Source organism: Oligoflexus sp. (genome assembly GCF_035638955.1).
GTDB lineage: Bacteria > Bdellovibrionota_B > Oligoflexia > Oligoflexales > Oligoflexaceae > Oligoflexus.
The window spans coordinates 1-57,671 of record NZ_DASQYZ010000254.1; the positions used below are offsets into that span (position 1 = coordinate 1).

Consider the following 57,671-nt stretch of genomic DNA (forward strand, 5'->3'; position numbering starts at 1 on the left):
ATTGAAAGAAGGCCACCGATGCAACACAGCATGCAAAGACCTGTCAATGAAGGCATTCTGATTCTCGATTACGGTTCGCAGTACACGCTCCTGATCACCCGTCGCCTGCGGGAATTGGGTGTCTATGCTGAAGTCATCGACGGCACCCGCGCCACGCCTCTGGAAGATTTTCACCATCATGGCATCATCCTCTCCGGCGGTCCCGATACGGTGACCGACGAAGGCGCTCGCACGATGCCAGCCTGGGTCAAATACAGTGAGAAACCCGTGCTGGGCATCTGTTACGGAATGCAGCTGATGGCCGGTGTATCCGGCGGCAAGCTGCGCAGCGGCACCCAACGGGAATATGGTCGCGCTCAGTTGAAATTGGAACTGAGCCGTGTTCCGGCTTATGCCTCGAGTTTAAAAAACCTGCCGGCTGTGCAAACGGTCTGGATGAGTCACGGCGATGACGTCGAAGACAGCAGCGGTGTGTTTGAAGTTTTGGGTCGGACCGATGATGGGGTCGTGGCTGTCATGGCCCATAAGGAACGGCCATGGATTGGCCTGCAGTTTCATCCCGAAGTGCAGCATTCCGAATATGGCGCTGACCTGCTAAAAACCTTTATCAGCGACATCTGCCAGGCTCCTTTGAATTGGGACGCCGGCTGCATGATGGAATCATCGCTGGCCAAAATTCGTGAAAACGTCGGTGACGGCAAAGTCCTGATGGCCGTCTCGGGCGGCGTCGATTCCACGGTGGCCGCCGTGCTCCTGACCCGAGCTCTGGGTTATGAGAAAGTGCATGCGATCTTCGTGGATCATGGCCTTTTGCGCAAGGATGAGGCGCTGTGGGTTCAGGCTGAATTTGCTCGCATGGGCGTGCACCTGACCACCATGGATCGCAAGCAGGATTTCTATGCGGCCTTGAAAGGCGTCAGCGATCCGGAACAGAAGCGTAAAATCATCGGCCGTAAATTCATTGAGGTCTTCGAAACCTTTGCCAAGTCGCAAACGGGTTTCACACATCTCGGTCAGGGAACTTTGTATCCCGACGTCATTGAATCCGCTGGTCACGGCGCGGGCGCCAAGGTCATCAAGAGTCATCACAACGTCGGTGGTCTGCCCGAGAAACTGCACCTCGAACTGTGCGAGCCCTTCCGTTATCTCTTCAAGGACGAAGTCCGTGTGATAGGCCGCCAGCTGGGTCTTCCCGAACAGCTTGTAGACCGTCACCCCTTTCCAGGTCCTGGTTTGGCAGTCCGTATTCTGGGTGAGATCGATCCTGAAAGCGTGCGGATTCTGCAGGAAGCTGACGCCATCTTTATCAATAGGCTGCGTGAAGAGAATCTCTATCATGCTGTCTGGCAAGCCTTTGCGGTTCTGCTACCGGTGAAATCGGTCGGTGTCATGGGTGACAATCGCACCTATCAAAAAACCTGTGCGCTGCGTGCTGTCACGGCATCGGATGGGATGACCGCGGGCGTCGGTGATCTGCCAATCAGCTTTTTAGTCCGTGTTTCGGATGAGATTGTGCGGAAGGTCAACGGCATCAACCGTGTGGTGTACGATGTCACCACCAAGCCGCCTGCCACGATTGAGTGGGAATAAGATTCAACGTCCCTCACAACGGATGTAAGAGTATTCACTAATACTCTTGCATCCATACTCGCCTGCTTTCGGACTCGTCATAAGCCCCTGCGTTCCATTGCTGAAGACCACCACACAGGTTTTGTATTTGTTGCATTTGATAACGCGTTCGATTTTAAGCGGAGGCGGTCCCTCGACCTCAGGCGGAAAGAATTGATCGCAGGCCGAGGCCAGCATGGCAATACTTATGAAAAGAACTCTAAGCATGGAAGCCTCAATGGGGTCCACTGCACGCAGACCACCTGCCCCCCTTATCGGCCAAGGCTTAGGAATTCCCGAATGATGGCTTGTAAAAACTTTGAGAAAGTCCGTAATGCCATGATATCAAACGGTTATTTCTGCTTGTTTTCCGTTACCTGGCCCGCCAAAACCCGTATACCGTAGGCAGCGCAACCCTCACCAATCATTCCTTTTTAACAACGATCTTAGGAATTTCAGGAAAATGCCGAAGGCGGTTCATGGAGTGGACGGCATGAAACAACTTCTCTTTATAATGTTTTTCCTCAGTTCCTTCAGCAGCTGCAAATGCCAGAAGGCAGACCAGTCAGAAGCTGATGATGGCGCCAGTGCGAATGAGTCAGTGGCTTTAACACCTGCTGTGATGCGACTGACTCCAGAACAGATTTCCAAACAGATCAAGCAAGCCTTGGATTTTGATATAGGCTGGACGGATCCGGATGGTCGGTTCCATGATCTTTTGATCGAAGCCTATGGTGTGCCTCTGGGTGGCATTGACTTTGTCAGCACTCACAAACGCGATCCCATTCCGAAAGTGCAAACACTGCTTTTGGTGCGACGCATTGCATATGATGTGGCCTCAGCTGTGGTCTGGCGTGAAGCCAAACCGGATGCAACGGGCCCCATTCTCTTTCAGCATTGCAGCGTGACCGAAGACTATCCTGGCGAAGACGCGGACAAGGATAACCGTTGGATGACGCAACTTGAGGATTTCTACTGGCGTTTTTACAGCCGTCCACCCACAGAAGCCGAGAAAACTTTGGTGCGGGCAACAGCGATCGACATCATGCAACGTGAAAAGTGGCCACCGACGGTTTGGACATTGACTCTTTATGCCCTGCTGTCGAGTCAGGAGTTTTGGACCATATGAATCAAACGCGACGCAAACTTCTGCAGGATGCCTTGAAAGTATTAGCCTGGAGCCAGCTTCCACTCGCGCCCCTGATGCTGAGTGAACGTGCACAAGCCGCAGATGTGAAGCGACGCTTTCTGCATATCTTCCTGCGCGGCGGCTGGGATGCGCATCTTGGTACCGATCCTGTGATCGGCAGTAAGGCTTCCAGTGTAGCTTATAACAGTGCCTATCAGGGTCTCAGCACCTTTACCGTCTCGGGTAAAAGCAATCTCATCGGTGGCTGGGGACTGGAACCTCTCCGCCAGGCCTTATCCCTGGTTCCTACAGCGTTCATCAATGGCCTCTTTACTGAAGTCACGGCGCATGAGTTGGCACAAAACTATATGTATTCCGGCGTTTTAAGCTTGTCACGCACCCGGGAATTTCCTTCTCTATCGGCCCTGATGGGTGTGGCCGCTGGAACGTTTCCCGCGCATGTTGTCTTGGGAGGACCGGTTCCTCTGGGCGAGAGTAAACTGAGCAACCCTCCTCTGCAGGCTCAAAGTGGAGCCGGCCTCGCGGATATGCTGCGCGGGCCCTATAACCAGTGGGTGAAAACCTCATCTTTCGAACCCGTCCATGATTTGATCAAGCAGCTCGATGCGATTCATAAAACCCAACAAAGCCCTGGTGCCCAGGCAGCGATGGCCGGCTGGGAAAGTGCGGCCACACAGCTGGACCAGCTTTATGCGACAGGCGTTGGCCAGAAGCTGTCTCTCGATGCTGTGATCAAATCCCGTTATGGAATCACGGATGACTATAGTGCGCAGACTTTGATACCCAGTGCGTTTCTCACGCTAGCCTCGGGTCTTTCCCCTTATGTCACACTCAGTATCGATGGGTTTGATACGCATTCCAATCACTTTGCGCAGCATGTCCCGATCATGCGCTTGGTGGCGGCTCAGATAGCCATCCTTATCAATGATCTGCGCAGTACCGAGGATAGTCTGCAGCCGGGATCCTCCCTCATGGATAATACGACCATCCTGATCAGTTCCGAATTCGTTCGGACTCCGGGATTGAATGCGGGTTCCGGGACCGATCATTGGCCATCCGCTTCGGCCGTTCTGCTGGGCAAAGGTGTCCAGGACAATACAGTGATTGGCCGCACCGATGACAATGCTCAGGCACTGGGCTGGCTGAATGGAGCCCCGGTGGCTCGCACCACGGATACCCAGATCACACCTGAACATCTCGTCGCGACTTTGCTGGATCATATGGGTTTTTCAGCTGCGGCCCAAACCATAAGCGGAGGACGCATCGTTGGCCTCTTTACCTAAATGCCTGATCCTGGTGTTCCTAAGTAACGCCGTCGTCGCTGGTCCACGCGAAGATCTGCGAACCCTGCGGTTTTTATCGCAAGCTTTACGCGATCGTGCTCCGACGCGCGAGGAAGCCGAAGCGGTTTATCGAGCCGAAAAAACTGTCGAGCAGTTTCGTGAGGAGTGGCTCGCCGGTGCTGATCATCAGGAGCGCGTGGCTCGGTTCTTTTTCGATTTACTGGGGGCTCCCAATTACTTTTTCGTGAATGATGACGCTTATTTTCTAGAGCAGAACAGCGCCGGCATCTGGTACAGTCCCACCAAAGGCGACTGTGCGGCAGGCAGTGCAGTTACAAGCACAGCCTGGTGGAAGAATGCGGATGAAACGATTTCCATCTGCTCCAACATAGTCAGCACCCAAGTTTCTGTCACCATCAATAGCACCTATTACGGCTGCACCTGGGCCGATGGTTTTCTGCGAAGTGGTTGTGGATGTGGACCGGAGCAAATTCTCTGCTACCCCAAGTCCCTGCGCTATGATCTGATGCAGGATCTGTCTCACGAATTCAAGGATCGCGCAGCCTATGTTTATAGCCAGCAGCTGTCCTGGAAAGATCTCCTTTCGAGTTCGTCGGTTTACGGCAACCGTGCGCTCGCCCAATTCTATCTGATCAATCAGTACGTTTCCCCCTGGCAAGCAGCACCGACAGCGACCGAAATCGCGCGTCTGCGGCAAATCCCCATGACCGAGAAAGTGTGGTTTGAAGCCCCCGCAATAGGCGCGGAACGCTCAGGCATTGTCACGTCGCCAGCGTTCATGCGACGCTTCAACAATGGTCGTTCGCGCATTCGGGCTCTGACAGACGCCTTGCTCTGTCATGACGTCGATAGCACTCTCAACACCAGTGGTATCTCAACGCTGGTCAATCCCGATGTCAATGTATTGGGCCAGTCCATCGTCACAAGACCTCAATGTGCCACTTGCCATTACGGAATGGATAACCTCGCCTCCACTCTGTTTGGCTGGAATGATCAGGGGACATATGAACGTTGGCCTCAGCAGTTATCTCAAACCGGTCACGCCTTCGGTCAGGATATAATCGGGCCGGTGGCTCTTATGGACGGATATATTGAAAGAGGTCCGGGTTTCTCTGAATGTATGAGCAAGCGTGCCTGGGAGGATTTCTCGGGTCGGCCCTGGTCGGCTCTATCCACAGAAGAGCAAACAAATTTCGTGAATGCCGCCACCCAATCCCCTTATGCTTTGATCCGCGGCATCTTCCAATCGTCGGCACTGACCAGCGCCCGCGGAGGATCAACGATAGCGGATGGCAGCACCAGCTCCTATGACTTTACGCTCGACGTGAATCCTATCCTGGAACGTAGCTGTAGCGGTTCTGGCTGTCACAGCTCGGACAGCACACTGGGTACGCAGTACCGATTCATAGGCGATGCCGCGGCTTTCAAAAAATTGCCAGGTCAGCGTTTGCAGGACGGATCGATGCCCCCTGCTTCGTCTGATAAAACTCTTCCTGATTCGGATCGAGCTTTACTCATGCAATTTCTGCAGCAACCTTGATGACCGTAGATGGCGTTTTAAGAATTGGGCTGGAATGTTCTGCCAGCCTGATCGAACCGCCTATGAAGCGCAGGGAACATGTTCGGCAACCACCGCAAGCAGCACCAAGGCATCAAAGGGTTTTGGAATCAAACGCTTTGGGTCCAGACGCTTGACGTTTTTTCCGACATTGCTATCGGCCGTCATGACGATAACCGGGATGGACGAAAACCTGGAAATAGATCGCTGCTGATCGCGGAATTCAAAGCCGTCCATAATCGGCATCATGAGATCAAGAATGATAAGGTCCGGCAAAACCTCGACCGACTCCAGCGCGTCCAGGGCTTCTCTACCATTGTTCACGCATATGACATCGTAACCTTTTTTGACCAGCAGTCGACGTACCAGCATCCGAATGTCTTCGGCATCATCCACCACAAGAATTTTTTTTCCATTCATTGGCAAGCCCAGGGTTCCTCTCATCGTTCGGGTTTGAGTCGGGTTCGTAGGGGTAATTTCACGATAAAGCTTGTCCCTACGGTCTTTTTCGTATCGACAGCAATCGAGCCACTATGAGCTTCCACAATCAACTTCGAAATGAAGAGACCGAGACCGAGCCCGCTGATGTTTTTCGAGGTTGCACGCTCAAATCGATCAAAGATTCGATCTTTCCTGGCGGGGTCGATTCCGGGACCATGGTCGGTTACGGAAATTTGAGCGAGGTGGCCCGCAGGTTTGCTGATAGCGATCTCGATCGGTTTGCCAGGCGCATACTTGATGGCGTTCGATATCAGATTATTCATGAGCTGGGCAAGCCTGCCCCGATCCCACAAGCCTGAGACCGGCTCATCCGCCTTGATAGTGACCACACAATGCACCGAAGCCAGCTGGATCGCAAAGCGCTCAACGACATCCTCCATCAGCTCTCTGAGATTCACGATGACAGGCTCAATACTGATCTTACCAAGCTGGATCCGGGACACGTCAAGGAGATCATCCACAAGGTGCTCGAGTGAAGCGACCTGTTTCAGCGATACCTCAAAGCTTTCTTTTAACTCGTCAGGGCTGACGGCAGGATTATCAGCTATATCCATCTCTGCCATCTGAAGCTGCAGCTTCAAAACAGTTAAAGGAGTTTTCAGCTCATGCGAAACGATGGATAAAAATTCATCGCGCGAACGGACCGATTCCTGGGATTCCTGATAGAGCCTGGCATTGTCGATGGAGATCGCTATTTGTCCGGCCAGCAAATCAAGCACATGCAGTCGATCCACAGTGAACGCCCCAGGCGTCAGATTATTTTCCAGGTAAATGATGCCAGCCAGCCGGCCCTGACGACAGAGCGGGATGCAGAGAATGGACTTGGTCTGGCGTCGTAGAATATAGGGATCACCCGAAAAAGGACTGGAAAGTGATGCGTTGTGAATGATGACCTTTTCCCTGGTACGCTTCACAACGTTGACGATCGCCATGGGAGCAACAAGTTCAAGGCTTTCCTGGGACTCGGTAGCGTAATAAAAGCTGTACCCAATTCCAGCCTCAGCCTGTAATGAAGGAAAGCCGTTGTCGACGAAGAACAGAAGTCCTTTCTCCGCGCAGGCATACTCCAGGACCGTACTGATGAGTGTCTTCAGAAGCTCTGGCAGAGCAAGTTGACTTGCAATGATTTGCGATGATTTGAGGATGGAGAGCAGATCGAGTTCATTCGACTCCCCCGTCGACGTCGCACTGCGGGCCATCCCAGACTTGCGAAGGCTGATAGTGAATTCTTCGTTGAGCTGGTGAACCTTGCCGTGGGCTCCCCATTCTTCATAAAGATTCCGAGCTTCCCGAACGAGAAAACCGGCAACGGTCGTGGCTTTCTGCGAAAAATGGTACCTGGCAGCCAGCTCATGGGACAAGGCCCGGAACTGGATAAATCCGCTATCCTCTGAGGCCCGAATGGCTTCATCATAAAGGCTGGATGGGTTCTGCATCGGGCTCTCGATTCGCATGGCTTCCGCAGCGACAAGGGCGTGTTTCGCTCGAAAGTTGTCCGGACACACGGCAGCCCATTGTGCCAGCTGGGAACGATAGGTGAGAATTTTCTGAAGTATGGATGACTTATCCTGATGCTGTTCATGGACGGCGCAAAGCGTTAACGCATGATAGAAGCAAAAGCTCGTGAATATCGGCATGGAAAAGGCTGCCCCTAGCACTTCCTCTGCAGCCGCTGCCGATTGCATGGCGGCTGCATAATCCTCGGCATGATAAGCCGCTATGGTCTTCAGAATGTGATAATAGGCGATGCCGCACCCGAACTGGGCAGCGGAAATCGCTTTCATGGCTGCCTCTTCGTCAAACTCTTCGGTACTGAACGAAACAGGGCTTTCCGTCATACCTTTTAAGTTGAGAATAAACTGCTGTTCAATGCGGATGGTTTCATAAACAGCTTTGTATTTGGTCCGCTGAGCAAAGGACGCGTATTTGAGCGTATATTGGTGGACGTCTTCAAGTGAAGCTCCTGACTCCCATACGTGCCAGGGGGACTGAAACCCGATGTAGTTCGAATAAATAAGATCGCCGCCTTCCACGCATGCTGCAAAACCCTTTTCCAGAATGGGCAGACCTGATGCCACATGGTTTTTCCAGAAGTTGACATGATCGCCCAAAAAATGGAGCATGCAGCCTTTGAGTTTTGCGTCACTGAATCGTTCGTTGAGCTGAATCGCCAACTGAGAGAATTCCAGGCCTCCGTCAACGTCCCCCTGGGCGCCGCAGAGAATGATTCCATAGATGCCGTAACCGTAGCAGGACGACTCCGTATTCCCATGCGCCAGGGAAAGACTCACCATCTTCATGGCGATCCAGGAAAAAACAGGGGGCCTTACCATGTAAATAGGGGGACCTGCGGCCTCAAGCAGCCACAACGCGGCTTTGACCTTGGGATCGGTGGCCAGTGGGGCCTTGATCAGGTCCAAGGCAGGGCGGGCGCCGAGAAGCCTCTGGACTGTCTCGCGTTCCCTCTCCAGCGCTTCAGACACCTGATCATCGGCAGGAACTTCATGGCCTGTGCTGGCAAGAGCTTGACTGAAAATGTCGACAGCACGTTCAAAGTCGCCAGCAACCTGGAAAAGTCTAATTTGCGATTGATAGACTCTGGCACAGTCGATGGGATCCTTCGCCCGTGCCAGCAGCACCTTGCTGAGTTGCTCGGCCTCGTGCAGATGCGCTGAGAGGAACTCGGACTCATAAAAATCATAGTGAAGTTCGTAGGAGAGCTGGTAATCAGTCTCCCAGGCCTTGGGTGGCATCAGGGAAACCGCCGCTGCAAAATACTTCACAGCGGGATGGTATGCGGAAGCGGCTTTGGCTTGCTTGCCGGCATTGAAGTTGAGAAGGAGCACCTCATGACGCTCCGCAAGGTCCCAAAGCAAATCAAGCGCAAGATTGAATTGACCGACGATATCAAACAATCGGCTATCATGCCAACCAGGGGCGAGATGAGCCAGGAGCCGCCGGCCTAAATTAAGGTGCTGGACTTTCCTCTCCTCTTCATCGAGGAGGCCATAGGCAGCCTGCTGGACCTTATCATGATGGAATTTGTAAATACGTTTTCCTGCATCGCGTTCGTCGTCCACGGCGAGAAAAATGAGTCCGGCCTCAACAGGCATGTCCAATTGATTCAGAGTTTGCTCGAGTGAAAGGCCCACCGCGGTGGCCAGAAATTCGACATTAAACGTATTGCCCAGGCAGGCGGCCGTCGCCGTGATGCCCTGACCTTCTGCAGGGAGGCGCAAAAGCTTTTTAGTGAGCAGATCGACGACGTTGCTTGTGACGGTCTGGGAGCGGATGCTGGCAGGATCCCAGCGCCATATACGGGTCAGGGAATCGTATTTGATCAAGCCGTCCTGATAAAGCGATCGCAAAAACTCGATCATGAAAAATGGATTGCCTGCTGTCTTGGTCATGATGAGCTCAGTGAGCGAGCGACCCGCCTCAGGAGTGGTGCGGAAAGAATCCGACAAAAATTCGGACACCGTCTGTTCGTCAAGAGGTTGCAGTATGATCTGGGTAAGGTTGCCGCCACTTTTTTCGAGTTGGTGCATGGTCATCGTAAAGGGATGAGCGGCATCCACTTCATTATCCCGATAGGCAAGCACGACCAGGATGGAACCCATGCCTGTCGCATGAAGGACATTGTTGATCAGGCTGAGTGTTGCACCGTCCGACCATTGCATGTCATCGAGAAATAGCGTCAGGGGATGCTCGCGGGTCGCAAAAACTCCGATCAGTTCCTGAAAGACAAAGTTGAAACGATTCTGCGATTCAGCGGGGCCGAGCGCTGCCACCGGCAGCTGCTTGCCTATGAGAAATTCAAGATTGGGAATAAGATCACTGACGACCTTACCGTTGGTTCCGACCGCTTCGAGGATCTGGCTTCGCCAGACCAAAAGCTTTTCTTCGGACTCGCTTAAAATCTGCTGTAACAGTTCCGTGACAGCCTGCACGATAGGAAAATAAGGGATATTGCGTTTATATTGTTCTGATTTTCCCGTGATGAAGTAACCATGTCGCTGCACGACAGGTTTATAGAGCTCGCGGACCAAAGCTGATTTGCCAACCCCGGAATAACCGCCGAGCAGGCACGCGACAGGGGTATCATGCTCAACGCAGGACTCAAAACAAGCGACCATTTTCGCCACTTCATCTTCGCGACCATGAAGCTTTTGTGAAAGCTGGAGCGTATCCGAAATGTCCTGCTGAGCCAACGTAAAGGTTATGACGTGGCCCCGTGACGCAAATTCCGTTTCGCAATGCAACAAGTCGGCAAGTATCCCCGCCGCACTTTGGTAACGATCCTCCGGCGTTTTAGCCAGCAGCTTCAGGACGATGTTCGACAATACGCCTGGCACGGTCGGATTAATTTCGGTCGGGCTGGGAGGACGCCTGGCGATGTGACAGTGCACCCACTCGAGGGGATCCTTCGCTGAGAACGGGAGTTCGCCAGTCAGCATCTGAAAGAAAGTCACGCCAAGAGAATAGAGATCAGACCGGAAATCAATGGCCCGATTCATCCGCCCTGTCTGCTCCGGTGCGATATAAGGCCACGTACCTTGCGGTGTGTACGGGTTGTTCGGAATGCGATAGGGAGACACAAAGGAAGTTGCGATCCCAAAATCGATGATCCTGATTTCATTGGTGGATCGTTTCAATAGAATATTTTGTGGTTTGATATCAAGGTGAAGAACATTTTTTTCGTGAATCGACTTCAAGGACTCGGTTATTTTGATTGCCAGAGTCAGGAAGTCCGAAACGGTCAAAGGATTTTTAAGGAAATGTTCAAGCGATGTGCCGCCAAAGTCCTCCATGACCAAAACCGGTCGTCCCTCGTATTTGGACATGCTGATCGGTTTGACAATTGAGGGCAGGTCGAGGTTGCTGGAAATCGTGTATTCGTGTTCGAGCCGGCGTAGATCACACAGTGTGACTTGATCGGCCTCGTTCAGCACCTTGAGAATGACGGGAGAATTATTTGGTAGAAGTCTCCCTCTGAGGAGACAGGTCCGCTCACCTTGATGAAGGACCTCGTGGATTACACAATCCAATGAGCTCATGATGGACTCTTTTCGTTTGGCGGCTGGCATTTGCAACGAACTTGCCGCGCCTTGACGATGGGACGGTGACGAGTAATTCTATGGATATTAAGGAAGAGCGCTGGGAAATACAACCCATCCTTTCCAACCCAGCCTCTACCCGCTGATTCCCTCTTGACCCCTACAGCAATAAAAAACTTCGTTTTTCGCATATCTGTGAAATCCGATCCGCTGCTTCTAAAATTAGCCAGTTATATCATTAGGATGAAGAAAATTTTAAATATTCCTTTACAAGAATATTCCTTTTGCCGAATATATAAATGTGAAGGGTGCTGAATGAATTCAACCCAATGGCAACCGCCCCTTCACGAGGTGACCGATATGCAAAAACACCGTCCAGCCCTGGATATCACAACGCTGAGTGCGTTGGCAGAACCGAATCGCTTGCATATCGTTGAACTCCTGCGCAACGGTCCGCTCACTGTGGGGGAGATCGCGGAACGCCTTGGGCTTCGGCAGCCTCAGGCTTCGAAACATTTGAAGGTGCTGAGCGAAAGCGGAATTTTGGAAGTGAGAGCCGAGGCCAACCGCCGCGTTTACACGCTCCGTTCCGAACCCTTTCTGAAGATGGAGACTTGGCTGAAGTCCTTCCCGCAGGCAATGGAAGAGAGATTCGACAATCTGGAAGAGTATCTGACGAAGATTCAGGGCGAAAAGAAATCCTAGATCAAACCGATGAAACGGAGGAAAGAATCATGTCCAGGAATGCAATGGTTTCTCGTGTGGAAAACGATACTGTGCTGATTTTGGAACGCATTTTTAATGCGCCTCGCGAGCTTGTTTGGAAGATGTTCAAGGAACCCGACCATCTTAAACACTGGTGGGGCCCTCGCGGCTGGGAGCTCCCCGTTTGCAAAGTCGACTTCCGGGCTGGTGGCGTCTGGCATTATTGCATGAAATGCGTGGATAAGAGTCAGGGTGAATTCTTCGGCATGGAAGCCTGGGGTAAAGCGATTTACAAGGAGATCGTCGCGCCGGAAAAAGTGGTTTACGTCGACTATTTTTCCGACGCTGAGGGCAATAACAATGAATCCTTGCCATCAACCCTGGTCACGATGGAATTCGTCGATCTCGGTGGCAGGACCAAACTTATCAGTCGTGGGGAGTATGCTTCAAAGGAAGCTCTGGAAACCGTCATGAACATGGGCATGCTGGATGGCATCACCCAGTCCTGGGATCGTTTGGAAGAGCGGTTGAAAGAGCTTACTTAAGTGGTATGGGGGCTACGGCCCCTCACTCGCGACTCAAGGCGGCCCGCACACTGCTTTCCTTAAGATCGCTGGACAGGTTTTCCAGAAACCGATAGGCGAAATCCCGCAGATAATGCCCGCGTCGCAAGCCAACCTTGGTGACATTCAATTCAAAGATATGACTCGCATCCAGCAAACGCAGACCGTGATCACGGCCGGGATTAAAAGCCATTGAAGCAATGATCCCGATCCCCAGCCCCACTTCCACATAGGTCTTGATCACATCAGCATCAATCGCGGAAAGGACGATATCAGGCGTCAGGCGCGCGGCCGCAAAGGCATTATCGATTTGATAGCGGCCCGTGAAACCTTCCTGATAGGTGATGATCGGATATTCTGCCAAAGCTTCAACCGTCAGACGATCCATCTGCGTCAGGGGATGACCCACCGGCACGATCACACCGTGATACCAGCTGTAGCAGGGGAAGGTGACGATCTCGGGTATGCTATCAAGACCCTCGGTGGCAATCGCAAAATCGGCTTCGCCACTCACCACCATGGCTGCAATTTCACGGGGACTGCCCTGATGCAAACCCAGGTGCACTTTAGGAAAGGTATTCTTAAAACTCTTGATCACGTCGGGCAAAGCATAACGCGCCTGCGTATGCGTTGTGGCGATCAGCATTTGCCCCTGGTCACGACTGGCAAACTGATCGGCAATTCGTTTCAAATTCTGTGAATCCACCAGAATCCGTTCCACAACCTCGGCCAATTCACGACCGGCCGGCGTCAAACCCAACAGACGTTTGCCACGCCGCACAAAGATTTCGATCCCAAGTTCGTCTTCAAGATCCTTGATGTGCTTGCTGACACCAGGCTGGGATGTATAAAGAGCAGCAGCCACATCGGTCAGATTGAAATCCCGGCGAATGGTTTCGCGAACTATTCGAAGCTGCTGAAAATTCATGGCTCACGGTCCGTGGTGAAGGCTATGTTTCCTGGACGGCCAGGCGCTGAAAGTCTTTATACGCCTTGATTTTCCAAGATACAAGCTGCCCTCGATTCCACCCGAGCCCGTCCCAACGATCCCGAGGGATTTCGGCGCGTAAGGCTCCGGTAAAATCCTGGTTCACTGCGGCCAGGTCCACCTGAATGATCGCTCCACGCGGGATAACCGAACGAATTTCAGCCTGGGGCTCGCCGTTAACTACAGGATATAGTTCAAGATCATGCGCTCGCACGAAAATCGTCCCGTCCTTACCCTTCTGCACAAGGCGTCCGGGAAGTTCGTTCACGGAACCCAGATAATTCATCGCAAACACACTTTCAGGATCACGGTAGAGCTGATCGGGTTGGCCAATCTGTTCAATAACACCCTGATTGAGCAGCATAATACGATCCGACAGAGCCAAGGCTTCGTCCTGATCGTGGGTCACCAAAAGGCAGGTGATACCCAGATCCTGCTGTAATTTTCGGAGCTGCTCGCGAAGGTCCTGCCGGACATGAACGTCCAGAGCCCCAAAAGGCTCATCGAGTAAAAGCACGCGAGGTTCAATGGCCAACGCTCGGGCCACAGCCACCCTTTGCTTCTGCCCACCCGACAGTTGCTGCGGAAAACGCTGCGCCAAATGCCCGAGCTGCACCAGCTGCAAAAGGTCATTCACACGTTTCCGAATTTGATCTTCGGGGACCCGGGTGCTGCGGGAGCGCATCCGCAATCCAAACGCAACATTGTCAAACACAGACAAATGCGGGAACAGCGCATAATGCTGAAACACGAATCCAACGCGACGCTCCTGAATTGTCCATTGCGCCGCGTCAAACCCATCAAAAAGAACGGAACCTCGATCCGACGTTTCCAGCCCCGCAAGAATTCGCAGAAGGGTTGTCTTGCCACAACCGGAAGGTCCCAGCAATGTAACGAATTCCCCCTGTTCGATTTCGCAGCTCACCCCTCGCAATACGAGAGTGTCGCCAAAGGATTTTTCTATGTGACGAAGGGAGATTCTCATTCACAACTCCGATTGGGTCATGCTTTGACGCACGGCCACGCGTTTGATCACAAGGGTTACCAGCGCGAGAACAGCTAACAGGGAAGCCACCGCGAACGCGGCGGTAAATTGATATTCGTTGTAGAGGATTTCCACGAGCAACGGCAGCGTATTGGTCTGACCGCGAATGTGCCCGGACACCACCGATACCGCCCCAAATTCTCCCATCACGCGAGCGTTGCAAAGGATCACGCCATGAATCAGCGCCCATTTCATCTGCGGCAAACTAATATAACGGAAAGTTTGCCAGCCACTCGCGCCCAGCATAACCGCCGACTCTTCCTGATCCGTGCCTTGCGATTCCAAAAGCGGCAAAAGCTCGCGAGCCACATAAGGCAGGGTTACGAATAAACTGGTGAGCCAGATCCCTGGCAGAGCAAAAATGATTTTGATATCATGCGCCGCCAGCCATGGACCCAAGGCACTCTGGGCCCCGAACATAAGCACAAAGACAAGGCCAGCCACCACCGGCGACACCGATAGGGGCAAATCAATCAGGGTAATCAGAAACGAGCGACCCGGGAAACGAAACTTGCCGAGCAGCCATGCCGCTGCGATTCCGAACGCAGCATTCAAAGGCACCACCAGGACCGCCATCAAAAGAGTCAACTGCATGGCCTGGATGGATTCCCCTTCGAGCAGGGAACTCCAATAAAATCCCAGGCCTTTATTCAGCGCTTCAATCAACACGGTCACCAAAGGCAGGAGGAGGACCAGGGTGAAAAAAGCCAAGGCTATCAGGATCAGACCGGCCGGCACCAATTTTCCTGCCGAGAAAGTCAGAGCCTTACGGGTGGGGAGCACAGCAGTTGGCAAGGTCAGAGTTGACGCTGAATCACGCATGATTACACCAAAGGTTGTCGATAGTGTTGAAGTCGAGCCTGCAGATGATTGACGGTCATCAGAACAATGATGGAAATGCCGAGCAGCAGCAAGGCAATGGCGGTAGCACCCGCATAATCATACTGCTCCAGTTTGCTGATAATCATAAGGGGTGCGATTTCCGAGATCATGGGAACATTGCCGGCGATAAAAATCACCGAACCATATTCCCCGACCGCACGTCCGAAAGCCAGAGCAGCTCCCGTAAGGATCGCCGGGGCCAGCTGCGGCAGCAGAATGAACCGAAAGTTCTGCCAGGATGAAGCTCCCAGGGTGGCCCCGGCTTCCTCATGAGCTTTTTCGAGATCCTGCAAAACCGGCTGCACCGTGCGTACGAGAAAGGGAATGCCAACAAAAACCAACGCGATAAAGACGCCGGTAGGTGTGAACGCAATGGACCAACCCCAATATTCCTGCGTGATGCGTCCGATCACACCGTGCTCACTATAAATTGCGGTCAAAGCCAGTCCCGCAACAGCGGTTGGCAAAGCTACGGGCAAATCAACCATGGCGTCGACCAAAGAACGACCTGGAAATTTATAGCGGGTCAAAACCCAGGCCAGTAAAGTGCCAAACACCGCATTTACGGCCGCCGCAGCGAGGGCCGCGCCCACACTTAAACGTACCGCTGCCAGAACCCGAGCCGACGTCAGGGTGTGCCAGAGCTGGTCCCAACTCAATGTTGATGTTTTAAACACCAGACCAGCCAACGGAATGATTACCATGAGCGCCAAATAGCAGAGGGTCACGCCAAGCGTGACCCGGAAACCAGGAACAATATTTTGTCTTCTGGCCAAGGACGTCATGATTTAGCTGCTCGCGCTCTGGATTTGATCGAAGAGGCCACCATCATCAAAATGCTTTTTCTGGGCTGCTCGCCACCCACCGAAAAGCTCATCCACTGTGAAGAGCTTGATAGGTTTGAAAGTATCCTGATATTTTTTGAGAGCCGCGGCCGATCGTGGCCGAAATCCATGTCGAGCTATAATATCCTGACCTTTTTCACTGTAAAGATACTGCAGATAGGCTTCAGCCTGTTTGCGGGTTCCATGTTTATCGACCACCTTATCGACCACGGCGATCGAGGGTTCAGCAAGAATGGAAACACTGGGAATCACAAGTTCAAACTTGTCCCGCCCCAGTTCTTTCATGGCCAAAAACGCTTCATTTTCCCAGGTCAGCAGCACATCCCCAATGCGACGTTCAGCAAAAGTTGTGGTTGCGCCACGAGCACCGGTATCCAGGACTTTCACGTTTTGAAAAAGGGCTCGCACGAAATCGCGGGCTTTGGCTTCATCGCCTCCCTTTTGCTGCAGCGCATAACCCCAGGCCGCCAGATAATTCCAGCGCGCCCCACCACTGGTTTTAGGATTGGGTGTCACGACACCCACACCCGGCTTGACCAGATCATTCCAATCCTTGATGCCTTTCGGATTGCCCTTGCGTACGAGGAAGACGATGGTCGAGGTATAAGGAGCTGATTTGTCACCAAGGCGTTTTTGCCAGTTGGGATCGACAATCCCACGATCGGCAATCACATCGATATCGTAAGCCAAACCGAGGGTGGCAACATCCGCTTCCAGCCCATCGATAATAGCTCGGGCCTGTTTACCGGAACCGCCGTGGGATTGATTCACCTCCAGGCTTTCACCCGTTTTGGCTTTCCAATCGGCGATAAACTCACGGTTGATGTCCTTATAGAGTTCCCGGGTAGGGTCATACGACACATTCAATAAGGTTTTGGCTTCAGCAAAGCTGGCCAGCAGAAGTGTACTGCACAAAAAGTGAACAAATTGGCTGCGAAAGCGCATAGCATCCTCCCCGGTGTTAGAGGCATCCTAACGATCGAGTTCGCATCCCTGAACGAAGTAATTCTTGGAAGCTTATTCCAAAACTGGATATAACAGATCGGTAGCCCGTCACAATTCCACCCTGATCCATGGGGCCGATCCTGCGTCTTGCTGTCCGAACTCACACAGGTATAATCGGAGGTCGTTTCAGCTGAAATCAGCTCCCCTTCGCCTTCATTTCCGAGGAAAAGCCCATTGGACGCCAGCTCTACGAATCATTACGTACAACTTCATGTCCACAGTGAATACTCGCTGCTTGATGGTGCCATTGGTATCAGCGATCTGGTTAAAAAAGCGAAAAAGCTCGGGCACCAGGCTGTCGCGCTCACCGATCATGGCAATATGTTTGGAGCCATTGAATTCTATGGCAAGTGCAAAGATAACGGGATCAAGCCCATCCTGGGCACGGAACTCTATTGGGAAGGCGTCGCCGCCAGTCGCGAACTGAGCAAGAACGGCCTTAATCTGGTTCGCAGTATGGATGCCTTTCACCTCGTGGTGTTGGCCCGCTCCAAGGCCGGCTATCACAGCTTGTGTCGAGTGGTCAGCTCCGCCTATCTTCAAGCTTCCGAGAACGATCCGATTCCGACCGTTAAAGAAGAGCACCTTCGCAGTATGAGCCAGGATCTGGTGGCTATGTCGAGCTGTTTGCGCGGGGAATTCGGCAGCCTTATGGAACTGCTTGCGCACCACAGCCGCGATCCGCTTGCGGAACTCCAGGCTCCGAGTGAAGAATTAGCACCAATTGTTACGGCCTTAACCGATCATGTAGCCGCCATGCGGTCCATTTTCGGGGAAGACGGCTATTATATTGAGCTGATCGATAATAATATTCCTCAGCAAAAGCGCATGCTGCCCATTCTTGTCGCGGCTGCCAGACATTTCGGTCTGCCGCTGGTGGCTACCTCCGATGCGCACTATCTGAATCCCGAGGATTCGGAAGCCCATGCGGTGCTCACAGGTATTAAAAATGATCTGACCATGCGTCGCCTCCGCAATCGTATTCAGAATGCGGAATTTCATCTCTTCAGCAACGAGGAAATGGAAGCTCGCTATGGCGCCTGGCCCGAGGCTCTGGCCAATCAGCAAAAAATCTCTGATCTTTGTCAGTGCGATTTGAAATTCGGTGAATATTTCCTGCCCCGCTTTGAACTGCCGAGCGGTGAATCCGAACCGGATGCCCTGCGGCGTCTGGGCAAAGAGGGTCTGGAAGAACGTCTGAAAACCATCCGTGTTCTCTATGGTCGCAGTCTGACGCCCGAGCGCGAGGTGGAATACTGGAAGCGTCTGGAATACGAAGTCGAAGTTATCATTTCGATGGGTTTTCCCGGCTACTTCCTGATCGTTCAGGACTTTATCAACTGGGCCAAGAATAACGATATACCCGTCGGCCCCGGCCGGGGTTCGGGTGCCGGTTCTGTCGTGGCCTGGGCTCTGCGGATCACCGACCTGGATCCTTTGCGCTTCAATCTGATTTTCGAACGCTTCCTGAACCCGGAGCGTGTTTCGATGCCTGACTTTGACGTCGACTTCTGTCAGGATCGCCGCGACGAGGTGATCAAGTATGTGACGAAAAAATATGGCGCCGATAACGTGGCCCAGATTACAACCTTCGGAAAGATGAAGGCCAAGGCTGCCTTGCGCGACGTCGGCCGCGTCTTGGAAATCGGTTACGGCAAGGTCGACCGCATTGCCAAACTCATTCCCAATGAACTGGATATCAAACTCAAGGATGCGCTGGCCCGTGAGCCTCGCATTTTGGAGGAAGCCCGCAAGGACGAGAACATTCAAAAACTGCTCGACCTCGCGCTCAAGATCGAAGGCCTCAGCCGCCACACCTCTGTGCATGCGGCCGGTGTCGTCATCGCTGACGGTGGCATGTCGAACCTTGTGCCGGTGTATAAAGCTCCGGACGGTTCGCTCATCACTCAATATGAAATGAAAAATGCCGAAAAAGTCGGTCTAGTCAAATTCGACTTTCTCGGCTTGAAGACTCTGACTGTGATTCAACGGGCTGTGAAACTCATTCGCGCCATTAAGGATCCGAAATTCAACATTGACACGATCGACCTGGAACGCAAGGAGGTCTATGATGTCATTTCCTCCGCGCATTCCGTCGGTATCTTCCAGCTTGAAAGTTCGGGCATGCAGGCCCTCCTCCGCAAGCTGAAACCCAGTCGTTTCGAAGACGTGATCGCTGTGGTGGCGCTCTTCCGTCCCGGTCCTTTGGGATCCGGCATGGTGGATGACTTTATTGAACGTAAGCACGGCCGGCAGGAAATCGAATATCCGCATCCGTCGCTTGAAGGCATCCTGTCCGATACCTACGGGATTATTCTTTATCAGGAACAGGTCCAGAAAATCGCCGCGAGCATGGCCAACTACTCGCTCGGTGAAGCCGATCTTCTGCGTCGCGCCATGGGTAAGAAAAAGCCCGAAGAAATGGCCAAACAGAAGTCCCGTTTCCTCTCGGGGAGCAAGGAAAATAACGTCGACGAAACAGTCGCCGATGAAATCTTTGAGCTGATGGCGAAGTTCGCGGCCTATGGTTTCAACAAGTCGCACTCCGCGGCCTATGGCCTTGTGAGTTATCAAACGGCTTATCTCAAGACCTTTTATCCTGAACAGTTCATGGCTGCGATCATGACCTGCGATTTGGATAACACCGACAAGCTCGTGCGTTACATCGAAGAATGCCGGCGCTTGAAGTTCACCATCTATCCGCCCGATATCAACCGCAGCTACCTGGAATTTGATGTTCCGAAAGCCAAGGCCATCGGCTTTGGACTGGCGGCTATCAAGGGTATAGGCGGGAACTCCATTGAAATCCTGATCAAGGAACGGCAACGCGGCGGCAAATTTCATTCGCTGACCGATTTGGCCAAGCGCGTGGATCTGCGGCAGGTCGGCAAAAAAACGATCGAGCTTTTGATTCAAGGCGGGGCACTCGACGGGTTCGGCAAATCGCGTATGACCCTCATGAGCCTGCTGCCCGAGATGGTGCGCTACAGTGAAGCCCATCATTCGGCACGGAGCCAGGGACAAAGGCTACTGTTCGACGAGTTCGATGATGATCCCAAACAGGCTCAGCTTGCCGATTGGGAGGAAGCGGCTGCGGATGCCGAGGCTTCAGCCTCGCCCATTGAATGGCTGCATAAAGAGAAAAAACTGCTTGGAGTGTTCCTCAGCGGTCATCCTGCCGAATGCTATGCGCTGGATGCCAAGCGTTTTGGCCAGATGCGCGTTGGTGACATTGCCAAGAACATCGGTAAAAAGGATGTGCATATCGTCGCCCTGCTGAATGGAACATCGGAACGCCTGACCAAAACGGGTAAGAAGATGCACTATTTCCAGATCGAGGACGAAACCGGCAGCTGGGAAGCGGTGTCGTTTGAGGGTGATTTACCGGAAGGTCCGAAGCCTGAGCCCGGCTCGATGGTCATGGTTAAACTCAATATCCAGCAGGGTTTTGATGGCATGAGTATTAATGTCCGCGTATGTGGCCTGGAGCCTCTGCAGCAAACCCGCAAAAACGCCATTAAAAAGGCCGTCATTCAGCTTTCGAGTCAGCTTGAGATGGACCCCAAGAGCCTGAAGAGGCAGCAGCGCCTTTTGCAGCGGCTACAGGATATGATCCAGGACAATCCTGGCACGACCCCTCTCGCTCTGGAATTGGCTTTTGAGAAGGCGCAGGTTAGAATCAAGCCTGAACGATTGGGCATTGATCTGAACGATAGCGTCTGCCAATCGCTGTTCAGTCTGAAGCGGGAAGGCGTGAGTTTGCAGTATGCCTAGACTTCAGTGCCCTGAAGCCAAGGAGCCCAGCGGATGGATTTACAATCCTTCAAGCGATTCCCGCGAAATATCTTCGCTGCGCTGCTGGCTATCCTGGTTCTTGGCCTTTTGACCCTGGCTTGTATGACGCCACCGGTGTGGCAGCTGAAGCAGGGCTCGGTTTCAGTCGTGCGTTGGCCCAAGTCCGGTCCGCAGACCTTTGAGGTCGGACCGGGCCGGGAATCCTGGGTCTCCATTCATAACGTCTCGCGCCACGTGATCAATGCCATCGTCGTGGCCGAGGACGCCCGCTTTTATGAGCATCCTGGCCTGGATTTCAAGGAAATCCGCAGCAGCATCGCTTTCAATATGGAACAGAAACGTTATGCCCGCGGGGCGTCGACCATCACCCAGCAGGTGGTGAAAATGGTCTTTTTGGGGCCTGAGAAATCCATCTTTCGAAAATTTCGTGAGGCTTTGGGGGCTTTGGTCCTGGATTGGATCCTGGGCAAGGATGATATTTTGGAGTGGTATATCAACCTTGTGGAATTTGGTGATGGCGTGTTCGGTATCAAATCCGCAGCTGATCATTTTTTTGAAACCACGCCTGAGCTTTTAACCATTCAAGACGGTGCCCATCTTGCCCTGGTTTTGCCGAGTCCCAATCGTTTTTCCCGCGGGCTTCGGCAAAAGCATCTGACTGAATTCGGGCATCGGCGCTATGCGCAGATTATTGAAGAAATGTACAAACTGAATTTTATTACTTCGGCGCTGCGTGAATCTGCGTTGGCCACTGGTGATTTTGGGAAACCTGTCGAGGGTTACAATCCCAATGAAAGCATCAAGGATGAATTTATTGATCCTTATGTGGCGTTGCCCGGCGATGAGCCTCAGCCTTTTGGCAAGGAACCTCCGCGCAAGAAAAAGCGATCGCAGAGCCGGACGGAAAACACTGGAAAAAAATAATGACTGAACTGTCTCATCCTTATAAGCTTCGTGTTCTTAAAACCTGGGTGGCTCGTGATCCTAGTTTGGTCTTTCAATGTCAGCCTTTGGGGGCTCCTGGGGAAACCGGCTTTCCTAAAAAATCGCATCTGTTCATTGATCTCCGCCAGCAGTCCTTTGGGGCACGTCTGCAGGCTGAAAAGCCAACCGATGCGGATGCCAATCATGCGTTTATTCAAATCCTTCGGAAAAATATTGCGACGTTTACCATAAAATCTATTCTGCATCATCCACCTTCTGGCGACTACTGGATGCCGCTGCTGAGTGGTCCCGAGACTGATCGCCCCTGGCTCCTCCGCCTTGCTGGAAGCAAGCCGCCTTTAGCTTCGCTAGTGGCGCCGGATGATACGGTGTTTGTGAGTTTTGGCCAGAAGGGGACCTTTACTAAAAAACATCAGAGCGACGCCCGTCCGTCTTTTTCGGGAATGACGGATGTCCTTCCCAAGTTGATGCGTGATTTGCGTGGGGATGCTCGCGAAGAAACCAATGAAGATAACGAAGTCGAGACCGCAGCCCCCGAATCTGCCATATCCCAACTGCAAAAAGATCTGGCGGGGCGGCTCAAGCGCAAGCTTAAAACCAGTAAAAAAACCCTGGACAAGGCCAAGGGTGATATTCCTTCTGCAGAAGACGTGCTGCAGAAAGAGCGTGAAGCGAGTCTTTTACAGAGTTATGCCTGGATGGTGAAGCCCGATGCTTTTGAATTACAGTTGGAACCAGCCTTGACCAGTTTACCTGAAACTTTGGTGATCAGTCTGGATCCCGACGCGTCCGTGGGCCAGAACATGGAGAAAAAATTCGCCGCCTTGCACAAAGCCAAACGAGGGCGGGAACTTGGTCAGAAGCATTATGATCTTGCGCGTGATTATGTTACGGGATTGGAAAAAGATCTGGAGGAACTTCAGCGCGAACAAAAGTCTGATGCTTTCCTTCAGCAGCTGGTTCGCAAATATAAGTTACCGGAACTGCAAAACACCTCGTCCAATACCTCAACGGAAACTGGCAGCAAGCCCTTTAAAACCTATACCGCCAGCACAGGTCATAATATCCTGGTCGGCAAATCAGCCCTTGATAACGACGACCTCACCAAGGCAGCACGATCCAACGATTTCTGGTTTCACGCCGTGGGCGTCACCGGCTCACATGTGATCGTTCCCGTAACACCGGATATCCGCCAGGCCTTACCCACCCCGCTGCTCAGAGAAGCCGCGATCCTCGCTCTGCATTTCAGTCGAGTACGCGATGATCACGCGGGAGAATGCTATGTGACGCGCAAACAATATCTTAAAAAACAGCGCGGCATGCCCGCCGGCCTTTGGCGCATCGATAAGTCTGAAAGTTTATTTTTTCGATACTCCGAAGAGGAAGTGCAAAACCTGCTGCAGACCGTACGAGTTTAAGTTCAAAGGCTGAAAGCCTCATTGAAAACAATGGGTGTCTATTATTAAGGGCATGGGCACGGTGTCCCCGCTCATGCTAACTGTATTGACATCCCTGAAAAACATCGAATAAAAACAGCCTATTACTAGAAGCGATATTAAGACTATTTTCCGTTAGCCAAGCGTTGCGCCAGAGTGGGCGCAGACCTATCCTGGTGATCTGAATCATTTTATGGACTTTCAGACGGGTCATCAGGTCAATTGACTATAGAGTCCCTTGACTCTTTGTCCATTTTAGCCGATAAGAGAGATACATGCGGGCAACCCGCTTGAAACCCTCTTCTGGGAGATCGAGATGTCGAGTGTAAGGAAGAGCGAGGGGTGGCCCCTCTCGGAAGCCAAGGCCAGAATATCTGAACTTGTCCGGCTTGCACAGAAGGAGCCACAGCGCGTTCAAGTCAGCGGAGAACCCGCAGGCGCGTTCATCAGTGAGAAGGATCTGCAGCTCCTGATGGAAATCAAAAAGCAGAAAATGGCCAAAATGCTCGATAGGCTTATCCGGTCCTCGCAGGAGGAAGGAATCCATTCTGAGGATTTTGGCGAGCTGCGAGGTCCAATCAAGGACATCGAGCTTAAGTGATTCGTCGGAGGCAGAATTGATCATCGATACCAGTGTACTCTCCCCTCTGTTCAGCAAGGATCCCAAAAAGCAGGCCCAGGTCGCAAATTTTCTTCAGCAGCAGCCTCGTATACTGACGTCAGCAATCGTCATTATGGAAATCGAGTTTGGACTCCAGAAGCTCGGCTCAAAAAAAGTGCTGGCTGACTTCCATGAGTTCCTCGAAGACGAAACCCTTCTCGATATCATTGCTGTGGACACACAGATCACATTGCTTGCGGCTAAAAAGAGGGCTGAGATGCAGAAGAAGGGCATCATCCTTCACACTGAGGACCTTCTTATCGGTGCAACTGCCAAGATGCTTGGGGTTCCGATTGCTACTCAGAACAGACAGGATTTTGAGCCGTGGAATATCGAGATCATTTCGCCATTCTCCTGAAACAAAAAAGGCCGCGGGTCTCAGGCATCCCGTGGACAATGTCTGTTGAAGAATAGTGGAACCATCACTGATCCCGAACCCACGAGGACGAAGCTTAGAAAAAGCGGTTAACCTCTTTTCAATCCCGCTCAAGGCTAAGCAGAAAATCAAAGAAGGTGCTTGGAAAATCCTGCATGGACATCTTTTCCAGGCCCAAAAGGTACTCCGATCGCCTTTCTACTGGAATAATTATCCAGGGAAGCCCTGCAACCAAACGAATATAATTCATCAGGAATCGTGAGGTTCGGCCGTTTCCATCCCCAAATGGGTGAACATAGCCAATAAAGAAGTGAGCAAGTGCGGCCCTTATGTAAGGGTTCTGTTCATCGGCTGCGGCCAGCATAACTCCCTGCATGGCTTCAGCGACTTTTGTGTGGTTCATTGGAATGTGATTCGAGCCGCGAATAAAGACAGGCTGATTTCTGTAGGATTCAAGGTCTGATGGGTCGATGAGACCAACATCAGCCATAGGAGCAAAGAGTCGACGCTTAATTCCTATAACGAGGCCGAGGAGAATTTCGCACATTTCCTCAATTGGAGTTTCGCCCCTCTGCCATAGAATAGCATCCCTTAACGCCTCTCTCGTCACAAGATTGAAGGCATCAAGATAGCCTTTGGCGGCGAATCTGTTGACCACATCTTTCTTTTCTTCCGGATCCCATTGGCCACTGGCTATTGCAGCAATCATACTTTCTGAGACTCTATAATTCTCTATGGAAAGGGAATGATATGCATCCTGAATTTTTTCAGCTTGCGCTTGGTCAACCAAAACCTGAATAACTTCGGGAGTAAAAGTCAGTTGGGATGCCCTGGATTTCAAGGATTCGGAAAATTGAGACCATTTATTTCTGATAAAGTAAGAAGTCGCAGGTTCCTTTGCTTTGGGTTTCAGTGCCAGATCGATTTTTTCACTGCTTGCTATTTTTAGCCCCGCGCCTTCCATAGCGTCCCGGACTCGTCTGGCCACTGTTCCACGCCCAAGGCTTTCAAGAAGCCCTATTAAGACGGATCCACCTGACTGATTTCTCTTTCGAACCAGAGCCTCTGCAAAGGCCATGGGATCGGCTCCTGCCAACGCAGCGAAAATCAGATTATGATGTGAAGCAATTTCGGGTCTTGTCAGGCAAGCCAGGGCTTCTTCGTTTGCCAGGATTTTGATGCCCTCGGGACCACTGGATGTGCCCTTGGCTAGTCGATCGACGGCCGTGGTTTTTCTAAAAACAAGACAATACCCCCCAGGAAGATCTGTGATCGTTTGATTGCTGCGTTCGTTTTCAATCACGACTGTGGCTGGGAGCTTGCCTCGCACCCCATACTCCAGGCTCGCTATTGGAGATAGGACATAGCTGTCAAGTCGCTCTGGCAAGTAGATGGAAAGAAATTTCCCAAAAGCCAAGTGAGCGTGTACCGTGTCACCATCTCTGGCATCCTCTGAAGTCAGAAATAAATATCCAGCATGAACTGGAAAGAGCCAGCCGCCTTCTTTAAGAATTGAGATGTCAGCTTCCGAAAGTTCGGAACTTCGGACGATATCATTGATAGCTGCAGCCTTCGCTTTGCCCAAGGCTTTCGCAATTTTTTCTCGTTTGTCGGCGGGAACTCGGGACATTTATACTTCCATGGGTGATCGTGATGAAATAGGTCTCCTCTGACTCGTCATATGTTATAAGATTTCCTATCGGAAACTTTATAAAAAAATCCCATTAAAATCTATAAGTTATATAACATATTGTTATTTATGCATATAAATTAATAAGACCACGGAAGAGAGCTGCTTATCATTTATAATATTTCCCTGAAATAAACTATAATATTTCCGCTGCAATGCTATAATTGATCAGATTTTTTAAAAATATCAATAGATTACCTCTGGGCAGAGTGGCAACCTACCTGCTCATGCGCGCGAGTTTCAATAAACAGGTCAGAATGAGACGATCGAGGTTCTATTCAAATGAATTTGATTCCCATATTAATAGCAGCTGCGAGTGCATCAACCATGTCTGAAAAAGATGTGGTCATGACGTTTTCGAAAGTGAGGGCTGCTCATGAGAAATTTCTTTCTGATACTATTCAGCATCGGCATGAATTCGAAAGATTTCATGAAAATGAATTTATACCTGCTGTTGACCGGATGATCTCTTTATTGGCTAAAGGGAGGTGTAAAACCTGTTTCACTGGCTGGAATATAGCAAGGGTAGGACCGCAAAAGAAGGCCTGGCCAAGATATCCTCATGCTTTCCAAAGAAGGATAGGTAAAGGGGATTCACACTCTAGAAAACCCTGAAAAGCCCAGGATGATATTCCTTTCAGAACGCTGCCTTCTGCTCTCATTATTTGCCGCGCGCAATACTTGCAACTATCCCCCAGATACCACTACTTCACCAGCCGTGACTTCCAATCACGCCTTGATCAAGCCAAATTGAAAGTTCAATGCGGAAGACCATGTGCTATACTATTGGACAATACTCGAAGCTATAGCCATGAATTCGTTTTGTGTGAACACATCGGGGCCTGCCGCACAGGCAAGGTAGTGTGAAGGCGAGGTCGTTCGATGAAGCATTTTCGAATTTTGATTTTCTTGATGGCTGCCATGCTTTGTGAGACGGCTCAATCCGTTGAAGACCCGGTCGAACTATGGTCGGCCTATGATCGTGACTTCGAACACAGGTTTGGAACCAAGTGGAACGACATAAAGTTTGAAGATCGGCTGACATTCCTTAATAGCGAGATAAGCCGCAGGGATGTGTCAGAATACGATAAATATCTTCTGCAGAGAAGATTCGTGGTGGAACTGCGTTTTGCAGGCGAGCGCTCCAGGGTCAAAGAAGTTTGCCAATCGCTGCAGGTCCGTGATGATGACTATGAAACGCGAGCCGCCTGCATCCTCTCGATTCACGAGTCTCTTGAGGCACAGCGGTCGGCTCTTGAAGATCTTTTCAGCAAGGTGAAACTGGAAAAGAAGGGAACTACCATTCCCGCCGTGGTCGCTGACAAACTCCTTGACGTCCTTTGGAAGCAAAACGATATAGCAGCGGCGCAAGCTGTCTATAAAGCAGCTCTGGAGACCACACCGAGGCAAGCTGTAATTTCCCTCATCTCACTCAAGGAGTCAGCAGCCTTGATTTTCGCCAACCCAAGCAACAGTCGAAAAGTCGTTCAGGAGGCACTCAGACTTTATGTGGAGCTTGAGGACCTCTACAGTACAGATCCCTCAGCATTCACAGATAGGGATCGAGTGATATACAACCGTGCCATACTCAAGACACTGGCATTCGATGACTATGCTGGCGCCCTCGAAGACTTCAGTAAGCTCTCCAGCAAATCCAGAAATTGGACTGACTCGAGAGTTTTTTCGGCTTTTGCGCTGGTCAATCTTGGCGAAAGGGCCAAGGCCTTGGCCACTCTTGGGGATGTGGATTTGGAATCCTATTCTGACACCCAAAGGAGAAAAATCCTTGAATGCTATAAAGAGATCACGTTGTTTGAACTGCAGAAAGGTCGAGAACCTTCATCCTGCGTGAACTTCCCGCCTGAGACTCAGTCTGACGTCCTGTTTCACGTAACGCGTTACCTGCAACGCAAGACATTGAGTTCGCATTTTGAAAACCTTATCTGGCGGCAGTTTTGGACGCTTTATACCGAACGCCTCTCACCGCAGATGCAGTCCCAAATCGATCAATACGTGAGCTCCATCGAATTACAGCAAGCGAAACTTGATAGCGAGGTCAAAAGCCTTGAATTACGCAATTTCCAATTGATAAAAGGTCTATTCGGTGCGAGCCTCATCGGCGTCCTTGTGATTGGATTACTCCTGATTCGCCTTAGGGCTCGCAATTTGAAAATTGAAAAGCTGCAGGCTTATGTTCACAAAAGCGTATTATCCAGATTTTTACCCCCAATGATGGTTGACGAAATTATTCAGGGAAAATCGAGACTGGAATCAGATCCGCATGAGCAGGCAGTCACAGTCCTGTTCGCCGACATGGTCGGCTTTACGGAGGTTTCAGGGCGGCTGGGGGCCCAGTCTACCGCCTACATTTTGAATCATTTTATGCAAAAATATCCGAGGTCATCTACGAAAATGCTGGGACGATCGATAAATTCATTGGTGATGCGGTCATGGTGATATTCGGAGCGCCTTACCAAGTCCCACCCGAAGAGCAGGCCCGTCGATCCCTCATCTGTGCAAAAGCGATGTTGCATGCGATCGAAGAACTCAACAAGGATTTCTTCGCGAAGTTTCGCGTGAAGTTGAGCATGCGGGTTGGAATCAATCATGGCCAGGCGATTGTAGGCACTTTTGGGGGATTGAAGCGGTCCGATTACACGGCCATCGGTCCTACAGTCAACATCGCTTCACGTATTGAAGGAAAAGCCCAACCAGGCCAAATTTTGATTGGGCCTGAACTGGCCCAACTCGTCCCATCGGAGTGGTTGGAAGAATCCATCCCAACGCAATTGAGAGGCGTGAGCGGAAACGTATGTCTCTTTCCTGTCAAGGTTGCAGCCATCGGCGGCCTCTAGGCTTCCCAGTAAGAGAGCAGCCAACAATTAACCTTTGTTGGCTGCAATAGCGGTAAATATCCCCACAACAGAAACACACTCATAATTTACTGCTTCCCATTAAGCCAACAAAACAGTTAGCTTCGCTACCTCATGGGGCGTCCAAAGCCATCAACCAACCTGGAGAAAAACATGAACTTCAAAGTTCTTCCATTCTGCCTTTTTTTGCTAGCCGCCAGCCTCCCCGAAACCAGCCTGCAAGCTGCAGCGACCGTTCAACTCACAGAAACAGAACAAACATTGGGACGCCTCATCAACGAATACCGCCAAAGCAAAGGCCTCCCCGCTGTTCCACTCTCCTCTTCTCTCAGTTATGTCGCCCAAATTCACGCCTGGGACACGTTAACCAATCACCCCGACACAGGAACCGACGCCGCCGGAAAAACCTGCAATGGCCACAGTTGGTCCAACAAAGGCACCTGGACCCCTGTCTGCTTCACCGGTCTCGATGGTCAACACATGTGGAGCAAACCCCGTGAGCTGACAACCTACACCGCCAATGGTTTTGAGATTTCCGCAGGCCCCTTTGGGTCGACCGTGAGCCCAGAGCTGGCGCTTGAAAGCTGGAAGCAAAGCGCACCGCACAATGATGTCATCCTGAATCAAGGTCCATGGAACCAACAGTGGAAAGCCATGGGTGTCGGCATCTATCAAGGCTATGTTCATGTCTGGTTCGGAGAGGCCAACGATCCTGCAGGCGTGCCGAAGCCTGGCAACCTGGACCCGAATAAGCCTATTTCGAAAGAAAAATTCTATCGTCTGAAAAATTTCACCCTGGAAGCTGGAAACAAATGCCTCGAAGGCAATCAGCTTGCATCCGGCGCTTCCCAACAGGGCGCTGCGTTTATGGACAATTGCCAGAACGTTTCCGGCCAGGCTTGGTATTTCATTCCCACGACAGATGGTTACTATAAGGTTACCAACGCGTTTCTAGCATCCCAAAACAAATGCCTGGAAGGCAATCGCTTCGTCTCAGGAGCCGTAGCCGGTGGTGCAGCATTCATGGCTGATTGCCAGGACGTTACCGGTCAGAAATGGAAAATGACCCCACAGGGCGGTCACGGCTATCTCCAACTGACAACACAATTCCAGGAACTGGAAAAAAAATGTCTGGAGGCCAACTACCTGGCCGCGGATGCAAAGGTGGGCGGCCCTGCATTTTTAGGCGATTGTCAAAACTTCAGCCGCCAGCTATGGATACTTGAAGAAATATAAGCGGCAGCTCAACTTCGCAGCTCATAAGAAAACACCTGCCCCGGCTGCGGGACTTCAAAATCCCGCTCCGGCACCTGATATTTCGCCAAAGCTATTTTCAAATCCCGAGCCGGAGCATCCCAAGCTTCATCGGTCAGCTGAAAACACCCAAAATGAATTCCAATACTATGCTTCGCCTTCAAATCCTGATGAGCCATCACCGCATCTTCTGGATTGGTGTGCTGATAACGCATAAACCAACGCGGCTCATAAGCCCCAATCGGCAAAAAAGCCGAACGCAACCGCGGAAAGCGCGCCGCAATCTCTTTAAAATGCGGGCCATAACCAGTATCCCCCGCAAAATAGAAACCCTCATCCCCCACGCTGATCACAAAACTGCCCCAAAGACTCAAACAACGATCAAACATCCCACGGGCCGACCAATGCTGACTGGGCAGATAGGTGGCCTGGACCCCTTCCCGCAGCGGCAGCGACTGCCACCAGTCCATCTCTTCAATCCGCTCAACCCCGGCCTCCCGCATCAAAGGCCCATCACCCAACGGCGCCAGGATCCTGGGCTTATGATCGCGGGACAGGCGCTTCACGGTTTCAATATCGATATGGTCGTAATGGTTGTGGGACAGCAGCACCATATGAATGGGCGGTAGATCCTCGTAGCGTATCCCAGGCTGCACAATGCGCTTGGGACCCTGGGACGCAAACGGGCTAACCCGCTCGGACCAGACCGGATCGGTCAGGATATTAAGTCCATGGGTTTGCAAGAGCAGCGTCGCATGATTAACAAAGGTCACGTCCACCCGATCCGTTCCCACCGATTGCGGCGGCCGGGATTGCGGCGGTTGATCGACTTTTTGCGGCCAGGGGCTTTTGTCCCGGGTCAGCATCCACTTCAGCACCGCTACCCGATTTTTTTCAAAGGGATTCCCGGGCAAATAAAAACGCTGCCCATCAAAATGATCGGACACGGGTCCCTGATATCCCTTACGCCGGAAGAGGCTCGAAAAACTCATGAAATCCTCGTAATAGGGGCTGGTCCTTGACCCGGGCGGCAGCAGGCGCCGGGTGTTGCCCCATCCAGCGTAAGCCAGGGTCAGGCCGCATGTCCACCATCCGGGGGCCAGGTCATTCCAAACCATCTTTTCCGCGCTGGATTCCCGGGCTGGACTCTGCTATTGGCATTCCAATGCTAAAAAGCCTGACAAAGCCTGAGAAGGCCTCTTGATTTAGGGAACTTTCGATGCCTGAGAAGGCCTCTTGATTTGGGGAGCGTAAGATGAGCATAAGGAAAAAAGTCGCTGTCGTCGGTGCCACGGGAATCGCCGGCCAACAATTTCTCACAGCTTTGGCCAATCATCCCTGGTTTGAAGTCGTGCGCTTCGCAGGTTCGCCACGTTCCGCTGGTAAACGGTACGAAGACGCTCTGCGCGCTCCGAGTGGTCAAATTGGTTGGTGGCAGCCGGAACCCATTCCTGAAAAGTTCCGCAATATGATGATCGAGCCGGCCACGGAATTGAACCTCGACGGCATCGATATCGTCTTTACCGCCATTGATTCCGATGCGGCCAAGGAACTGGAACCCATCTATGCAGCCAAGGTTCCCGTAATTTCCACCGCCAGCGCCTACCGCATGGAAGACGACGTTCCCCTCTTGATCCCGGGCGTGAATACAGCGCATGCGGCCATGATTCGCGCGCAACAGAAAAAACGCGGCTGGAAGGGTTTCATCGTTCCCATTCCCAACTGTACGACCTACGGCATGGCGTGTACTCTGGCACCCTTGCAAAAAGCCTTCGGCTTGAAAACGGTAATCATGACCTCGATGCAAGCCACCTCGGGCGCCGGCCGTAACGGAGGCGTTCTGGCTTTGGACATGCTCGATAACCTTGTGCCCTATATTCCCAAGGAAGAGGAAAAGGTTCAGATCGAAACACAAAAAATCCTCGGCGCTCTGCAAGGGGATCGTTTCGTTCCGGCATCCTTTGCCGTGAGCTGCACCTGTACCCGCGTGCCTGTTACCGATGGTCACACGGAAACCGTCTTCATTGCCACCGAAAGGCCCGCATCCGTAGCGGCAGCCATCGCAGCGTTCAAGGAATTCAAACCTGACTTCGGTGATCTGCCTTCGGCTCCTAAAAACTTTTTCACCGTGCATGATGACCCCTTCCATCCTCAGCCGCGTATCGACCGCGATCAGGATGGTGGCATGTCGACTCATATCGGCCGCATCCGTGAAGAGAAAGCTTTAGGTGGCCTCAAGTATGTGCTGCTGTCGCACAACACCAAGGCTGGCGCGGCCAAGGGCGCCCTGCTCGTTGCCGAAAATCTCTGTGTAACCGGATACATCTGATCATCCTGGGGGCCTTGCCGGCCAAGGCCCCGTCATCATTACCAGTTCATGCCATACAAGACTTGCCTGTAAGCTCCAGGACACAACCTCCAGGACACAACTTCGACTTCAAAAGACACGGCCGTTCGGCCAAACATGTCAGACCGAGTGAAATTCGCGCCTATTTGGACTTCCATCACTATCTATTGAACCCCTATTCATCCAATCCCTCTGTGGACCGGCTCTTGCTCAGCATAGATCCGTGATGCGATGAAACATCCGTCACCGATCAACCAACTGAGAATGATTCCAGAAAGGATCTTTCATGAAACTCGCAAACATCTCCCTGTCTGCTCTTGCTCTGGTCTTTGCTGCTTCGGGTTATAGTGCTGACCTTACGATTCAAGGTGAAGTGATCAGCTCGCAAGGTACACTCAATTCCGGCAAAACCAATGTAGTGAACCCAGTCACTGGCACCAACGAAACTCAAAAGACTGATGAAGACGCGGACGCAATTACCGCTCCCGGTGTCGGTGTCAGCCTCCAATACAAACTGAATGATGCGCTGCGCCTCGGCGCTGGATTGGGTTACACGAACTATGACGGCGGCGAAGATGAGTTGGAATACAGCGACCTGGCCGTTGGAGCCAACGCAACCTACGATTTCTATAAGCAGGAAAGCTTCGCCCTCTATGGTTTGGGCGGTCTGTCCTACCACATGGTCGACCCAGCCAATGCCAAAGACGCAGGCGTTGAAGTTGAAATGAAGAGCGCGGATCTTTTGAACTATGACCTGGGTCTTGGTGGACGCTTTGAAGTGGCTGAAAATGTGAACTTGAGTTTGGCCTACCGCTTCAGTGATACGCTGGCGAAAGGCACCATAGAGTCCACCCAAGCGATCGCTGGAACCAATCTCTCGACCAAAACTCAGTTCAAGGACGTGACTTTGCAGAAAAATGAACTCATCGCATCGGTCGGCTACTCCTTCTAAGTTTGCCTATGATGCCTTGCCTATGACCGTGATGGCTGAAGCCGGGGAAGAAATTCCCCGGCTTTTTTTCTTTTGTATTTACGCTTCGAAAATGGCCGCAACACCCATACCACCAGCGGTGCAGATGGAAATCAAGCCCCGACCCTTGCCTTTTTGATGAAGGAGTTTAGCGAGCGTAGCCGCAATCCGGCCGCCGGTAGCGGCAAAGGGATGGCCGATCGCAAGACTGCTGCCATTGACATTGATCTTCGTCGGATCAATGCGACCAAGCGGTTCCGATCGTCCCAGCGTTTCCTTACAGTAGTTTGCGTCTTCCCAGGCTTTAAGAGTACAAAGAACCTGACCGGCAAACGCCTCGTGGATTTCATAGAAATCGAAATCCTGCAGCTTCAGATTGTTCCGTTTCAAAAGCTGGTTCACGGCCAGCGTCGGTGCCATCAAAAGTCCTTCGCCACCCACAAAATTCACCGCCGCTGATTCCGCATCGACAAAGCGCGCCAGTGCTTGCCAGCCGCGTTCCTGAATAATTTTATCGGAAGCCAAAAGAACCGAAGATGCGCCGTCAGTCAACGCGGAGCTATTGCCGGCCGTCAGGGTCCCATTCTCGCGATCAAACGCCGGTTTGAGTTTGGCCAGCTTATCGAGGGTGGTGTCTGCCCTTAAAATACCATCAGCCTTGACCCCCGCCACCGGTACGATCAGATCATCAAAAAATCCCTCGGCCTTGGCTCGGGCTGCTTTCTGATGGCTTTCATAGGCAAACTGGTCCTGGGCTTCGCGACTGATGCCCCAGGCTTTCACCATAAGTTCGGTATGCTGGCCCATGGATAAACCTGTCTGTGGCTCCACAACCGCAGGAATACGGGGTTTGAAATTGTCTGGCCGCAACGTCATCGCGGCTTTGATTTTCTCGAGCACAGTTTTCGCCTGCGGCAGGTTCAGAAAAAATCTTTGCAGATCCTGCTGCAGCTCCAAGGGCAGATCACTGTTGGTGTCAACGCCTCCGGCAATGCCGGTTTCGATCTGCCCCAGCGAGATTTTATTGGCGATCTGAACCAGAGCTTCCAGTCCTGTCCCACACGCCCGTTGAATATTATAGGCCGGTGTATTCGGATGATAGCCCGCGCGCAGAACAGCCTCACGGGCGAGGTTCCAATCACCCGAGCTGTTCATGACCGCGCCTAGAGCCACGTCGCCGACGATCAACTTGTCCAGATTGTAGCGCTTGCGCAAAGCCTGAAGAGTGGCAATCATCAGTTCAATGCGTTCGAGATCGTTAAAGGCACCCATGGACTTCACGAAAGGGGTCCGGATCCCACCAACAATAAAACTATCACGCAGGTTTTTCATCGACGCCTCCTTATTTCACTTTGTCTTTGGCAACGATCATGGACTGGGCTGTGGCCTTGCAAAGCAGTTGACCCTGCTTATTTTTAACGGTGGCTTCCATATAGAGAATCGTACGGGTTTTGTTGATCACTTCCGCTTCGATTTCCACGTATTCGTCCTGCTCCAGAAAAGGTCGCAGGTAGGTGACACTCAGCTGCAGGGTGACCACCGGTTGACCGGCGCACATGTAAGACAGCGGTCCCATCACATCATCAATACCAGCAGCGATAAAGCCGCCCTGCATCAAACGTATGGGGTTGGTCATATTCGCATTGTAGGGCATGCGGGCGCGCAGCATGCGGCCTTCTTCGTGGCCCGTATACTCCAGCTTCAAGGTTAACGACGACGGTGGCGGCAGGACGAGATCAACGCCAAAGGCTGCGAATTTTTCTCTCATGCCTGCTTGCAGATTCAAAACGTCTTGATGGATATTCATGGTCTCACCTCCAATAAATTACGAATTTGAGCCTGCATGGAAAGAATGCGATCGGTATCCTGATGGAGGCGCGCCAGATGCTGAACGCCAAATCCAAGGGATTGAATGATATGCGCCGTCTGCAAGGGGTCCAGGTCAGTCCGAAAATGTCCGGCGCGAATCCCTTTTTGAATCAGATCCACCAGCCAGGCTTCCTGAAATCGAGTCATGTCCGTTAAAGCTTTGCGCATGGATATCGGCAGCGTTTGAAATTCAGCGGACAGAACTGTCAGGGGACAGAATTTATTTTGATCCCTGGCGAACTTGCTGAAGATACGAAAGAGGCCTTCAATTTGATCAATGATGGGATCATTTTTATGTTTTTCAGCCCAACGTTCGAAATCATGACGATAGTGGGCGATCATCTCCAGGCCCAGTTCCTCTTTGGAAGCAAAGTGCGCATAGAGGCTGGGCTTCTTAATACCGATGCGATTGGCAATGTCCTGAAAGCTGAAGCCATTGAAGCCGAGTTTTTGCAATAAACTCCGCCCTTCCTCGATGGCTTCGCGTCTTGTTTTGGATTCGACCACGGTCCTCCCTCCCCTTCCATAGACTACCTATCGGTAGGAAGGTAGCCTACCTTGAGGTAGGCGGCCAGTGATATCTATTTATTTTATAAATTTCAGCTACTTATTTCGATATCTGTGATGGTCATTTCAGGACTCGGGAAGGGGAATAAACTCCAGGTCATCGCCCGGAATCGTAGCAAAGCGGCCCTCTTTCCAGTCTCGTTTTGCCTGCTCAATTCGCTCGTTAGAGCTCGATATAAAGTTCCACCAGATAAACCGGGGGCCATCAAGCGGAGCACCGCCCAGCAAAACGAAGCGAGCATCGGCATCAATGCGGAGCTCGATTGATCGATTTTTTTTGAAGATGATCATCTGGGGGCGATCGAAGATTTGATGACCATGACTGACCGTCCCAGACAGGAGATAAAGGGCCCGTTCTTCATAGTCGTTGGGAAGGTGGACACGACTGCCGCCTTGAGCTTCGACATCAATATAGAACATCGGCGAATAGGTTCGTACAGGTGATCGATGGCCATAGGCTTCACCAATCAAAACGCGTGCGATAAAACCTGGACCTTCGAGGCGCGGCAACTCACTTTGGTCGTGATGATGAAAAGCCGGTTCGATCTCTTCAAAGGCCTTGGGAAGTGCCACCCAAAGTTGAATACCGTGAGCCGATCCCCCGCGTCGACGTTGCTCAGGATCGGTCCGCTCGGAATGGACAATCCCGCGGCCAGCGGTCATCCAATTGATATCGCCTGGACGTACAACCTCCTCGGAACCGAGACTGTCACGGTGAATGAATTCACCTTCAAAAAGATAGGTGACCGTGGCCAGCGCAATATGAGGATGCGGCCTGACATCCATGCCTTCACCGGGCAAAAATTTTCGTGGCGACATATGATCGAAAAAAATAAAAGGGCCGACAGTTTTTCGGCCAATGGCCGGCAGAATACGAGCCACGGCAAAGCCACCCAAGTCCCGGGCTCGTGGTTGAATCACCATCTCAATACCGTCTTCACTGGATATTGAATCGCAGGCAGGTTCCACAGTAGGCATCCAACTCATGGGGTATCCTCCTTAGACAAGGCGGGTGTTGATGATAATGTCTGATGTCAAAGTCCGATGGATAGGACAGCGGTTGGCAATATCCAGAAGTCGTTCATGCTGTTCGGCCGACAGTTCACCGATCAATTGGATGTCACGCTCAATCTGATCTTTCTGTGGGGCTCGCCCACCTTCGGCCACAGGTTCACCCAACGATACCTTGGCATGTTTCAGCTGCACGTGAACAGATTGCAGAGGCCAATTTTTCCGCCGGGCATAGGCCGACACTGTCATGGATGTGCAGGTACCCAGGCTGGCCAGAAGAAGGTCATACGGCGAAGGTCCCGTGTCTGTTCCACCATCATCAAGGGGCTCGTCGGCCACAAGACGATGCGGCCCCATCTGGACATCCTGAACAAAGCTGGACGATTTACCCTTAACGATCACCGTATTGCCGGACATGGTCCACCTCCCCATCAGGTTCAGAGCAGCATTTTTCACGGCCTACTTTTACACCCGGCGATCCGGGTCGCAAGTCCGGCGAATCCAACGCCAATAAAAAAACCCATGGTTCGAAAACCATGGGTCAGGCTTTTGGATCTGATGAACGAACTTAGAAGCTTTGTGTCACGCGAGCAAAGTAGCTACGACCCACATACGAGTAGAGTGACTGGGAAGCCACATCTTCCGTACGGGCGGAGTTACCATCATACACACCACCAATGGTGTTGAGGATGTTGTTAACGCCGAGCTGCAGGCCGGTGTTGCCAATCAAAGTCGCGAATACAGCGTCAAACTCTGTATAAGGACTGACTTTGGCGTCTCGACTGAAGTCTGTAGCCAATTCTGGATCGGTGCTCATGCGGGCGATCGTACGACCGGCAAGAGCCAGCGAGTTGTCACCGTAGGCGGCACCAACCGAATTGTTCCAACGCCACTTGGGAACCCCGAGGTAACCAACTTTCTGGCGCAGGGGAGTCTCTTCGTTGTCGGCTTCCTTGCGGGAAAGCGTGCGTGAATACTCGGAGCCGACGTTAAAGCGGTACTTGCCGGCATTGATCTGGTATCTGGCTTCCGAAATCACCGCGCGCACTTCTGTGCGACCCATGTTACGGGTAGGAACGCCGAGGCTGGTGATCACACCTTGCTCATTCACGCGTACGCTGTTGGCACCGAACACCGTACCATCTTCCGTACTGCCCGCGTTGTTTTCGTACCAGGTGTCCACGATGCTTTGCAGATCGTCGTTACCGAAGGTCTTTTTCAAACTGATGGCATGATAGTCGGAAATCAGAGTGAGGCCTTCGATAGGTTCAAGAATCACACCAGCCGAATAGTTGGTGCCTTGCTCAGGATCAAGATCGGGATTACCGACGGAATCAATATAGATCTGGTGGACAGGATTGGAACATGGACGACCGTTGGCTTTTTCGTTGTCACACCAGGCCTGGTCTTCCAGACTGATATAGCCGCCGCCGCCTTCCTGATGCAGATAATCAAGGTTCGGAGCTTTGAAACTGGTCGCATAGCGACCGCGTAGAGCCACACCCTGAACAACCTTAATCTTGGTTCCCAGACCGTAGTTCACAGCATCACCGAAGTCGCTGTAGTTGTCGAAGCGCACAGCGCCTTCCACATCCACAAAGGTCGCGACGGGAGCCGCAAATTCCGCTGCAACCGCACGCGATGTGCGCGAGCCTTCGCCGCGATTCGAGTAGGTACCGGCATAAAGAGCCAATTTCGCGCTGTTTTCAGCGATATCACGGGAATCAGGAGTTTGCTTGAAGGTTTCCTGAGTCGCCTGCACACCGATACTGACAGCCAAGGGGCCGCCTGGCAATGTGGCAATCTGACGATCGATAAAGGCATCCCAGGTGGTATTGTCGCTGAATTCCTTGGCTTTCAAATCCACGAAGATGGAACTGAAGTCCGCCGTGTTACGAGCCGGGTCGATCGGTATGTACTGGGGATCCGCACCGTTCACAAGACCCAGATTATTACTGTTGAAATAAAGGCTATGCAGGGCTTCGGAGTTCCGATATTTCTGGCCGATGCGATCCACCTGGCTCGACGTATACGAAAGACCGGTTTGAAGGCGCCACCCGCCTAAGACTTCGCCTTCGACCTTGGCCGACGCGACGGAGTTTTTATAGTGGTTGACTTGCGTACGATCGACAGCTTCGGCGACAGGAGCATAGAGCTGCACATAGTCAGTCTCATCGTCGATCGCAAGGCCAAGCGATCGGGCTTTACCAGCACTCAGGATCACGGGCGCCAGAGAAACAGGATCGGTCGACATGTAGTTGGCGCGACCCGAGTTCGAGGTGTTCTTGCTATCACTGTAGTTCAGAATCCCGTTCAGACTCCAATCCGAGGTGAGAGCCGTATTCAGAATAACAGACCCGTAAAATTCTTCTTTTTTCGGGGTCAATTCGAAGGGGACATCCTTGCGCAGACCCGTACAGTATATATCATTCGGTGTACTGGGGTTGATCGTTTGTTGTAATTCCACAGGACAGTTGGCGCTGGGGCGCATGGTGCCGCGAACGATTTTGCCATTCACTTCGGTCAAAGGACGGTAGGAATAGGTTCCAAGTTCAGCCGCAGTATTCAGATACTGGTACGCAGGATCGTTGGCAAACGACAGATCTCTCTTACGCTTGTCGATCGGATCGCGCTGACGACCACCCACCGAAAGAATCAGGTTCGAATCATCACCCAGGGACAGTCCCGTGGTGGCTACGGCCGACCGCTCGGTGCCGCCGGCATCCTGGGGTACGCTAGCGAAAAGAGAAACTTCCGAACCGCGGAATTCTTTTTTCGTGATGATGTTGACCACACCACCGACCGCATCGGCACCGTAGACAGCGGAAGCGCCGCCAGCCAGAACTTCGATACGCTCAATCACGCCTGTGGGAATATTATCAACGTTGACCGATCCCAGCCCTGGCAGGGTGGGAATCCGGCGACCGTTCAAAAGGACGAGAGTACGGGCGGCGCCAATACCCAAAAGATCGATCGTGGCAGCACCGGAAGATACATAGCGACTGCCGCCGGAAAAGTTACCGGTCGGGCTGGTGGCAGCGGACTTACGGAAGAAGTCACCGACGCTGGCCGCACCGGATTTTTCGAGTTGTTCTTTCTCAACGATCACAACAGGAGCTGCTGTTTCGACATCGACGCGCTTCAGACGCGAGCCGACAACTTCCACGCGCTCGCCGTCTTTCTTGTCCTTGGCCTTCTTCCTGGCCTCACTTTCTTTGACCGTCGCAGCATCAGGAGTCGTCTCAATAGCTGTACCAGTACCTTGTGCCATCGCGCTGTTTTGGCAAAGCAGAAGTGCCAAAGGCAAGGAAACGCGTAGCATCCATCCCGAAATCGGATTCGAAAGTTCGTGCCTCATAGAGGGTATCCTTCTATTAGAAAAGCTTAAGACCTCCAAGCGATAGCAAAGCCACGCCCCTAGCGCAACCGAGTACGCACGGAAAACTGGTCACGTGGCCAAATTTTATTTCAAGGTGATCACGCGGTTCGTGAACTGTGGCCTTTTTCCTGAACTCAGAAAAGTTAGAGGCAACGGATTCACTCAATCAGGTCAAAACCTTAAAGCGATTCCAGGCTCAGGAGCCAGCTCTTGCGGTCCAATCCCCCAGAATAGCCGCCCAGACTGGCATTGGAGGCGATCACGCGATGACAGGGAATGATCAGCGTGAGAGGATTTTTTCCATTGGCCGATCCGACCGCGCGACAGGCTTTGGGACGCTTGACCCGGATTGCAAGTTCCTGGTACGAAATGGTTTGACCATATGGAATCTGGCGCAATTCATTCCAAACTTCCCGTTGAAACGCAGTCCCTTGGGGCGCCAGGGTTACATCGAATAGTTTGCGTTCCCCGTTCAAATAGGCTTCGATCTGTTCAGCGGCTTCCAAAAGATGCTGCGCTGCAGGCACCATCGTATGATCCTTTAAAAAAGGACTCGGCTGCTCCTCCCAGTGAACTCCGCAAAGCCCCTCTTCTGACGCAACCAAAAAGAGTGGTCCCAATTTGCTGGTAATCTTAAGCTGGAAATAACTCATGGCTTGCCTCCTTTTTTTGCGAGCATGGATCTGGCATAGTCCCGCCAAAGTATTTGAGTCAGATAGGATCGAAGCGACATCCAAAGGTCTTCCTCGTGCCCGCCTGCTGCAAGAGCCCGCTGAATGACGAGGTCTTTGCGCGGAAAAGCATCAGCATCCCCGAGACATCGCATGGCAATCAGGTCCACCGTCCAGGGTCCAACACCGGGTATCGACATCAGCATCTGACGCGTTGCCGACAGGTCCGCCATGCGCGAGAGGACCACACTTTTTTCATGAATCAAACGTGATAAACCTCGGACAGCTTCGGCTTTTTGTCGAGTCAGCCCGATGGCCTCGATCTCTGTGTTTTTAAGTAGCTCAGGCGAAGGAAATGCGAAAACCTCATCATCTGTCAGTCGATGTCCGTAGGTCGTCACAAGTCTTTGCATCAGCTGCCGGGCGTGCGTGGTGGAAACGAGCTGCCCGAGGATAATGCCAACCGCGACTTCGAAGGCATCAAAGCATCCTGGGATACGAATGCCGTTCGGCTGCAGAGATGAATTGTGCGGCAGATCACTGGGATTGTGATCCACATCAAAAAGATGCCGAAGACGCGCGATCAGCGGCCGCAGCTCGAGCAGATTGATATTGTCAAAGGCCACCAGGAGCGCCTGATCCGAAAACGTCACACACAGGTGGCCTGGGGCACGCTCCGGTCGAGGGATAAAGCGGGTATAAGACGTGTCATCGACCCGTTCCACGCCATAGGTTTGATGCCGCTTCAGAAAGGCCAGCATATGAGCCCAATCATAAGGCTTACGCACAGACAGCCGGAGCTGAAGTCCAGGTGATGACGTCGGCGGCGAACGCCGGCGAAAATCCGAAGGCGGCCGTTGATAGAGGGCTTTGAAAGCTTCATTGAAGCGGCGGATCGATTGAAATCCCGAAGCAAAGGCAATTTCTGTCAACGGCCGATCGGTCTCGACAATCAATTGCCGAGCCAGATGCAAACGGCGATTGACCATAATGTCCAAGGGAGAAGCACCGAGATGTTCGGTAAAAAGTCGCCGCAGATGACGATCGCTCATACCGAGCGTGGCCGACAGCGTTTCCACAGTCACCGCCGCATCGGCTCCTTCCTCCATCAAACGCAAAGCCCGGGCCACGGAAACACCGGTTCCTTCCCAACGCTGACTGCCGGGCGCAAGGTCGGGACGACAGCGCAAACAGGGCCGATAGCCGGCCTTTTCCGCCTCAGTGGCGCTTTTAAAAATGCAGATATGCTCGGGTTTGGGACGCGCCGGGCAGATGGGTCGACAGTAGATCCTGGTCGTGGTTACACCCCAGTAGAATCGTCCGTCGTAGCGAGGGTCCCGGCGTTCAATGATTTTTCTATAATTTTGGTCGTCTATTGTTCTCATGAGCGCATCCTACGACAGCCAGCGCCGAAACACTGGCGGTTTTCGGACCTGGTCGCTACACCGTGATATGAATGTGCAAAATCTGGATGGCCGCCGGTGTCAAACCGGAAATTCGGGACGCCTGACCCAGGTTGTGCGGACGATGTTTCTTCAGCTTTTCAACGACCTCACGGCTCAGGCCGGAGACATTTTCAAAAGCAAATTCAGTTGGAATCTTAACCCGCTCCAGCTGCTCGGTACTGCGGATGGCCCGCCGCTCGCGATCAATGTAGCCTTCATATTTGATTTCAATTTCAAGACGACGCAGGACCGCACGATCAAAGTTGGCCAGCATCGGAACATGCGGCACCAGATCGAAAATCGAGACCTTGGGTTTGCGTAAAATGGCATCCAGGCGGGTTCCGATATTATCCTTGGCGTCCAGGTATTCCGCGGGCAATTGGAAGGGCCCAATGGCTGTGTTTTTCACCAGCTCCTGCAGCTCTCCCAAAGAATTCTGCCGGCTGATGAAGCTGCTATAGTCATCATCTTTGACAAGGCCCATAGTCCGACCGATTTCAGTCAGACGCAAATCGGCATTGTCTTCCCGCAAAAAGAGACGATGCTCGGCGCGGGACGTGAACATCCGATAGGGTTCTTGCGTACCTTTGGTGACAAGGTCATCCACCAGAACTCCGATATAGGCTTCGGCCCGGCTCAGAATCAGGCCTTCCTGATCCGCGGACTTACGTGCCGCGTTGATACCTGCCATCAAACCTTGGGCCGCGGCTTCTTCATAACCGGTCGTGCCATTGATCTGCCCAGCCAGGAAAAGGCCGCTCAGTTTTTTCGTTTCCAGAGTCGCGCTCAACTCAGTGGGATCGACGAAATCATATTCAATGGCATAGCCTGGACGAATAATTTCGGCATTCTCCAAACCACGGACGGTGCGGACAAATTCCAACTGCGCGCGCAGGGGCAGCGAGGTGGAAAGACCGTTGGGATAGACCTCGCAGGTATCATAACCCTGAGGCTCCAAAAAGATTTGATGTTCATCGCGGTCGGCGAATTTCACAACCTTGTCTTCAATGGACGGGCAGTAGCGTGGACCGATGCCGACAATTTCACCACTGTAGAGCGGCGATTCACTCAGGTACTTTCGAATCACATCATGCGTACGGGTGTTGGTGTACGTGATATGCATGGGAATCAGAGGCTGGGTGATGGCCTTGGTTGCAAAACTGAAAGGGATGATGTCTTCATCAGAATGCTGCGCTTCGCACACCGACCAATCGATGGTCTTGCCATCAAGACGGGGTGTGGTCCCGGTTTTCAGGCGACCCACGCGGAATCCGAAATGACGAATACATTCCGCCAGACCTACGGACGGCGCGTCACCAGCGCGCCCTGCGGAGATTTTTTGATTGCCAATATGAATCAGGCCGTTCAGAAATGTGCCCGTGGTGATCACTACCGTACGACTGATGAACTTACCAAAAAGGCGCGTTTCCACGCCCACGACAGAAGGTGTTTGACTGTCGTTGTCAATTAAAAGGCCCTCAACACTATCCTGGCGTATATGCAAATTGGATGTATTTTCGAGGGTGTGTTTCATATAGCGGCGATAGAGATCCATGTCCGCCTGAGCGCGGGACGACCAGATGGCTGGACCTTTTTTACGGTTCAGAATGCGATACTGGATGCCGGTTGCGTCGATGGCCTTGCCCATTTGCCCGCCCAGCGCATCGATTTCCTTGACCAGGTGACCCTTGGCAGTCCCACCAATCGCGGGGTTGCAGGACATGGCAGCAATGCGATCCACAACCTGAGTCACCAAAAGAGTCTTACGGCCCATGCGTGCCGCTGCCAGAGCAGCTTCACAACCGGCGTGGCCTCCGCCTATCACAATGACATCAAACTGCGTCATGATATACCTTTCTTGTCCTGCCTGAGTCGTGGATTTTTTGCTTGTCAAAAGACCCAGTGCACGGAAATCTGGTACTAACTTAATAAGTCAAACAAGACAAGAACAGATGCGCTCAAACCCCAGCTGTATGCGGTGAGCGAAGCTTACATCATGAGCTTTACGCCTTATTTTCAAGGGCTTTGGCTCACTTGCTATTTTCAGACCCTTCGAGTATTTCTGTGTGCTCATGTACCCGCGTAGGCTGATTTGAGCTGCAAATCATACCCAGGACAAAAAGGAAGGATAGGATGGCTATTTTTGAAGATCTAACCACCATGGGTCACGAACAGGTTGTCTTCTGCCATGACAAAACAACAGGGCTGAAGGCCATAATCGCTATTCACGACACGACCCTGGGGCCAGCGCTTGGTGGTTGCCGCATGTGGGATTACAAGTCCGACGAGGAAGCGCTGCGCGATGTGCTGCGTTTGTCCAGGGGTATGACCTACAAAAATGCAGTGAGTGGATTGAATCTTGGCGGTGGCAAGTCGGTGATCATCGGCGACCCCAAAAAAATAAAAAGTGAAGCGCTGTTCCGGACTTTCGGGCGCTTTGTGGATAGTCTCGGCGGACGTTACATTACTGCGGAAGATGTGAATATCCGCGTCAGCGATATCGAACAGGTCGGTCTCGAAACAGCTTACGTTTCGGGTGTCAGTTCGCGCGCTGGCGGCTCGGGCGATCCTTCGCCGGTGACGGCCTGGGGTGTTTTCCAGGGCATTAAAGCTTCTGTGAAATACAAATTGAATAAAGATAGCTTGAAAGGCGTCAGCGTCGCGATTCAGGGCGCTGGTGCTGTCGGTTCCCACCTGATCGAGTATCTGGTGAACGAAGGCGCGAAAGTCCATGTCGCCGATATCGATCCGGAGAAGGTGAAAGCCAACGTGAAGCTGTACGGCGCAGAAGCCGCTCAGTTGCACGAGATTCATAAGCTGAACGTGGATGTGTTTGCGCCCTGTGCTCTGGGTGGTTTTTTGAACGATCAAACCATTCCCGAAATCAAGGCCCCCATCGTGGCCGGTGCTGCCAACAACCAGCTGCTGGATGAAGGCATTCACGGGGCCATGCTGAAGGAACGCGGTATCCTGTATGCTCCGGATTACGTGATCAATGCCGGTGGCGTGATCAACGTTTACCAGGAGCTCTCGGGTTACGATGCGGAAGTCGCCAAGAAAAAGGCGAGTGGGATCTATGATACTCTGTTGGCGGTTTACAAGCAGGCTGACGAGCAGCAGATCACCACCAACGCGGCCTCGAACGTGATTGCGGAACAACGCATTCAGTCGGTCAAGGCCATGAAGGATCTGCGCAATACCATGAATAATCAGAACTGGGTCCAGGGCAACCGCGGTCGCGGTCGCTGATCAAGTGTTCCCCCGGTCTCGTGCCGGGGGTTAACTCAATAATCCCGAATAATTTGCACGTCCCCGGCTTTGATCGCCACTTTGCGCACGCGCGAAGTTTTGCCATCATTATAAACCGTCAGATCGTAATTCCCCGGCTTCACCTGAATGCGTGAAACCTTGACCGCCGCCGGCAGAAGGATCCAACTGCGCGTATCCGCCGTTTCGGTAAAGGCACCGTAGATATTCCCGGCCAGGTAACCCAGGGGCCCAAACTCTTTTCCGGCTTTCTGGGTCATCTGACTTTTCATAATCAGGCGAGCCAGGGATTTGGCCATGATCCGTCCGCGACGGTCTTCCAGGGTTTCCCGGGCAATGATATCGAAATTTTGCGCCAGGTCAGCCGGCTCGGTCCGATCCTCGTCAATTTTCACAGCCGTGCGACCATACTGGGATTTCACCCGGCGGATCACAGGAAAGGAAAAGCGGACGACCTCGCCACCAACCGGGATCACAAACTCGGACTTCTCCTTGCTCGCGATTTCCCCCAGCTCATGCAGCACGATGATCTCGCCCAGGGTTTCCTTGCTATCCAGCTTGGGGCCTTGCAGCTGAAAACGGGTCTTCAGCTCTTTGGCTTCGTCGCCTCGATTGCGTTTGATCAGCAATCGATAGAGCGCCACCACGAGATGATCGGGAGGCCGTGTTGCAAAAATCTTACTATAATCGCCTTCGTAAATCTTTAAGGCCGCGCGGTAATCCACGATAGCCGAATCATCCTCACCCAGCGCCTCATAGATCATCCCAGCCAGGTACCGGGCATAGGCGTCTTCCTTATAGCGGTTTTTATTATCTTCATAAAAACCGTTGATCTCATTGAGGCGGCTGTTGATCCTCGCCGCTTCCACACGCGCCGATTTCAGATCCCCATCCTCAAGAAAAGAATGGGCGAGCATCGTATGGATCGCGACCTTTTCGTAATCCTCACCGGGATAATCCTGGGCCGAATCATTAAACACAAAAGTCGCCGCGCCCTTGCTGATGCTTGTGGTATAGAGTTCATCCACAATTTTATCAGCCCGGATCAAAAGCTTGCGCGACTCATCGCGTTGACCCTGGCGGTCCAGGATCATGGCTTTTTCCAAAAAATAAAGCAGGCGGTTCCGCGTCTGCTCCTTAAGGGGGGACTCTTCCAGCTTCTGCAAAGCCTCCCCATATTGCCCCGCGCGGAACGTCGTCTGCACCACTTTTATGTCATCCGTGTAGGATGCGCAGGCGGACAGCATGAAAACCAGTCCGCACACCAATCCAGGATGCCGCAGAAATTTTATCAAAGCCCTGCACCTGACCTTTTAAAGCGTTTCTTGATCAGTTCCTTGCCACTCCACACGACTTCGGTCGTTTCAAGATCCGTGAAGTTCAGAGCCGTTTGATAGGTCACGGTCTTCAAACCGCCTTTATCCTGGCTGTGGACGGAGTTGGAAATCGCGCCACTTAACAGGAAGTCAGCGCCAATCTGCTTGCCAAGGGTCTTTTTGGTTTTGGCTTCGGTGGTCCCGGAATTTTGATATTTGATCTCTTCCAGTATCTGTTTGCGCTTTTCGGCATTCAGAAACCGCACTTTGCCCGAGTTGATTAATTCATCTTGCATGAACTCGGTTAAAGCCTTGGTATCAATGTGTTCGTCGGTGCGATTGGCGATCTCATCGACGATCACTATGGGTTTCTGCCCGTTATGCGACGCCGTGTAGGCGGTCAACCAGGGCTTGTTCATAATCTGGTTTATCAATGAAGTCGCGGTTTTACGAGCATCGGTTTCGTTCCATTTATCATCGATGATTTCCGACTCGGCGGGATCGTTGTAGGTACCTTCAAAGCTGGGCGAACACGCAGCCAGCCCCAAACCGAGAGCCAAAATCTGCAGGCCCTTGCACCATGGATTGCTAACGATCACTTTTTGCATCGGCTTAACCTCTCCTGAGCGTCCGCTGATCACTTTTTACCTGGCGGAACATGATAAATTCAATAGGGGTCGTCTTCGACGTTGCCCGTATTAAACAGCATACGCAAGGCTCCGCAGTCGAGCAAGGGAGGCTTTCATGAGCTTAATGGGACCATGCCTGCTGCTTCTGGCCGGAATTGGCCAGACACTCCCGGTATCCAGCAGCACAGCCCGCGTCATTTACCTGAATGGCGCCGACATCTCCTCGGCAAAAAACCAAAGCCTTGAGCAGGTCAACGTCCGCATTGACGGTCGTGGCAATGTCTATATCGAAGCCCCTCAGTATGAAGTTCAGCAGGAATCGACCTTCGTACCACTGAGTCGACAAACCCCGGCGCATCCTAACCTGCCCGTTCATCGATCACCTGGCCCCCTGCCGAACGAGGTCGAGATGCCAGCCTCCAAGGGAGACCTTGCCTCGCCCGCCGAAACAGGCGATACCATGAATCAGCCTGAAAGCGCTCCGCCCACGTCGGCCGCTACATCAGGCCTGATGGAAAAAGAGGGAACAAGGAAAGAGCCGGATGGAAACCCAAGCAAAGAGGGCACTGGAGCATCGCTATCACCTGGTGTGCAACCAAATCCATGAGCTTGCCGGGTCTCTGCCGAGGCCCGAACTCCTGGTCGTCACCAAGGGTCATGGTCCTGAGCCCCTCCGTGAACTGTTTTCCTGGGGTCAAACAGCTTTCGGCGAAAATTACGCGCAGGAGCTGATCGCGAAAAGTGAAGCCCTGGGCGATCTGCCTGTCCGTTGGGTTTTTATCGGCCATCTTCAATCCAATAAAATCCGCAAAATCGTCAGTGTGGCCAGCGAAATTCAAACCGTCGGTTCGCTCAAACACGCCGAACAAATCGCCCGCGCGGCCCGTGATTGCGGGAAAATACCCTACCCTATCTGGATTGAAGTCAACGCCGATCTGGAGGAAGGCAAACACGGCTGTCCGCTGGACGAAGTGCCAGCCCTGGCCAAGGCCGTGGCTCAGAATCCCGATCTGCATTTACGCGGACTCATGGCCATACCGCCCAGTCACTTTCAGGACGCGACAACCCCCGAGGTTCCACCTCTGTACACGAGCCTGCGGCGGCTCGCCGACCAGGTTGGGGAGGGACAACTCTCTCTTGGCATGTCAGGCGACCTGGGACTTTCCATTCGCGCCGGTTCCAATCTGGTTCGCATCGGAACGGCGATTCTCGGCCCGCGTCAAGTCTGAGCATCGCTCTTCTGTTCTGCCTCTGTTATTCTGAAATGCTCAAACAAGCTGAGCGCATGACTAAAAGAGGATAGAAGTGATGGTGCATGAAAATCCCCTGATAGGGAATAGTGGCCTTCCCAAGTTTGATAAAATACTCCCCCAACACGTAAGACCGGCCGTGGATCACGTTCTGCAGCGCTGCGAAACGCTGCTGCAAAAATTGGAAAAAGACCCACAGCCCGCGTGGAATAAATTACTGGAACCGCTGGAAACCATCCGGCGCGAGCTGCACAATACCTGGAGTCCCGTCCAGCATCTGATCGGAGTGAAAAACTCCCCCGAATTGCGCGAGGCGTATGAAGCCAGTTTGCCGCAAATCGTTAGCTTTTCCCTGCGTCTTTCCCAAAGTCGCGCAGTTTACTTTGGGTTGAAAAAAATCAAAGACCAGCCCTCCTTCCAATCGTTGAACGGCGCGCAAAAGCGCATCGTGGAACATTTGCTGCTGAATGCCAAACTCTCGGGTATCGAGCTGGAAGGCAAGGAGCAGGAGCGCTTCAATGAAACCAGTCAAAAACTCTCCCAGCTTCAGACCACGTATTCCAATAATGTTCTGGATGCGACCAAGGAATTCGAACTGATCATCAAGGACAAAAAAGATCTGACCGGCATTCCGGCCAATTTTTTGGGAATGTGGGCGGAAAGCTTTCAGGCCAGTCGTCCTGGCGAGAAAGCCACAGCCGAGGAAGGTCCGTGGCGCGTGACGCTGGACTTCCCCAGCTACATCCCGTTTTTGAAGTACGGCGATTCCAGGGCTCTGCGGGAAAAACTTTACCGCGCTTACACCACCCGCGCGTCCGCCGGGAACTTTGATAACAGCAAAAATATTTACGACATCCTCCGTCTCCGCCGTGAGCAGGCTCGCCTCCTGGGTTATCAGACCTATGCGGAAGTCAGCCTTGCCATGAAAATGGCGGGAGATGTTCCATCCGTCGATCGACTCTTGGCTGACCTTGCCAAGGTTTCGACCCATAAGGCGCATGAGGAACTCAAGGAGCTGCGCGCCTTTGCGCAGTCGCTCGGACTGAAGAGTGATCTTCAGAACTGGGATATCTACTATTATCTGGAAAAAATGCGGCAGAAGAAATTCGATTTCACCGATGATGAGCTTCGGCCTTATTTCCCCTTGCCCCGCGTTCTCAATGGCCTGTTCGAACTGCTGCATACGCTCTTTGGCATTCGCGTTGTGGCTCGCAAGGATGATTTCCCGCGCTGGCATGCGGATGTCTCCTTCTATGATGTCTTCGATGATAAGAATCAAAAAATTGCCGGGTTCTATCTGGATCCCTATTCACGCCCTGCTGAAAAACGCGGCGGCGCCTGGATGGATTCCTGCCTGGATCGCGGTCAGCAGGACGGCAAAAACGTACTGCCCGTAGCTTACCTCGTTTGCAACGGGACGCCACCGGTTGGCAGCACACCATCCCTTCTGAGTTTCGATGAAGTCGAGACGCTCTTCCACGAATTCGGCCATGGTCTGCAGCACATGCTGACGCGCGTCGATCAGCTGGAAGTCGCCGGCATCAACGGCATTGAATGGGATGCCGTGGAGCTGCCCAGTCAGTTCATGGAAAACTGGTGCTATCAAAAGTCAGTGATCAAAAATCTGACCAAGCATATTCAAACCGGGGAATCCCTGCCGGATGACCTGTTTCGTAAGATCTACGAAGCCCGCACCTTCAATGCCGCCAACCTCATGGTCAGGCAGCTGCACTTCGCCATGAATGATATGGAGCTGCACCATCGCTTCGATCCTGACGGCAACATTCCGGTTGAAGAGGTCAGCCGCCGTATCGCCCAGAAAGTCTGCGCGATTCAACCGATTCCTGAAGATCGTTCACTCTGCACGTTTGAACATATTTTCGCGGGCTCGTATGCGGCTGGCTATTATAGCTACAAATGGGCGGAAGTGCTGAGCGCCGATGCCTTCAGTCGCTTTGAAGAGGAAGGTTTGGACGACCATACGATCGCACGGGTTGGCCGTGATTTCCGGGAAACCATTCTGGCCCTTGGTGGCAGTCAGCATCCCATGGATGTCTTCACCCGATTCCGTGGTCGACCACCGAAGCCCGAAGCCCTTTTGAAACACAACGGCTTGACAGGCAGCTGACAGGCTTGCATGTTTCACGAGGCAGGACTAGCATATCGAATAAGGAAAATAGGAGGCCCTGATGGGTGGTGCATTGTTGGACGGTTTGGCGGCAGTTGTGTCGATGTTTGCGCAGATGATTCAGCTGCTGGTCATTGCTTCGGTCATTGTCAGTTGGGTGGGAGACCGCAGTCATCCGATTGTCCAAATGATTTATAATATAACTGAGCCGATGTATCGACCCCTGCGTCGCCTGACAAAAAAGATTCCAGGACCTTTTGATTGGGCCCCGATGTTACTTTTGGCCATCGTGATTCTAGTGCAAAAAGTTTTGGAAGCCATGCTGCGCGGTTATGCGGCTCGTGGCATGTGATTTCGTGCGGGGCCGGCCTGACGCCGGCTTCGCAGTGCCCTTTGATTCGGATCGTGTGAGTGGAGGGCCGCCCGATGATGCTTCGATTCCGATCCCTGATTTTGCCTTTTTTGGCTTCGATTCTGTTCCTTGCCTTCCTCATCAAAACCAACGACCAGCGCCTGAAGACTCTGCGGGCTGAGTATGATATTTTTGCGCCACCTCCCCTCTCGCAACTCTCATCCGGACTGATCGATGTCGTCACGCTCGGGCATAAGTCCATCTATGATGACTTTATCAACATCTGGCTTCTGCAGACGCTGCTGGATCCGCGCAAAGGCAAGGACCATGAAGCCATGATGCAGCAGATCCGCAGCGTGATTCGGCATCATCCCAAGCTTGAAACGACCTATATGCTATCCTGCATTGTGATGCTGCAGGACTTTAAAAAGCCCGAATACTGCCAGGAAATTACGTTGGCCGGTCTGAAGGCTTTTCCCAAGAGCTGGCGCCTGCCCATGACCCAGGGTTATGTGGAATATTTTGAAATGAAACAGCCGGCCCAGGCCGCCAGCTTTTTTATGATGGCCGCGTCCCGTCCCGATTCACCCGAGTATGTGCAAAGAACGGTGAAAAAGCTGCTGAGCGAAAAGGATCTGACACCCCACGACCTGCAAAAGAGTCTGGAAATTATTGCTGAAACGGAAAGCAGCGATGCTTTCGTCAAACTTTTAAAGAGCTTCGGCAAGATTCCTGCGCCCGAACCCGACCCACTGCCGGACGCACCGGCTTCCCCCTAAAAGGAGCTTCAATCCATGAGCAGCCCTTATATTTTGGAAGTCAAGAATCTGCGCAAAGTCTTTGATCACGACCTCTTCAAGAAAAAGCAGGTCGTGCTTGATGATCTGAGCTTTGGTTTTCCGGAAGGCTCGTGTACGGCCCTGATGGGACACAACGGGGCTGGCAAGACCACCACGATTCGGACCATCTTTGGTTTGATCAAACCGGATAAGGGCGAGGTGCTTTTCCGCGGTCGGCCTTTGACTTTGGAAGATAAGCGGCTGATCGGTTATATGCCGGAAACCAATAAATTACCCGGGAACCTGACCTGCGAGGAAATTCTTTGGCATCAGTTGCGCGTGTTCAATCCCAAGGATCTGAAGCCCAAGCATTATAAGGAAGCCATTGAAAAACAGCTGCAGGAAGTGGGGCTTTGGGAACATCGGCGTAAACGCGTTGGCAAGCTGTCCAAGGGCATGGGACGTCGCCTCTCATGGGCTCAGGCCACGATTCATCGGCCCGAACTCGTGATCCTCGATGAACCCATGTCAGGCCTTGATCCTGTGGGTTATAAACTCATGATTCACCTGATCAACCAGTTGCGGGAGCGGCGGGCCAGTATTATCCTTTGCACGCATGATATCTGGTCGATCAAGGACACCTGCGAGCAGGTTTACATTATGAACAAGGGCCGGCTCGTCTATTCGAGCTTGACGGTGGCTGATGGTTCGCCCGTGCAGAATCTTCAGCATTTTCTGGCGATTTCCGGCTGTTCCGTGGAAACGCTGCGGAGTTTGCAGGAAGCCAGCCGTCTGCCAGCCTGGGGCGATCTGCGCACACAGTCCTACCGCACGGAACTGTGGTTCAAGGACTATGCAGATGCTGTGAAGTGGCTCCAGGCCTGCCTGATGAAGGGCCTTTTGGTCGTCGATTTCCGGAAATCCTCGGGCCTGGATGAGGATCATCTGCTCAGCTTCTTTGGAGAGGAAAAAAGCGCATGAGAGCACTCCTGGCCGTTTCCATGGAAACATTTCTGCGTCTGCGCCGTGATAAAATTTTTGTTCCTGCCGCCTTGGTGGGCTGCGGACTCTTGATCATGTCGGGTCTTGCCAGCTACTGGGGCGTCGAGGAATTCATTAAAATTCTTTATGACCTCGGTTCATTCGCCTGGCTGATGACGGGCACCACCGTCGCGATTTTCTGGGGCAACAAGATTATTGCGGACTCAAGGCAGGAGGGAAGCCTGGAGGTCCAGCTCGCCTCGCCGATTTCAAGGTCCACCTGGCTGCTGGGGAAATTCCTCGGTCTAACAGCGGCCCTGGTGCTTCTCAGCCTTATTTTTCTAGCGGGCTGGCAAAGCATTTATCTGAGCTATGGCATGGGTTGGATGCCGGTTCGTGATGTGATTCTGTTCAGCCTCTTAAGCGTCAGCTGGGTGGTGATGGCAGCCGTTTCCATTTTCTTTGCCAGCATGGCTTCGGCGGCCGTGGCGCTCTTTTGTTCGGTCTGGATGTTTGTCGCGGGTTTGATCACAGCCCCCATCATGCAAACCCTCTCACCCGATACACCCGAGGGCACGCGCAAAGCCGTTGAAACGCTGGCTGGGATTTGGAATCTACATCTTTTCGATGCTTCCCAATATACCGCGGGCAAGGAATTTCTTTCGCAAATGGAACTGCTCTCGCGCCTGGGTTATGGTGCGCTTTTAATCGGCGTGTTCATGTCAATGGCCTGCTTTTTCTTCAATCGGCGGGATATTATCGGATAAATTGGATCCCGCTCCATTTTGAGATATAATCCAGGGACATCCTATATATCTCACGATGGAGCTTCCATGGCTCGGGCTGTCAACCAAACCATCGCCTGGTTCGTCGCTTTATTTCTGAGTTTGATCGTATTCGGCATCGGCCTGGCGATCGTCTTCAGCATGAAACCCAAGCACCAGGACGACCACGGCAGCGCGCATGAGCCCGACGCAGCGCCGGCCCACGATGCGCATGATTCCCATAAGACCGACGAGCACAAGGCTCCCACGCATCCCGCCGACAGTGAAGCGGGACATGCCAAGCCAAAAATAGAGCACGAAGATCCCCATGCCAAAGATGGGGGCGATGAGGACAAGGAAATCACGCCAGCCAGCGTGAAAGCAAAGGCCGACGGCCGCAGCCCGGAAGCCAACCCCCACCACTAACTCTGTACCTCGCCCTGGCTTTCCTCTATGATGGCCAGGTGAAGGACCAGAACATCGGGAAGGCCGGGTCACCTATGCCAGACAATAATCCGAAGTCCAAAGACAATCTGATCGATCTTGCCGCGGAACGTCAGCGCATGCAGGGGCGCAGCGCGACACTGCGGGGTAAAAAGTTGACCAAGACTCAAAAAGGTCCGGAAAAGAAATCAACGAAATCCGTGCGCTGGTATCACTATGTGCAATTGATTATATTTCTGGTTCTGGTTGCGTGGCTGATGCGGAGCTGTCAGTTCTAGCCTTTGTTTCGCTGCAGAAACTCGTCCCATTCCACAGGTGTCAGACTGCGTTTTCTCTCATTGCAGGATTTGCAGGCCGGCACCAGGTTACCCGCCGTACTGCGCCCGCCGCGACTAATTGGCACCACATGATCCATGGTCACCTGCCCGCGACTGATAGGCGTAAGGCAATAATAACATTGTGTTTTTTGGATTAAGTTCTGCCACCAGCGGGACTTTTTCAGTTCCTTGGCTTTGAGCCTTTCGCGCTGCATAAACTCATCATCGATATCAAACAAAGGGAGTCCTCCTGCGGTTCCCTTCCTAACAAATTCCGGAAGGCGGGGCCAACCGAATTTTCAGCCAAGTCCGTGCTGTCGATGGGGTCCTCGTCGCGGCCGATGCTGCCGCCGTTTGCTTGGATTCAATGGCACGGAGAGTGGCACACGGATCACATGAAACCCGGCCTGTTTCAGCCGCCAGCAAAAAACATAATCCTCGCCATAGGTCAGATCCCGAGTGAAACCGCCGACCCCTTGCCAAAGCTGACGATGGAAAGCAAATCCATGATCGCCAAAGGGCATGGACCAAAGTGAGGAGCGACTCCGCAAACCAGGGCGTTTGCCAGGACGAAGCGCAAAAGGCACCGATTCAAAAGAATGCAGGGCATCCGGATTCATCAAGAGGGAATCCATCAGTCGGGATACCGACAGAGGCGAAAGTTCCGCATCCGCCTGCAGCACCCAGATCCAATCGGTCTGCGCGGTAATGATGGCCCGATTGATCTGGTCCGTATGGTCGGCCGAACCTGTGACGACGGAAAGCGATCGATGATAAATCATCGCGGCTTCCAGATCGTCCTTCTCAAGTTCACAGCCTGTATCGCTTATAGACAGAATCCACGAATGCTCAGGGGCCAGCACGGCCAGCTGAGTGAGGAGTGCTTTCCAACTCTTATCACCCGGTGCCACAGGAACCACGATACTCAATTTCAGCGCATCTGTGTGTTTCATTCATTGAATTCCACGATTTGAAACTGGTTTGAAAGCTACATTCTCCCATCAGCTTGCCTCGGAAACGCAGACGGGGCAACGTAACAAACTGATGCAAAAGCAGGAAAATCGCTGTATGCTCCGTGCACATTGTTGACTCACCTACCGCGAGGTCTCCATGGCGCACAATAGACTCGATTCATTCAATTCCCATAAAACTCTGGACGTGGACGGCATCAAATATCACTACTTCAGTCTGCCAGATGCAGCGAAGAATGGACTAGGTGATATTTCCCGTCTGCCCATGACGCTTAAAGTCCTCCTGGAAAACCTGCTCCGCTATGAAGACGGCAGTATCGTGACCAAGGAAGATGTTAAAGCTCTTGAGCAGTGGCTTTCGACAAAAAAATCACAGCATGAAATCGCCTATCACCCTGCGCGCGTTTTGATGCAGGATTTTACAGGTGTTCCAGCCGTTGTCGATCTGGCTGCAATGCGCCAGGCTATGACAAAACTCGGCGGAGACGCGAAAAAAATCAACCCCCTGGCGCCTGTTGACCTTGTCATTGACCACTCGGTGATGATTGACTATTACGGCACACCCGACGCATTTCAAAAGAACGTCGATCTGGAATTCGAACGCAATGCCGAACGTTATGAATTCCTGAAATGGGCCCAGAATTCGCTGGATAATTTCCGCGCTGTGCCTCCTGGAACCGGTATTTGCCATCAGGTGAACCTCGAATATCTGGCCAAAGTTGTCTGGACCAAAGAAGAAGACGGTCAAAAATGGGCCTATCCCGACACCTGCGTCGGCACAGACTCGCACACCACGATGATCAACGGTTTGGCCGTGCTCGGTTGGGGTGTTGGCGGTATCGAAGCCGAAGCCGCGATGCTCTCGCAACCTGTTGCCATGGTTTTGCCCGAAGTCATCGGTTTCAAAATCACGGGTAAAATGAAAGAGGGCATGACCGCCACGGACCTCGTGTTGACGGTGACAGAAAAATTGCGGAAGCTCGGCGTGGTCGAGAAGTTTGTGGAATTCTTCGGACCCGGCCTCGATGAATTGAGTCTGGCGGACCGCGCAACTCTTGCCAATATGGCTCCTGAATACGGCGCTACCTGCGGCTTCTTCCCGATCGATGATGAAACCTTGCGCTACCTGCGTTTTACCGGCCGTGATGAGCATTCGGTGAAGCTGGTGGAAGCTTACGCCAAAGCCCAAGGCATGTGGCGCAACAACGCGGTGGAAGCGGTTTATACCCAGGTCGTTGACCTTGACCTCAACACCATCGAACCCAGTCTTGCGGGACCTTCCCGTCCTCAGGATCGCATCACTCTGAGCAAGGCGGCCATCAACTTCCGTGACTGCCTGCCGAAAAACTTCAAGGTTACCGACGCTGATCTGAAGAAAACCGCAGCGGTCGATGGCGAAAAATATACCATGACCCATGGTGATATTGTGATCGCATCCATCACCAGCTGCACAAACACGTCGAATCCTGCGGTTCTGATCGCAGCCGGTCTGCTCGCCAAGAAAGCTGTGGAAAAAGGCTTGAGCTCGAAGCCATGGGTCAAGACCTCCCTGGCTCCCGGTTCGCAGGTTGTAAAAGATTATCTGGAAGTGGCGGGACTCCAGCCGCACCTTGATAAACTGGGCTTTAACATCGTCGGATACGGCTGCGCGACCTGTATCGGCAACTCGGGTCCTTTGCTGCCTAAAATTTCCAAGGCGATTCAGGATAACAATCTGGTCGCCGCCGCGGTCCTCTCGGGGAACCGGAACTTTGAAGGTCGGATCAGTCCCGATGTGAAAGCCAACTATCTGGCTTCGCCGCCTCTGGTTGTGGCCTATGCGCTCGCCGGAACGATGACCCTCGATATCACGACCCAGTCCCTCGGCAAGGGCTCGGATGGCAAGGAAGTGTTCCTGGCCGATATCTGGCCTAGCAACCGGGAAATCGCCGATGCGATTGCCATGTCGCTGAGTGCCCCGATGTATAAAAAAC

51 protein-coding genes (1 of these 51 running past the window's edge) are annotated in these 57,671 nt (G+C 52.5%); 28 read left to right on the forward strand and 23 right to left on the reverse strand.

Features of this window, described 5'->3' with window-relative positions; translation table 11 throughout:
• On the forward strand, positions 1-1,590 hold a 1,590-nt coding region (gene guaA / locus VE954_RS23675), incomplete at its 5' end, for a glutamine-hydrolyzing GMP synthase (protein ID WP_324957438.1).
• A 3-nt stretch (positions 1,591-1,593) separates the two neighbouring features.
• Here guaA and VE954_RS23680 read toward each other — a convergent pair.
• Positions 1,594-1,836 carry a hypothetical protein gene (locus tag VE954_RS23680; protein ID WP_324957440.1) on the reverse strand — a complete coding sequence of 81 codons (243 nt, stop codon included), beginning with the start codon at positions 1,834-1,836 and terminating at the stop codon, positions 1,594-1,596.
• 265 nt (positions 1,837-2,101) lie between these two features.
• On the opposite strand from VE954_RS23680, the gene VE954_RS23685 reads away from it, so the two are divergent.
• Genes VE954_RS23685 through VE954_RS23695 form a run of 3 tightly spaced genes read left to right on the forward strand, consistent with a single transcriptional unit; the run spans position 2,102 to position 5,602 of the window.
• Positions 2,102-2,737 (forward strand): hypothetical protein, encoded by a 636-nt coding sequence (locus tag VE954_RS23685; RefSeq protein WP_324957442.1) that lies wholly within the window; start codon positions 2,102-2,104, stop codon positions 2,735-2,737.
• Positions 2,734-4,041 (forward strand): DUF1501 domain-containing protein, encoded by a 1,308-nt coding sequence (locus tag VE954_RS23690; protein WP_324957443.1) that lies wholly within the window; start codon positions 2,734-2,736, stop codon positions 4,039-4,041. The genes VE954_RS23685 and VE954_RS23690 overlap by 4 nt, the downstream gene beginning before the upstream one ends.
• On the forward strand, positions 4,025-5,602 hold the full coding sequence (locus VE954_RS23695) for a hypothetical protein (protein WP_324957446.1): 1,578 nt from the start codon (positions 4,025-4,027) through the stop codon (positions 5,600-5,602). The genes VE954_RS23690 and VE954_RS23695 overlap by 17 nt, the downstream gene beginning before the upstream one ends.
• A gap of 60 nt (positions 5,603-5,662) precedes the next feature.
• Here the strand turns inward: VE954_RS23695 and VE954_RS23700 are convergent, their stop codons facing one another.
• Entirely contained in the window at positions 5,663-6,040 is a 378-nt protein-coding gene (locus tag VE954_RS23700) for a response regulator (RefSeq protein ID WP_324957573.1), read from the reverse strand.
• 20 nt (positions 6,041-6,060) lie between these two features.
• Positions 6,061-11,178, reverse strand: a complete 5,118-nt coding sequence (locus VE954_RS23705; RefSeq protein WP_324957448.1) for an ATP-binding sensor histidine kinase — start codon at positions 11,176-11,178, stop codon at positions 6,061-6,063.
• A 360-nt stretch (positions 11,179-11,538) separates the two neighbouring features.
• Here VE954_RS23705 and VE954_RS23710 point away from each other — a divergent pair, with 360 nt between their 5' ends.
• Positions 11,539-11,883: a metalloregulator ArsR/SmtB family transcription factor gene (locus tag VE954_RS23710; protein WP_324957450.1), complete on the forward strand. Its 345-nt coding sequence runs from the start codon at positions 11,539-11,541 to the stop codon at positions 11,881-11,883.
• Between the two features lie 29 nt (positions 11,884-11,912).
• A complete protein-coding gene (locus VE954_RS23715) occupies positions 11,913-12,428 on the forward strand; it encodes an SRPBCC domain-containing protein (protein ID WP_324957453.1) in 516 nt (171 codons plus the stop codon).
• Positions 12,429-12,450: 22 nt separating this feature from the next.
• Here the strand turns inward: VE954_RS23715 and VE954_RS23720 are convergent, their stop codons facing one another.
• Genes VE954_RS23720 through VE954_RS23740 form a run of 5 tightly spaced genes read right to left on the reverse strand, consistent with a single transcriptional unit; the run spans position 12,451 to position 17,151 of the window.
• Positions 12,451-13,374, reverse strand: coding sequence for a CysB family HTH-type transcriptional regulator (locus tag VE954_RS23720; protein WP_324957455.1), 924 nt, complete (start codon positions 13,372-13,374; stop codon positions 12,451-12,453).
• Positions 13,375-13,396: 22 nt separating this feature from the next.
• Positions 13,397-14,419, reverse strand: coding sequence for an ABC transporter ATP-binding protein (locus tag VE954_RS23725; protein ID WP_324957457.1), 1,023 nt, complete (start codon positions 14,417-14,419; stop codon positions 13,397-13,399).
• Complete coding sequence (gene cysW / locus VE954_RS23730; RefSeq protein WP_324957459.1) at positions 14,420-15,301, reverse strand: sulfate ABC transporter permease subunit CysW; 882 nt, start codon at positions 15,299-15,301, stop codon at positions 14,420-14,422.
• A gap of 2 nt (positions 15,302-15,303) precedes the next feature.
• Complete coding sequence (gene cysT / locus VE954_RS23735; RefSeq protein WP_324957461.1) at positions 15,304-16,146, reverse strand: sulfate ABC transporter permease subunit CysT; 843 nt, start codon at positions 16,144-16,146, stop codon at positions 15,304-15,306.
• 3 nt (positions 16,147-16,149) lie between these two features.
• Entirely contained in the window at positions 16,150-17,151 is a 1,002-nt protein-coding gene (locus tag VE954_RS23740; RefSeq protein ID WP_324957463.1) for a sulfate ABC transporter substrate-binding protein, read from the reverse strand.
• 234 nt (positions 17,152-17,385) lie between these two features.
• On the opposite strand from VE954_RS23740, the gene dnaE reads away from it, so the two are divergent.
• From dnaE to VE954_RS23765, 5 genes are all read left to right on the forward strand, one after another.
• Positions 17,386-20,985, forward strand: a complete 3,600-nt coding sequence (dnaE, locus tag VE954_RS23745; RefSeq protein ID WP_324957465.1) for a DNA polymerase III subunit alpha — start codon at positions 17,386-17,388, stop codon at positions 20,983-20,985.
• Between the two features lie 33 nt (positions 20,986-21,018).
• Positions 21,019-21,930: a biosynthetic peptidoglycan transglycosylase gene (locus tag VE954_RS23750; protein WP_324957467.1), complete on the forward strand. Its 912-nt coding sequence runs from the start codon at positions 21,019-21,021 to the stop codon at positions 21,928-21,930.
• Complete coding sequence (locus VE954_RS23755; RefSeq protein ID WP_324957469.1) at positions 21,930-23,369, forward strand: NFACT RNA binding domain-containing protein; 1,440 nt, start codon at positions 21,930-21,932, stop codon at positions 23,367-23,369. Before VE954_RS23750 ends, VE954_RS23755 begins: the two co-directional genes overlap by 1 nt.
• A 334-nt stretch (positions 23,370-23,703) precedes the next feature.
• The gene (locus tag VE954_RS23760) at positions 23,704-23,988 is read left to right on the forward strand and encodes a type II toxin-antitoxin system prevent-host-death family antitoxin (protein ID WP_324957471.1); all 285 of its coding nucleotides are present in this window, start codon (positions 23,704-23,706) and stop codon (positions 23,986-23,988) included.
• 16 nt (positions 23,989-24,004) lie between these two features.
• On the forward strand, positions 24,005-24,406 hold the full coding sequence (locus VE954_RS23765; protein ID WP_324957473.1) for a type II toxin-antitoxin system VapC family toxin: 402 nt from the start codon (positions 24,005-24,007) through the stop codon (positions 24,404-24,406).
• Positions 24,407-24,524: 118 nt separating this feature from the next.
• Here VE954_RS23765 and VE954_RS23770 read toward each other — a convergent pair whose 3' ends face one another.
• Positions 24,525-25,502 carry a Fic family protein gene (locus VE954_RS23770; protein ID WP_324957475.1) on the reverse strand — a complete coding sequence of 326 codons (978 nt, stop codon included), beginning with the start codon at positions 25,500-25,502 and terminating at the stop codon, positions 24,525-24,527.
• 894 nt (positions 25,503-26,396) lie between these two features.
• Between VE954_RS23770 and VE954_RS23775 the strand changes: the two genes are divergently transcribed.
• The 4 genes from VE954_RS23775 (at position 26,397) to VE954_RS23790 (ending at position 30,223) form a co-directional block, all read left to right on the forward strand.
• Positions 26,397-26,729, forward strand: a complete 333-nt coding sequence (locus tag VE954_RS23775) for a hypothetical protein (protein WP_324957476.1) — start codon at positions 26,397-26,399, stop codon at positions 26,727-26,729.
• A 267-nt stretch (positions 26,730-26,996) separates the two neighbouring features.
• Positions 26,997-28,571, forward strand: a complete 1,575-nt coding sequence (locus VE954_RS23780; protein WP_324957478.1) for a hypothetical protein — start codon at positions 26,997-26,999, stop codon at positions 28,569-28,571.
• Positions 28,550-28,969, forward strand: coding sequence for an adenylate/guanylate cyclase domain-containing protein (locus VE954_RS23785; protein ID WP_414699027.1), 420 nt, complete (start codon positions 28,550-28,552; stop codon positions 28,967-28,969). Before VE954_RS23780 ends, VE954_RS23785 begins: the two co-directional genes overlap by 22 nt.
• 171 nt (positions 28,970-29,140) lie before the next feature.
• Positions 29,141-30,223, forward strand: coding sequence for a CAP domain-containing protein (locus tag VE954_RS23790; protein ID WP_324957480.1), 1,083 nt, complete (start codon positions 29,141-29,143; stop codon positions 30,221-30,223).
• Between the two features lie 8 nt (positions 30,224-30,231).
• On the opposite strand, the gene VE954_RS23795 is transcribed toward VE954_RS23790, so the two are convergent.
• Positions 30,232-31,233 carry an MBL fold metallo-hydrolase gene (locus VE954_RS23795; RefSeq protein ID WP_324957481.1) on the reverse strand — a complete coding sequence of 334 codons (1,002 nt, stop codon included), beginning with the start codon at positions 31,231-31,233 and terminating at the stop codon, positions 30,232-30,234.
• 263 nt (positions 31,234-31,496) lie between these two features.
• Between VE954_RS23795 and asd the strand changes: the two genes are divergently transcribed.
• Together asd and VE954_RS23805 are read left to right on the forward strand one after the other, a co-directional pair.
• On the forward strand, positions 31,497-32,570 hold the full coding sequence (gene asd, locus VE954_RS23800) for an aspartate-semialdehyde dehydrogenase (protein WP_324957483.1): 1,074 nt from the start codon (positions 31,497-31,499) through the stop codon (positions 32,568-32,570).
• Positions 32,571-32,874: 304 nt separating this feature from the next.
• Positions 32,875-33,540 carry an outer membrane protein gene (locus VE954_RS23805; RefSeq protein WP_324957486.1) on the forward strand — a complete coding sequence of 222 codons (666 nt, stop codon included), beginning with the start codon at positions 32,875-32,877 and terminating at the stop codon, positions 33,538-33,540.
• Between the two features lie 78 nt (positions 33,541-33,618).
• Here the strand turns inward: VE954_RS23805 and VE954_RS23810 are convergent, their stop codons facing one another.
• From VE954_RS23810 to mnmG, 9 genes are all read right to left on the reverse strand, one after another.
• The gene (locus VE954_RS23810) at positions 33,619-34,890 is read right to left on the reverse strand and encodes an acetyl-CoA C-acetyltransferase (protein ID WP_324957488.1); all 1,272 of its coding nucleotides are present in this window, start codon (positions 34,888-34,890) and stop codon (positions 33,619-33,621) included.
• A gap of 10 nt (positions 34,891-34,900) precedes the next feature.
• The gene (locus VE954_RS23815) at positions 34,901-35,365 is read right to left on the reverse strand and encodes a PaaI family thioesterase (RefSeq protein ID WP_324957490.1); all 465 of its coding nucleotides are present in this window, start codon (positions 35,363-35,365) and stop codon (positions 34,901-34,903) included.
• Complete coding sequence (locus VE954_RS23820) at positions 35,362-35,934, reverse strand: TetR/AcrR family transcriptional regulator (protein ID WP_324957492.1); 573 nt, start codon at positions 35,932-35,934, stop codon at positions 35,362-35,364. The genes VE954_RS23815 and VE954_RS23820 overlap by 4 nt, the downstream gene beginning before the upstream one ends.
• Before the next feature lie 126 nt (positions 35,935-36,060).
• A complete protein-coding gene (locus VE954_RS23825; RefSeq protein ID WP_324957494.1) occupies positions 36,061-36,981 on the reverse strand; it encodes a pirin family protein in 921 nt (306 codons plus the stop codon).
• A 12-nt stretch (positions 36,982-36,993) separates the two neighbouring features.
• A complete protein-coding gene (locus VE954_RS23830) occupies positions 36,994-37,422 on the reverse strand; it encodes an OsmC family protein (RefSeq protein ID WP_324957496.1) in 429 nt (142 codons plus the stop codon).
• Between the two features lie 151 nt (positions 37,423-37,573).
• A complete protein-coding gene (locus tag VE954_RS23835) occupies positions 37,574-40,363 on the reverse strand; it encodes a TonB-dependent receptor domain-containing protein (protein WP_324957498.1) in 2,790 nt (929 codons plus the stop codon).
• A gap of 200 nt (positions 40,364-40,563) precedes the next feature.
• Positions 40,564-41,037 (reverse strand): methylated-DNA--[protein]-cysteine S-methyltransferase, encoded by a 474-nt coding sequence (locus tag VE954_RS23840; protein WP_324957500.1) that lies wholly within the window; start codon positions 41,035-41,037, stop codon positions 40,564-40,566.
• Entirely contained in the window at positions 41,034-42,440 is a 1,407-nt protein-coding gene (locus VE954_RS23845) for an Ada metal-binding domain-containing protein (protein ID WP_324957502.1), read from the reverse strand. The genes VE954_RS23840 and VE954_RS23845 overlap by 4 nt, the downstream gene beginning before the upstream one ends.
• Positions 42,441-42,495: 55 nt before the next feature.
• Positions 42,496-44,346: a tRNA uridine-5-carboxymethylaminomethyl(34) synthesis enzyme MnmG gene (gene mnmG, locus VE954_RS23850; protein ID WP_324957503.1), complete on the reverse strand. Its 1,851-nt coding sequence runs from the start codon at positions 44,344-44,346 to the stop codon at positions 42,496-42,498.
• Positions 44,347-44,633: 287 nt separating this feature from the next.
• On the opposite strand from mnmG, the gene VE954_RS23855 reads away from it, so the two are divergent.
• The gene (locus tag VE954_RS23855; RefSeq protein ID WP_324957505.1) at positions 44,634-45,749 is read left to right on the forward strand and encodes a Glu/Leu/Phe/Val dehydrogenase dimerization domain-containing protein; all 1,116 of its coding nucleotides are present in this window, start codon (positions 44,634-44,636) and stop codon (positions 45,747-45,749) included.
• A 35-nt stretch (positions 45,750-45,784) separates the two neighbouring features.
• Here the strand turns inward: VE954_RS23855 and VE954_RS23860 are convergent, their stop codons facing one another.
• Positions 45,785-47,062: a hypothetical protein gene (locus VE954_RS23860; protein WP_324957507.1), complete on the reverse strand. Its 1,278-nt coding sequence runs from the start codon at positions 47,060-47,062 to the stop codon at positions 45,785-45,787.
• Complete coding sequence (lpoB, locus tag VE954_RS23865; RefSeq protein ID WP_324957509.1) at positions 47,059-47,691, reverse strand: penicillin-binding protein activator LpoB; 633 nt, start codon at positions 47,689-47,691, stop codon at positions 47,059-47,061. Before lpoB ends, VE954_RS23860 begins: the two co-directional genes overlap by 4 nt.
• A 136-nt stretch (positions 47,692-47,827) precedes the next feature.
• On the opposite strand from lpoB, the gene VE954_RS23870 reads away from it, so the two are divergent.
• The 9 genes from VE954_RS23870 to VE954_RS23910 all read left to right on the forward strand — a co-directional run bounded on the left by VE954_RS23870 (position 47,828) and on the right by VE954_RS23910 (position 54,688).
• Positions 47,828-48,319 (forward strand): hypothetical protein, encoded by a 492-nt coding sequence (locus VE954_RS23870; protein ID WP_324957511.1) that lies wholly within the window; start codon positions 47,828-47,830, stop codon positions 48,317-48,319.
• Positions 48,255-48,941: a YggS family pyridoxal phosphate-dependent enzyme gene (locus VE954_RS23875; protein WP_324957513.1), complete on the forward strand. Its 687-nt coding sequence runs from the start codon at positions 48,255-48,257 to the stop codon at positions 48,939-48,941. The genes VE954_RS23870 and VE954_RS23875 overlap by 65 nt, the downstream gene beginning before the upstream one ends.
• 79 nt (positions 48,942-49,020) lie before the next feature.
• A complete protein-coding gene (locus VE954_RS23880; RefSeq protein WP_324957515.1) occupies positions 49,021-51,090 on the forward strand; it encodes a M3 family metallopeptidase in 2,070 nt (689 codons plus the stop codon).
• Between the two features lie 61 nt (positions 51,091-51,151).
• Entirely contained in the window at positions 51,152-51,442 is a 291-nt protein-coding gene (locus VE954_RS23885; protein WP_324957517.1) for a YggT family protein, read from the forward strand.
• A 74-nt stretch (positions 51,443-51,516) separates the two neighbouring features.
• Positions 51,517-52,221 carry a hypothetical protein gene (locus VE954_RS23890; protein ID WP_324957519.1) on the forward strand — a complete coding sequence of 235 codons (705 nt, stop codon included), beginning with the start codon at positions 51,517-51,519 and terminating at the stop codon, positions 52,219-52,221.
• A gap of 15 nt (positions 52,222-52,236) precedes the next feature.
• Complete coding sequence (locus VE954_RS23895) at positions 52,237-53,202, forward strand: ABC transporter ATP-binding protein (protein WP_324957521.1); 966 nt, start codon at positions 52,237-52,239, stop codon at positions 53,200-53,202.
• Positions 53,199-53,969 (forward strand): ABC transporter permease subunit, encoded by a 771-nt coding sequence (locus tag VE954_RS23900; protein WP_324957523.1) that lies wholly within the window; start codon positions 53,199-53,201, stop codon positions 53,967-53,969. Before VE954_RS23895 ends, VE954_RS23900 begins: the two co-directional genes overlap by 4 nt.
• 66 nt (positions 53,970-54,035) lie before the next feature.
• Positions 54,036-54,392 (forward strand): hypothetical protein, encoded by a 357-nt coding sequence (locus VE954_RS23905; protein WP_324957525.1) that lies wholly within the window; start codon positions 54,036-54,038, stop codon positions 54,390-54,392.
• Positions 54,393-54,466: 74 nt separating this feature from the next.
• Entirely contained in the window at positions 54,467-54,688 is a 222-nt protein-coding gene (locus tag VE954_RS23910; protein WP_324957527.1) for a hypothetical protein, read from the forward strand.
• Here VE954_RS23910 and VE954_RS23915 read toward each other — a convergent pair.
• Complete coding sequence (locus tag VE954_RS23915) at positions 54,685-54,966, reverse strand: HNH endonuclease signature motif containing protein (RefSeq protein ID WP_324957529.1); 282 nt, start codon at positions 54,964-54,966, stop codon at positions 54,685-54,687. The two genes, VE954_RS23910 and VE954_RS23915, sit on opposite strands and share 4 nt — an antisense overlap.
• A gap of 60 nt (positions 54,967-55,026) precedes the next feature.
• The gene (locus VE954_RS23920; protein ID WP_324957531.1) at positions 55,027-55,680 is read right to left on the reverse strand and encodes a hypothetical protein; all 654 of its coding nucleotides are present in this window, start codon (positions 55,678-55,680) and stop codon (positions 55,027-55,029) included.
• Positions 55,681-55,837: 157 nt separating this feature from the next.
• Here VE954_RS23920 and acnA point away from each other — a divergent pair, with 157 nt between their 5' ends.
• On the forward strand, positions 55,838-57,671 hold the 5' portion of the coding sequence (acnA, locus tag VE954_RS23925; RefSeq protein ID WP_324957533.1) for an aconitate hydratase AcnA. Its footprint extends 857 nt past the window's final position; 1,834 of the gene's 2,691 nt are visible here — the first part of the coding sequence; it begins with the start codon at positions 55,838-55,840; the stop codon falls past the right edge of the window.

What these genes read in the sequence shown, in the direction of transcription:
- VE954_RS23810 (WP_324957488.1), bottom strand. Translation starts at nt 34,890, where the DNA reads ATGAAAAACCTGCGTGATAGTTTTATTGTTGGTGGGATCCGGACCCCT.
- VE954_RS23920 (WP_324957531.1), bottom strand. Translation starts at nt 55,680, where the DNA reads ATGAAACACACAGATGCGCTGAAATTGAGTATCGTGGTTCCTGTGGCA.
- VE954_RS23775 (WP_324957476.1), top strand. Translation starts at nt 26,397, where the DNA reads ATGAATTTGATTCCCATATTAATAGCAGCTGCGAGTGCATCAACCATG.
- cysT (WP_324957461.1), bottom strand. Translation starts at nt 16,146, where the DNA reads ATGACGTCCTTGGCCAGAAGACAAAATATTGTTCCTGGTTTCCGGGTC.
- VE954_RS23720 (WP_324957455.1), bottom strand. Translation starts at nt 13,374, where the DNA reads ATGAATTTTCAGCAGCTTCGAATAGTTCGCGAAACCATTCGCCGGGAT.
- VE954_RS23830 (WP_324957496.1), bottom strand. Translation starts at nt 37,422, where the DNA reads ATGTCCGGCAATACGGTGATCGTTAAGGGTAAATCGTCCAGCTTTGTT.
- VE954_RS23760 (WP_324957471.1), top strand. Translation starts at nt 23,704, where the DNA reads ATGTCGAGTGTAAGGAAGAGCGAGGGGTGGCCCCTCTCGGAAGCCAAG.
- VE954_RS23705 (WP_324957448.1), bottom strand. Translation starts at nt 11,178, where the DNA reads ATGAGCTCATTGGATTGTGTAATCCACGAGGTCCTTCATCAAGGTGAG.
- VE954_RS23905 (WP_324957525.1), top strand. Translation starts at nt 54,036, where the DNA reads ATGGCTCGGGCTGTCAACCAAACCATCGCCTGGTTCGTCGCTTTATTT.
- lpoB (WP_324957509.1), bottom strand. Translation starts at nt 47,691, where the DNA reads ATGCAAAAAGTGATCGTTAGCAATCCATGGTGCAAGGGCCTGCAGATT.
- VE954_RS23725 (WP_324957457.1), bottom strand. Translation starts at nt 14,419, where the DNA reads ATGAGAATCTCCCTTCGTCACATAGAAAAATCCTTTGGCGACACTCTC.
- cysW (WP_324957459.1), bottom strand. Translation starts at nt 15,301, where the DNA reads ATGCGTGATTCAGCGTCAACTCTGACCTTGCCAACTGCTGTGCTCCCC.
- VE954_RS23700 (WP_324957573.1), bottom strand. Translation starts at nt 6,040, where the DNA reads ATGAATGGAAAAAAAATTCTTGTGGTGGATGATGCCGAAGACATTCGG.
- VE954_RS23900 (WP_324957523.1), top strand. Translation starts at nt 53,199, where the DNA reads ATGAGAGCACTCCTGGCCGTTTCCATGGAAACATTTCTGCGTCTGCGC.
- VE954_RS23715 (WP_324957453.1), top strand. Translation starts at nt 11,913, where the DNA reads ATGTCCAGGAATGCAATGGTTTCTCGTGTGGAAAACGATACTGTGCTG.
- VE954_RS23680 (WP_324957440.1), bottom strand. Translation starts at nt 1,836, where the DNA reads ATGCTTAGAGTTCTTTTCATAAGTATTGCCATGCTGGCCTCGGCCTGC.
- VE954_RS23895 (WP_324957521.1), top strand. Translation starts at nt 52,237, where the DNA reads ATGAGCAGCCCTTATATTTTGGAAGTCAAGAATCTGCGCAAAGTCTTT.
- VE954_RS23805 (WP_324957486.1), top strand. Translation starts at nt 32,875, where the DNA reads ATGAAACTCGCAAACATCTCCCTGTCTGCTCTTGCTCTGGTCTTTGCT.
- VE954_RS23795 (WP_324957481.1), bottom strand. Translation starts at nt 31,233, where the DNA reads ATGAGTTTTTCGAGCCTCTTCCGGCGTAAGGGATATCAGGGACCCGTG.
- VE954_RS23870 (WP_324957511.1), top strand. Translation starts at nt 47,828, where the DNA reads ATGAGCTTAATGGGACCATGCCTGCTGCTTCTGGCCGGAATTGGCCAG.
- asd (WP_324957483.1), top strand. Translation starts at nt 31,497, where the DNA reads ATGAGCATAAGGAAAAAAGTCGCTGTCGTCGGTGCCACGGGAATCGCC.
- VE954_RS23685 (WP_324957442.1), top strand. Translation starts at nt 2,102, where the DNA reads ATGAAACAACTTCTCTTTATAATGTTTTTCCTCAGTTCCTTCAGCAGC.
- VE954_RS23790 (WP_324957480.1), top strand. Translation starts at nt 29,141, where the DNA reads ATGAACTTCAAAGTTCTTCCATTCTGCCTTTTTTTGCTAGCCGCCAGC.
- VE954_RS23755 (WP_324957469.1), top strand. Translation starts at nt 21,930, where the DNA reads ATGACTGAACTGTCTCATCCTTATAAGCTTCGTGTTCTTAAAACCTGG.
- VE954_RS23835 (WP_324957498.1), bottom strand. Translation starts at nt 40,363, where the DNA reads ATGAGGCACGAACTTTCGAATCCGATTTCGGGATGGATGCTACGCGTT.
- VE954_RS23815 (WP_324957490.1), bottom strand. Translation starts at nt 35,365, where the DNA reads ATGAATATCCATCAAGACGTTTTGAATCTGCAAGCAGGCATGAGAGAA.
- VE954_RS23780 (WP_324957478.1), top strand. Translation starts at nt 26,997, where the DNA reads ATGAAGCATTTTCGAATTTTGATTTTCTTGATGGCTGCCATGCTTTGT.
- VE954_RS23855 (WP_324957505.1), top strand. Translation starts at nt 44,634, where the DNA reads ATGGCTATTTTTGAAGATCTAACCACCATGGGTCACGAACAGGTTGTC.
- VE954_RS23770 (WP_324957475.1), bottom strand. Translation starts at nt 25,502, where the DNA reads ATGGCCTTTGCAGAGGCTCTGGTTCGAAAGAGAAATCAGTCAGGTGGA.
- VE954_RS23880 (WP_324957515.1), top strand. Translation starts at nt 49,021, where the DNA reads ATGGTGCATGAAAATCCCCTGATAGGGAATAGTGGCCTTCCCAAGTTT.
- VE954_RS23875 (WP_324957513.1), top strand. Translation starts at nt 48,255, where the DNA reads ATGGAAACCCAAGCAAAGAGGGCACTGGAGCATCGCTATCACCTGGTG.
- VE954_RS23750 (WP_324957467.1), top strand. Translation starts at nt 21,019, where the DNA reads ATGGATTTACAATCCTTCAAGCGATTCCCGCGAAATATCTTCGCTGCG.
- VE954_RS23825 (WP_324957494.1), bottom strand. Translation starts at nt 36,981, where the DNA reads ATGAGTTGGATGCCTACTGTGGAACCTGCCTGCGATTCAATATCCAGT.
- VE954_RS23910 (WP_324957527.1), top strand. Translation starts at nt 54,467, where the DNA reads ATGCCAGACAATAATCCGAAGTCCAAAGACAATCTGATCGATCTTGCC.
- VE954_RS23840 (WP_324957500.1), bottom strand. Translation starts at nt 41,037, where the DNA reads ATGAGTTATTTCCAGCTTAAGATTACCAGCAAATTGGGACCACTCTTT.
- mnmG (WP_324957503.1), bottom strand. Translation starts at nt 44,346, where the DNA reads ATGACGCAGTTTGATGTCATTGTGATAGGCGGAGGCCACGCCGGTTGT.
- VE954_RS23885 (WP_324957517.1), top strand. Translation starts at nt 51,152, where the DNA reads ATGGGTGGTGCATTGTTGGACGGTTTGGCGGCAGTTGTGTCGATGTTT.
- VE954_RS23710 (WP_324957450.1), top strand. Translation starts at nt 11,539, where the DNA reads ATGCAAAAACACCGTCCAGCCCTGGATATCACAACGCTGAGTGCGTTG.
- VE954_RS23890 (WP_324957519.1), top strand. Translation starts at nt 51,517, where the DNA reads ATGATGCTTCGATTCCGATCCCTGATTTTGCCTTTTTTGGCTTCGATT.
- VE954_RS23740 (WP_324957463.1), bottom strand. Translation starts at nt 17,151, where the DNA reads ATGCGCTTTCGCAGCCAATTTGTTCACTTTTTGTGCAGTACACTTCTG.
- VE954_RS23690 (WP_324957443.1), top strand. Translation starts at nt 2,734, where the DNA reads ATGAATCAAACGCGACGCAAACTTCTGCAGGATGCCTTGAAAGTATTA.
- VE954_RS23845 (WP_324957502.1), bottom strand. Translation starts at nt 42,440, where the DNA reads ATGAGAACAATAGACGACCAAAATTATAGAAAAATCATTGAACGCCGG.